Annotated in this window: 45 protein-coding genes and 1 rRNA gene (1 of these 46 cut by a window edge); 22 read left to right on the top strand and 24 right to left on the bottom strand. The window is 50.2% G+C overall.

Features of this window, described 5'->3' with window-relative positions; all coding sequences use genetic code 11:
- From L2725_RS16300 to rpe, 4 genes are all read right to left on the bottom strand, one after another.
- Window positions 1-206: ribosomal RNA gene (locus L2725_RS16300) — 16S ribosomal RNA — on the bottom strand; the annotation flags it as partial.
- A 793-nt stretch (window positions 207-999) separates the two neighbouring features.
- On the bottom strand, window positions 1,000-2,001 hold the full coding sequence (gene trpS, locus L2725_RS16295; protein WP_249249896.1) for a tryptophan--tRNA ligase: 1,002 nt from the start codon (window positions 1,999-2,001) through the stop codon (window positions 1,000-1,002).
- Window positions 2,002-2,006: 5 nt separating this feature from the next.
- A complete protein-coding gene (locus L2725_RS16290) occupies window positions 2,007-2,702 on the bottom strand; it encodes a phosphoglycolate phosphatase (RefSeq protein WP_249249894.1) in 696 nt (231 codons plus the stop codon).
- A complete protein-coding gene (gene rpe / locus L2725_RS16285; RefSeq protein ID WP_249249893.1) occupies window positions 2,702-3,376 on the bottom strand; it encodes a ribulose-phosphate 3-epimerase in 675 nt (224 codons plus the stop codon). The genes L2725_RS16290 and rpe overlap by 1 nt, the downstream gene beginning before the upstream one ends.
- A 223-nt stretch (window positions 3,377-3,599) precedes the next feature.
- Between rpe and L2725_RS16280 the strand changes: the two genes are divergently transcribed.
- On the top strand, window positions 3,600-3,941 hold the full coding sequence (locus L2725_RS16280; protein ID WP_115136342.1) for a hypothetical protein: 342 nt from the start codon (window positions 3,600-3,602) through the stop codon (window positions 3,939-3,941).
- Window positions 3,942-4,133: a DUF2970 domain-containing protein gene (locus L2725_RS16275; RefSeq protein ID WP_249249892.1), complete on the top strand. Its 192-nt coding sequence runs from the start codon at window positions 3,942-3,944 to the stop codon at window positions 4,131-4,133.
- Between the two features lie 21 nt (window positions 4,134-4,154).
- Here the strand turns inward: L2725_RS16275 and L2725_RS16270 are convergent, their stop codons facing one another.
- The 9 genes from L2725_RS16270 to L2725_RS16230 all read right to left on the bottom strand — a co-directional run bounded on the left by L2725_RS16270 (window position 4,155) and on the right by L2725_RS16230 (window position 13,204).
- Window positions 4,155-4,997, bottom strand: coding sequence for a Dam family site-specific DNA-(adenine-N6)-methyltransferase (locus tag L2725_RS16270; protein WP_249249891.1), 843 nt, complete (start codon window positions 4,995-4,997; stop codon window positions 4,155-4,157).
- 70 nt (window positions 4,998-5,067) lie between these two features.
- Window positions 5,068-6,498: an AAA family ATPase gene (locus L2725_RS16265; RefSeq protein WP_249249890.1), complete on the bottom strand. Its 1,431-nt coding sequence runs from the start codon at window positions 6,496-6,498 to the stop codon at window positions 5,068-5,070.
- A 12-nt stretch (window positions 6,499-6,510) separates the two neighbouring features.
- A complete protein-coding gene (aroB, locus tag L2725_RS16260) occupies window positions 6,511-7,590 on the bottom strand; it encodes a 3-dehydroquinate synthase (RefSeq protein ID WP_249249889.1) in 1,080 nt (359 codons plus the stop codon).
- A 9-nt stretch (window positions 7,591-7,599) separates the two neighbouring features.
- Window positions 7,600-8,115, bottom strand: a complete 516-nt coding sequence (gene aroK / locus L2725_RS16255; protein ID WP_115136347.1) for a shikimate kinase AroK — start codon at window positions 8,113-8,115, stop codon at window positions 7,600-7,602.
- A gap of 240 nt (window positions 8,116-8,355) precedes the next feature.
- Entirely contained in the window at window positions 8,356-10,395 is a 2,040-nt protein-coding gene (locus tag L2725_RS16250) for a type IV pilus secretin PilQ (protein ID WP_249249888.1), read from the bottom strand.
- A gap of 22 nt (window positions 10,396-10,417) precedes the next feature.
- Window positions 10,418-10,933, bottom strand: a complete 516-nt coding sequence (locus L2725_RS16245; protein WP_249249886.1) for a pilus assembly protein PilP — start codon at window positions 10,931-10,933, stop codon at window positions 10,418-10,420.
- On the bottom strand, window positions 10,933-11,553 hold the full coding sequence (locus tag L2725_RS16240) for a type IV pilus inner membrane component PilO (protein ID WP_115136350.1): 621 nt from the start codon (window positions 11,551-11,553) through the stop codon (window positions 10,933-10,935). Before L2725_RS16240 ends, L2725_RS16245 begins: the two co-directional genes overlap by 1 nt.
- Window positions 11,550-12,137, bottom strand: a complete 588-nt coding sequence (locus tag L2725_RS16235; protein ID WP_115136351.1) for a PilN domain-containing protein — start codon at window positions 12,135-12,137, stop codon at window positions 11,550-11,552. The genes L2725_RS16240 and L2725_RS16235 overlap by 4 nt, the downstream gene beginning before the upstream one ends.
- Window positions 12,125-13,204, bottom strand: a complete 1,080-nt coding sequence (locus L2725_RS16230; protein ID WP_249249885.1) for a pilus assembly protein PilM — start codon at window positions 13,202-13,204, stop codon at window positions 12,125-12,127. The genes L2725_RS16235 and L2725_RS16230 overlap by 13 nt, the downstream gene beginning before the upstream one ends.
- Window positions 13,205-13,501: 297 nt before the next feature.
- Between L2725_RS16230 and L2725_RS16225 the strand changes: the two genes are divergently transcribed.
- The 8 genes from L2725_RS16225 to L2725_RS16190 all read left to right on the top strand — a co-directional run bounded on the left by L2725_RS16225 (window position 13,502) and on the right by L2725_RS16190 (window position 23,230).
- Window positions 13,502-16,069, top strand: coding sequence for a penicillin-binding protein 1A (locus L2725_RS16225; protein ID WP_249249884.1), 2,568 nt, complete (start codon window positions 13,502-13,504; stop codon window positions 16,067-16,069).
- 80 nt (window positions 16,070-16,149) lie between these two features.
- Window positions 16,150-17,079, top strand: coding sequence for a calcium/sodium antiporter (locus L2725_RS16220; RefSeq protein WP_249249913.1), 930 nt, complete (start codon window positions 16,150-16,152; stop codon window positions 17,077-17,079).
- 162 nt (window positions 17,080-17,241) lie between these two features.
- Entirely contained in the window at window positions 17,242-17,907 is a 666-nt protein-coding gene (locus tag L2725_RS16215; protein ID WP_249249883.1) for a tetratricopeptide repeat protein, read from the top strand.
- Between the two features lie 76 nt (window positions 17,908-17,983).
- Complete coding sequence (locus L2725_RS16210) at window positions 17,984-19,063, top strand: sensor histidine kinase (protein WP_249249882.1); 1,080 nt, start codon at window positions 17,984-17,986, stop codon at window positions 19,061-19,063.
- Complete coding sequence (locus L2725_RS16205; RefSeq protein ID WP_249249880.1) at window positions 19,060-19,650, top strand: response regulator transcription factor; 591 nt, start codon at window positions 19,060-19,062, stop codon at window positions 19,648-19,650. Before L2725_RS16210 ends, L2725_RS16205 begins: the two co-directional genes overlap by 4 nt.
- Before the next feature lie 66 nt (window positions 19,651-19,716).
- Window positions 19,717-21,792 (top strand): ATP-dependent DNA helicase RecG, encoded by a 2,076-nt coding sequence (gene recG / locus L2725_RS16200; protein ID WP_249249879.1) that lies wholly within the window; start codon window positions 19,717-19,719, stop codon window positions 21,790-21,792.
- 114 nt (window positions 21,793-21,906) lie between these two features.
- On the top strand, window positions 21,907-22,779 hold the full coding sequence (locus L2725_RS16195) for a DUF3014 domain-containing protein (protein ID WP_249249878.1): 873 nt from the start codon (window positions 21,907-21,909) through the stop codon (window positions 22,777-22,779).
- A gap of 136 nt (window positions 22,780-22,915) precedes the next feature.
- The gene (locus L2725_RS16190; protein WP_249249877.1) at window positions 22,916-23,230 is read left to right on the top strand and encodes a rhodanese-like domain-containing protein; all 315 of its coding nucleotides are present in this window, start codon (window positions 22,916-22,918) and stop codon (window positions 23,228-23,230) included.
- Between the two features lie 177 nt (window positions 23,231-23,407).
- Here L2725_RS16190 and L2725_RS16185 read toward each other — a convergent pair whose 3' ends face one another.
- The 5 genes from L2725_RS16185 to L2725_RS16165 all read right to left on the bottom strand — a co-directional run bounded on the left by L2725_RS16185 (window position 23,408) and on the right by L2725_RS16165 (window position 26,432).
- Window positions 23,408-23,569 (bottom strand): hypothetical protein, encoded by a 162-nt coding sequence (locus tag L2725_RS16185; protein WP_249249875.1) that lies wholly within the window; start codon window positions 23,567-23,569, stop codon window positions 23,408-23,410.
- A 118-nt stretch (window positions 23,570-23,687) separates the two neighbouring features.
- Complete coding sequence (locus L2725_RS16180; protein WP_249249874.1) at window positions 23,688-24,131, bottom strand: YiiD C-terminal domain-containing protein; 444 nt, start codon at window positions 24,129-24,131, stop codon at window positions 23,688-23,690.
- A 15-nt stretch (window positions 24,132-24,146) separates the two neighbouring features.
- Window positions 24,147-24,584, bottom strand: coding sequence for a D-aminoacyl-tRNA deacylase (dtd, locus tag L2725_RS16175; RefSeq protein ID WP_249249872.1), 438 nt, complete (start codon window positions 24,582-24,584; stop codon window positions 24,147-24,149).
- A gap of 56 nt (window positions 24,585-24,640) precedes the next feature.
- Window positions 24,641-25,558, bottom strand: coding sequence for an alpha/beta fold hydrolase (locus tag L2725_RS16170; RefSeq protein ID WP_249249870.1), 918 nt, complete (start codon window positions 25,556-25,558; stop codon window positions 24,641-24,643).
- Window positions 25,548-26,432, bottom strand: a complete 885-nt coding sequence (locus L2725_RS16165) for a virulence factor BrkB family protein (RefSeq protein ID WP_346429394.1) — start codon at window positions 26,430-26,432, stop codon at window positions 25,548-25,550. Before L2725_RS16165 ends, L2725_RS16170 begins: the two co-directional genes overlap by 11 nt.
- A gap of 89 nt (window positions 26,433-26,521) precedes the next feature.
- Between L2725_RS16165 and L2725_RS16160 the strand changes: the two genes are divergently transcribed.
- The 3 genes from L2725_RS16160 (at window position 26,522) to L2725_RS16150 (ending at window position 28,826) form a co-directional block, all read left to right on the top strand.
- Window positions 26,522-26,746: a hypothetical protein gene (locus L2725_RS16160; protein ID WP_115136364.1), complete on the top strand. Its 225-nt coding sequence runs from the start codon at window positions 26,522-26,524 to the stop codon at window positions 26,744-26,746.
- Window positions 26,747-26,750: 4 nt separating this feature from the next.
- A complete protein-coding gene (locus L2725_RS16155; RefSeq protein ID WP_249249869.1) occupies window positions 26,751-27,401 on the top strand; it encodes a DUF2959 domain-containing protein in 651 nt (216 codons plus the stop codon).
- Between the two features lie 207 nt (window positions 27,402-27,608).
- Window positions 27,609-28,826, top strand: a complete 1,218-nt coding sequence (locus L2725_RS16150; protein ID WP_249249868.1) for a 4Fe-4S binding protein — start codon at window positions 27,609-27,611, stop codon at window positions 28,824-28,826.
- A gap of 79 nt (window positions 28,827-28,905) precedes the next feature.
- On the opposite strand, the gene typA is transcribed toward L2725_RS16150, so the two are convergent.
- Window positions 28,906-30,717, bottom strand: a complete 1,812-nt coding sequence (typA, locus tag L2725_RS16145) for a translational GTPase TypA (protein WP_248936996.1) — start codon at window positions 30,715-30,717, stop codon at window positions 28,906-28,908.
- Between the two features lie 564 nt (window positions 30,718-31,281).
- On the opposite strand from typA, the gene glnA reads away from it, so the two are divergent.
- A complete protein-coding gene (glnA, locus tag L2725_RS16140) occupies window positions 31,282-32,691 on the top strand; it encodes a glutamate--ammonia ligase (protein WP_248936995.1) in 1,410 nt (469 codons plus the stop codon).
- Window positions 32,692-32,763: 72 nt separating this feature from the next.
- On the opposite strand, the gene L2725_RS16135 is transcribed toward glnA, so the two are convergent.
- Window positions 32,764-33,570 carry a hypothetical protein gene (locus L2725_RS16135; RefSeq protein WP_249249867.1) on the bottom strand — a complete coding sequence of 269 codons (807 nt, stop codon included), beginning with the start codon at window positions 33,568-33,570 and terminating at the stop codon, window positions 32,764-32,766.
- 452 nt (window positions 33,571-34,022) lie between these two features.
- Here L2725_RS16135 and L2725_RS16130 point away from each other — a divergent pair, with 452 nt between their 5' ends.
- The 3 genes from L2725_RS16130 to L2725_RS16120 all read left to right on the top strand — a co-directional run bounded on the left by L2725_RS16130 (window position 34,023) and on the right by L2725_RS16120 (window position 37,495).
- Window positions 34,023-34,313: a hypothetical protein gene (locus L2725_RS16130; protein ID WP_249249866.1), complete on the top strand. Its 291-nt coding sequence runs from the start codon at window positions 34,023-34,025 to the stop codon at window positions 34,311-34,313.
- Window positions 34,314-34,608: 295 nt separating this feature from the next.
- Window positions 34,609-36,723, top strand: coding sequence for a 5-histidylcysteine sulfoxide synthase (ovoA, locus tag L2725_RS16125; protein WP_249249864.1), 2,115 nt, complete (start codon window positions 34,609-34,611; stop codon window positions 36,721-36,723).
- A gap of 61 nt (window positions 36,724-36,784) precedes the next feature.
- Entirely contained in the window at window positions 36,785-37,495 is a 711-nt protein-coding gene (locus tag L2725_RS16120; protein ID WP_249249863.1) for a 2OG-Fe(II) oxygenase, read from the top strand.
- Window positions 37,496-37,571: 76 nt separating this feature from the next.
- Here L2725_RS16120 and L2725_RS16115 read toward each other — a convergent pair whose 3' ends face one another.
- On the bottom strand, window positions 37,572-39,122 hold the full coding sequence (locus L2725_RS16115) for an AbgT family transporter (RefSeq protein ID WP_249249862.1): 1,551 nt from the start codon (window positions 39,120-39,122) through the stop codon (window positions 37,572-37,574).
- 272 nt (window positions 39,123-39,394) lie between these two features.
- On the opposite strand from L2725_RS16115, the gene L2725_RS16110 reads away from it, so the two are divergent.
- The 3 genes from L2725_RS16110 (at window position 39,395) to glnG (ending at window position 42,715) form a co-directional block, all read left to right on the top strand.
- Window positions 39,395-39,919 (top strand): DUF4124 domain-containing protein, encoded by a 525-nt coding sequence (locus L2725_RS16110; RefSeq protein WP_249249861.1) that lies wholly within the window; start codon window positions 39,395-39,397, stop codon window positions 39,917-39,919.
- A 289-nt stretch (window positions 39,920-40,208) separates the two neighbouring features.
- Window positions 40,209-41,306 (top strand): nitrogen regulation protein NR(II), encoded by a 1,098-nt coding sequence (gene glnL / locus L2725_RS16105; protein WP_249249860.1) that lies wholly within the window; start codon window positions 40,209-40,211, stop codon window positions 41,304-41,306.
- Window positions 41,303-42,715, top strand: a complete 1,413-nt coding sequence (gene glnG / locus L2725_RS16100) for a nitrogen regulation protein NR(I) (protein WP_249249859.1) — start codon at window positions 41,303-41,305, stop codon at window positions 42,713-42,715. Before glnL ends, glnG begins: the two co-directional genes overlap by 4 nt.
- Before the next feature lie 124 nt (window positions 42,716-42,839).
- On the opposite strand, the gene fieF is transcribed toward glnG, so the two are convergent.
- Both fieF and L2725_RS16090 read right to left on the bottom strand, forming a co-directional pair.
- Window positions 42,840-43,709 (bottom strand): cation efflux pump FieF, encoded by an 870-nt coding sequence (gene fieF, locus L2725_RS16095; protein WP_249249858.1) that lies wholly within the window; start codon window positions 43,707-43,709, stop codon window positions 42,840-42,842.
- A 55-nt stretch (window positions 43,710-43,764) separates the two neighbouring features.
- Window positions 43,765-44,241: a Spy/CpxP family protein refolding chaperone gene (locus L2725_RS16090; RefSeq protein ID WP_249249857.1), complete on the bottom strand. Its 477-nt coding sequence runs from the start codon at window positions 44,239-44,241 to the stop codon at window positions 43,765-43,767.
- Between the two features lie 179 nt (window positions 44,242-44,420).
- Between L2725_RS16090 and L2725_RS16085 the strand changes: the two genes are divergently transcribed.
- A complete protein-coding gene (locus L2725_RS16085; protein ID WP_249249856.1) occupies window positions 44,421-45,107 on the top strand; it encodes a response regulator in 687 nt (228 codons plus the stop codon).
- Between the two features lie 10 nt (window positions 45,108-45,117).
- Window positions 45,118-46,485: an ATP-binding protein gene (locus L2725_RS16080; protein WP_249249855.1), complete on the top strand. Its 1,368-nt coding sequence runs from the start codon at window positions 45,118-45,120 to the stop codon at window positions 46,483-46,485.
- On the opposite strand, the gene L2725_RS16075 is transcribed toward L2725_RS16080, so the two are convergent.
- A protein-coding gene (locus tag L2725_RS16075) for a TetR/AcrR family transcriptional regulator (protein WP_249249854.1) crosses the window boundary here: on the bottom strand, window positions 46,482-46,684 show its final stretch. 430 nt of this gene lie beyond the right edge of the window; the window shows 203 of its 633 coding nt (coding positions 431-633); its start codon lies off the right edge, out of view; it ends in the stop codon at window positions 46,482-46,484. The genes L2725_RS16080 and L2725_RS16075 overlap by 4 nt on opposite strands.

Below are 46,684 nucleotides of genomic sequence, written 5' to 3'. Positions count from 1 at the left end.
GTCCCCTCCTTTCCCCCGTAGGGCGTATGCGGTATTAGCAGTCGTTTCCAACTGTTATCCCCCTCGAATGGGCAAATTCCCAGGCATTACTCACCCGTCCGCCGCTCGTCAGCAAAGTAGCAAGCTACTTTCTGTTACCGCTCGACTTGCATGTGTTAGGCCTGCCGCCAGCGTTCAATCTGAGCCATGATCAAACTCTTCAATTAAAGTTTTGGTTGTTCGGCTTACGCCAAACTGCTCAATGAATTCTGTTCAATTTGTTTCTACTTTTAGAAAGTAAAATCAAATCTGCATGCTGCGCGAACTTCGTTCATTGATGTCTCCACTATCTCTTACAAGAAAGGAGAGAATAAGTCTTTGTCGACCTCATCAACTACTGTGAATGTCCACACAGATTTGCTTGTCTGTCTAATTGTTAAAGAGCGTTTCGGAAGTTCGTTTCGTTCCGAAGAGGCTGCGTATTCTACGCTTCAAACCTCTTTCGTCAAGCGCTTTTTTGAAGAAGATTTTCAAGCGGTTAATTTGTGACCAGAGGTCGTTTTCAACACTGCTTTTCCATCTCTTCAGCTCTTGCCGCCCTGACCTGCAAACCGCGCCGTTTGTCGCTGTGTGCCGTGTCAGTGAGGGCGCATTATAGGGAGCTAATTCGTTTGCGCAAGCGCTTTTTCGCAGAAAAATGCACTTTTTAGCAAATACTTACTTACCCCCTAACTGGGCACATCATGCCCACCTGTTATCCACCAAATTATCCACAATCGGTGTTTTTGGCTGCCACCGTCCCATCGACAACCCAGCCAAGCAGTCACATCAAATTCGGTTTCAACAGGCCGGACGAATAAAGATAGCGTAGTTTTCGAACAGGTAAAGCTTACTATGGGGAATATCTGCCAAATGAAAACGACGTTTGCTGACAGACATCATTTAATCACTTGAGAGTTGGGATAAAATTTGGACAAAAAAATACCAGCCTGGGCTGGTATTTTTTCATTCTGATTATGACTAGATGATCAGACCGATCTTCTCATATACGTCTTTAACTGTTTTCTCGGCACGAGCCTGCGCCTTCTCCGCGCCATCACGCATTACCTGATTAAGGAATGCCTGATCAGCACGATACTGACGGTAACGCTCCTGCAATGGTTCCAGCATAGCAACTACTGCTTCGCCAGTTGCGACCTTAAGTTGACCGTACATAGCCTGATCAGCATATTCAGCTTCAATATCAGCAATAGTCCGACCGGTGACACCAGACAGAATGCTCATCAGATTAGCGATACCAGGCTTGTTTTCGATGTCATAGCGAATAACCGGAGGGTTATCACCATCAGTCATAGCCTTCTTAAACTTCTTCAGTACTGCTTTTGGATCTTCCAACAGGCCAACCACATTGTTGCGGTTGTCATCGGATTTGGACATCTTCTTGGTCGGATCCTGCAGTGACATTACCCGGGCACCCTCTTTTGGAATAAAAGGCTCAGGGATAGTAAAAGTGTCACCATAGATATTATTGAAGCGAGTCGCGATATCCCGAGTCAGTTCCAGGTGTTGCTTCTGATCCTGACCAACCGGAATTTCGTTAGCCTGATACAGCAGGATATCAGCAGCCATCAATACAGGATAACCAAACAGACCTACGTTAATGTTATTGGCATGCTTCTGAGACTTATCCTTAAATTGAGTCATCCGATTCAATTCGCCCATTTGCGCGTAACAGTTCAGTGCCCAGCCCAGCTGAGTGTGCTGAGGTACATGGGACTGAATGAATACGGTGCTTTTTTGTGGGTCAACACCACAAGCCAGATAAAGAGCCAGAGTATCCAGACAGGCTTCACGAAGTTTGACTGGATCCTGCCTGACAGTAATTGCGTGCAAATCTACAACACAATAGAGGCAATCATGGCTGTCCTGCATGGCAACCCACTGACGCAGTGCACCCAGGTAGTTACCAATGGTCAATTCACCGGACGGCTGGGCGCCGCTAAGTACTATGGGTTTAGTCATCGCTGTTAATGCTCCAATACTGCCTGGCGAGATTCTAGTATCGCCAAAATTTCAGAAAAATCGTTACATACGGCATCAGGGCCGCAGAGCCCAATATCTTCACCGTAGTTATAGCCATAGGTCAAGCCAATAGAGGCAGCACCAGCTGCTTTAGCCGCCAAAATATCATTTCGGGAATCACCAACCATCAGGAGTTGGTTAGCAGTAATGCCAAATTCACTTATCACTTTCTGCAGCGGTAGGGGATTGGGCTTCATATCCGCCAACGAGTCCCCTCCCAAAACCAGACAGAAATAGTTATCCAATCCGAAGGCCTGCAGCAAAGGAACAGTAAAGCGGTAGGGTTTATTGGTAACCAAAGCCATGGGATATCCTTGCGCTTTCAACACATCCAAAACCGCTACTACATCTGGATATAATCGGCTGTGCTTTTCAAGGTGCTCTTGATAATGCTGCATAAACTTTGGCATTGCATTATCCAGGTATTCATCGGATACATCAGTGTCCATAGACCAACTCAGCGCACGTTTCATCAAGATGCGTGCACCATTACCAACCCAGCTTCTCACTTGCTGTTCACTGCATAAAGGAAGAGTCAGTTCCTTCAGCGTTGCCTGGGTTGCCGCAGCCAGGTCCGGCACACTGTCGATCAGAGTACCATCAAGGTCGAAAGCTATCGCTTTGATATCAGAGGGGTTCATTATGCGTCTACTTTGGCAAGTTCAGCCCGCATATCATCAATCACAGCTTTATAGTCAGGCTGGTTGAAGATGGCACTGCCTGCCACAAACATATCAGCACCCGCAGCTGCGATTTCGCCAATGTTGTCAGTCTTGACGCCACCGTCCACTTCCAGACGGATGTCGAATCCGCTGGCATCAATGCGGGCTCGTACTTCACGCAGCTTATCCAGCGTAGAAGGGATAAATGATTGACCACCAAAGCCTGGGTTTACAGACATCAGCAAGATCACGTCCAGCTTATCCATCACATAATCCAGATAATGCAATGGTGTTGCCGGGTTAAAGACCAGGCCAGCTTTACAGCCATGGCTTTTGATAAGCTGAAGTGTGCGATCAAGATGCTCTGAGGCTTCCGGATGGAAAGTAATAATAGAAGCACCAGCTTTTGCGAAGTCCGGAATAATTCGGTCCACCGGCTTTACCATCAAATGAACATCAATATCCGCGGTAATACCGTAATCCCTGAGCGCCTTACATACCATTGGGCCAATAGTCAGATTAGGCACATAGTGGTTATCCATTACATCAAAGTGGACAACATCAGCACCGGCATCCAGCACGGCTTGAACATCATCTCCCAAACGGGCGAAATCAGCAGACAAAATAGAGGGAGCAATCAGGTAAGGGCGCATTGAGATCTCACAAACTTATAGGTGGGTTATTATTCGGCCATTTTACTACCCGAACCATCGACATCTCCACCCCCAAACGGAAATTCATAGCACTAACACGCTGTTTCGGAAGGCTGAACAAGACTCAATATCACGATGTTTAAAAAACAGTCAGCCGCTGATATACTCAAGTATCAACTGTGCTTCATCATGATGTAGAAGTAATTCGATCAGGAAGGTCAAAATGGCGGAACTAAAGAATACAGGGCGTAAGCGTTTGCTTAAATCTGTGCTGGCAACAGCCACCCCGGCTTTGCTGTTTCTTGCCGTAAGTGTTTCTGACTCATCGGTTTCATCTGAGGAACTTCAGGCTTGTGTTTGTGATGGCAAGGTAAGCTACAGCAATAACCTTCCAGCAAGCCACCCCAAAAATCGTTGTGCAACCGAGCGTCAGGATGTCAGCTGGTTTGGTTGGCTTACAGGGAAAAATGGCACCAGCCAATTTCACTTTGTTGACCTGTTTGAACTTCTGTACAAAAAGCACAACAAACCTACGCCACCCCAACGTGGCTTGATGGACGAGTAAGTGCAAAGGTTCTGGCAGATTTTCTCAAGCACACTGGCAGCCTTTTTTGGCGTTCAAAAAGAGGCAAACCGCCAACGGGACTTTCAGGATGCCTCCCCGCTTCCCTATATATTTATGGGGATAATTCTTGCCGCTGGATTAGTGCTTTTGCTGGTTCTGATAGTGCAACAAGTACTACCACAGTCATCCTAACATCCTAGCATTTCAGACGTCTCAGCTCAAAGCCTCGGTGTGGTAAGTCTCATCGTATAGAGCCATCAGCTCATCAACTTTAACCCGGCCACTACCTTTCTGGCTGATATTCCGCTGTACCTTGATGGCTTCGAAGCGGGCACCATGATAAAGCTCCCGGGTCAGGGGGATATCATGATTACTGATAAGCACCGGGATCCCTTTTTCCAGTGCTATATGACGGGAATAACGGGCCAGCAGCGCCTGGTCATCAAGAGAGAAACCTGCACCGACATAAGTTGTGAAGCTCGCAGTAGTAGATAAGGGCGCATATGGCGGGTCGCAATAGATGACATCGCCACCGGACGCCATCTCAAAAGCCTGCTCGTAACTGATGCAAAGAAACTCCGCTTTTTGCGCTTTTTCGGCGAAAGCCAGAATCTCTTTCTCCGGGAAATAAGGCTTCTTGTATGATCCAAAGGGTACGTTGAATTCACCTTTACGGTTATAACGACAAAGGCCATTAAAACCATGGCGATTCAGGTACAGGAAATACACCGAGCGCTTAAATGGATCTCTGGAGGCATTAAACTTCTTACGTACATCATAGTAGGCCTCTTTATCGTTCATCTTGTCGACAAACATGGCCTTAGCAGCCTTGATGTACTCTTCAGGGCGATGCTTCACTATATTGTAAAGCTCAATCAGATCGCGGTTGATATCACACAGCAAATAGCTGTCGTAATTGGTGTTCAGGAATACAGATCCTGCACCAACAAAAGGTTCGATCAGACGTTTGCCTTGCGGCAGGTGACGGTTCAGGGCATCAACCAATTTAAATTTACCGCCAGCCCACTTAAGGAAGGCCCTGTTTTTTATGCTCATTTAATCTGATCAACGCCCAAAACAAAAAGAGTTGAAGATTGTACTCTGTTTGCCATCAAAATTCACGGACTCAGGGCTGATAGACACGGTACCCCTTCATACCTGACCATTTTCGCACCCAGGGAGCTGCCAAACCGTATTGAGTCATTAACGCCTTAGCCTTTGCATCTGCTTCACTTCTGGTCTCAAACTCCCCAATGACCACCAAAAACCAATCCCCATCTTTCAGTACAATCAGGTCGGCCTCATTAGATAAACTTTCCATGACATCCTGAAGTGACCTTGGTTGTTTTACGCTGGCCAACTGTAACCCAAAACCTGCTTCAGGCAACTTATTACCAGCGGCTCCCGCTGCATCAGCAGAAATATCCGAAGCAGAGGTTTCTGCCACGGGAATCTCAACGTCAGCTTTAGACGCTGCCAACTCCCTTTGATTTGTGATCAAATTAGCCCCCGATGGAGAGACCTCCTGTGCAGTGTTTGCCTCCGGCTTCGTTCCACCTTTCTTTTCAGGCATACGGCCGGTATCTGCCATTAAGTTAGCTGACTCAGAGGAAGGCTTCGCATCCTTATCGCCTGAACCTGTCGTTAGCCCCAACTCCTCTTGAGGTATAAGCTCTCTCGGAGCCTGCTCTTGTAAAATCTGCTGGGGCCAAACACCTGAATACCTACCGGCAAGAGCATCAAGACCACTATTACTTAGCGTAAGATAATGAGTTTCCGTAGGCTCACCGACCTCTACCACGGGCTTGTCCAACCACCAAATTAGGCCTGCTACTGACACCATCAGCATGACAATTAGGATCCAGAGCCAATATCGAACGCCAGATTGCTCTTCTGCTGGGCTGAGGGCTCGCTCCAACAAGGCAACAACCTCTTGCGGACTACCGGATTGTCGAGCCAATTGATCAGCGATAATAGATGCTGGCAAAAATGCACTTTCGCCGCATCTGCTGAGCAGCAGTTGAAACAAGACTTCCCGCTCGGTGAGAGGTAATGACCCTATCTGAACATTGAGCATCATACCTTGCTGCTCCGTGTTCATCTGACCGGCCAGCTCAATCAAAAACTCAGGAGTAGCAGTAAAAGTCAAAGATATGGGTTTGCCGCCACATTCCAACTGACTCAACACCAGGCACTCAGCCCATAGTGTCAAAGGCAGTAGATGAGCATCGTCAATAATAATATGGAGAGGTTGATTCAGATCTTTCTTTAGCCGAAACAGGGTCTCAGCCAGAGGGTGCTCATCATCAAAGATCGGTGATGATGTTAGCTGAATAAGGATTTTACGGCGTATTTCTGCACAATCAGCGTGTGCCGGACAGGTTACCAAGGCTGAGTTATAGCCCTCAAGCTCATCAGCCAACGCGGTAATGAGCGTAGTTTTCCCAGCCCCTGTAGTACCAACCACAACCTGAAGTTGCCTGGTATAACTGGCATTCAAATGAAGACGTTGTAACAGGGCTTCCTGAGATGGAAGCAAAGCAAACGCAGCCGACAAAGAGAACCTTCCCTATCCGTGGCGGCGTATCACCTCTTCCAGCAGGGAATCGTCATTATGTTTGACGACCTCTGAGCTGCCAATATCAGTTGGCAACACCAGACGCAATTGCCCGGCCAGTACTTTTTTGTCACGCCGCATATGTTTGATGAAACTATTAAAGTCCATGGAAGCCGGAGCTTTGACTGGCAAGTCAAATGCTGCGATCAAAGCTTTAATACGACAGAGTTTTGACTCTTCCAGCATATCCATGGCCACAGCCGTTTCTGCTGCAAGAACCATTCCAGCAGCGACCGCTTCGCCGTGCAGCCATTCGCCATAACCCATTTCAGCTTCAATAGCATGACCAAAGGTGTGACCGAGATTCAACAGCGCTCTGACACCACGCTCAGTTTCATCCTCAGCCACCACTTCAGCTTTAATCTCACAACAGCGCTTAATGGTATAAACCAAAGCCTGGGGTTCCAGCGCCTTTAGCGCATCAACATGTTGCTCAAGATAATCGAATAACTCAGCATCCCAGATGATGCCGTACTTAATCACTTCAGCCATGCCAGCAGCAAATTCACGGGGGGGTAAAGTTTTCAGGCAATCAGTATCTATCACCACCTGTTTGGGCTGATAGAAAGCACCGATCATATTCTTCCCCAGAGGATGATTCACCGCGGTTTTACCACCGACAGAGGAGTCCACCTGAGAAAGTAATGTCGTAGGTACCTGAATGAAGTCAACACCACGCTGATAACAAGCAGCAGCAAATCCGGTCATATCACCGATAACGCCACCACCAAGGGCAATGAGTACGCAATCGCGAGCCAGGTTATGCTCAAGAGCAGCAGTGTAAATTTTGTCCAGCCATTCGAGTGTTTTGAACTGCTCACCATCAGGTAATTGAACAACCTGAGTTCGGGCAATTTCACTGATACAGGACTGAAGAGAGTCTAGATAGAGGGGAGCGACCGTTTCGTTGGTCACAATGAGAACATCTTTATTATGCAGGAGGCGGGACCAGGTCCCGCTCACTGTCATCAAATTCTGGCCGATAAATATGGGATAACTGCGTTCATCTAAATCAACCTGAATTTGCTGCATTTTCCTGCCTTAGAAGCCGAGTTGCTCGATAATCTGATTTGCGACAACTTTTGCACTCTGGTCGTCAGTCTTAACGATCAGATCCGCAATTTCCTCATATAGAGGATTGCGAGCTTCAGCCAGATTTTCGAGTACTTCACGAGGATCATCCACCTGCAGCAGTGGACGACGCTTGTCACGCTGAGTGCGTGCAACTTGTTTGTCGATAGTGGTTTCAAGATAAACAACAATGCCTCTGGCAGAGAGGAAATTGCGGATATCTTTACTCTGCACGGAACCGCCACCGGTCGCCAGTACAATGCCCTGCATTTCAGTCAGGTCAGCGATGACCTGAGCTTCACGACGACGAAATCCTTCTTCGCCCTCGACATCGAATACCCAGCCGATATCAGCACCGGTACGGTGTTCAATTTCCTGATCTGAGTCGTGGAACTGTAGATGGAGCATCTGTGCCAGATGACGGCCAATGGTACTTTTACCAGCGCCCATAGGGCCAACCAAAAAGATATTACGTTTTTCAGCCATTTCTTATACGTCTGAATCTATGAAAATGTGCCTATGCCAGCTCAGGGAGCGAACCAGCCAATGATTTGTTACCTTGCTCTAAAGAGACTTGACCGTGGATTATCTCAGCTTAGCGCTGGAAAAGGCAAGCAAAGCTCAGGATTTATCCTTGGATTGGTGAGTTAGCTGACAGTTTTCAGCAGTTCACTGTGCACTAGAAACCCGGCATGATAGCCGGGTTTCTCTCGTTCCGGGGCAGGTTTAGATAGCTTCGGTAACAATTTTTGGCGTTACGAAAATAAGCAATTCCTGCCTTTCGTTCTGATCCGTGGAATTTCTGAACATTAGCCCAAGATAAGGAATATCACCCAGCAGAGGCACCTTGCTCACACGGCTGATCAGACTTTGCTGGTAGATGCCGCCCAACACAATGGTCTCACCATTATCCACTAACACCTGGGTGCCAATACGCTGAGTATCAATTGCCACCGCAGGTCCGGTTGGGGTATCTACCGTAGTACCCTGCGAATCCTGAGTGATTTCCAGATCCAGAATAACCCGGTTATCCGGAGTAATCTGTGGAGTCACCCGCAACGACAATACCGCCTTTTTAAAGGTTACAGACGTCGCACCACTGGATGTGGACTGCACATAAGGAATCTCAACACCCTGCTCAATATAGGCTGACTTCTGGTTCGACGTGGTGATGCGCGGGCTGGCAATAATCTCACCCTTATTTTCCTGCTCAAGGGCACTCAGTTCCAAATCCAGCACGGTACCGTCAGACAGCTTGGCCACGTGAAAAGCGATACTGCTTGGGTTGCTCACCGCGGCAGGTAGGTTGACGTTCAGCCTGTCATCAATGGATGGGATAACACCACTGGCAATATCACCTGCACCTTCCAAAGAGCCGGAAGTCCCCTTGTTACCCTGCTGATCTGTAATGCCCCAACGGATACCAATATCTTCAGATACATCGTCTTTCACCGTCACCATGCGCGATTCAATCAGCACCTGACGAATCGGTACATCCAACACCTCCACCAGGCGGCTGATACTTTGCAGGCTGTCAGCAGTATCCTTAACCAACAGTGTATTGGTACGCTCATCCACGGCAACCGAACCTCTTGAGGAGAGCAGGCTGGAGTCAGCACCTTTCAGCAGTTCGGCAATATCATTGGCCTTGGCATAATTAATCTGCAGGAATTCGGAATAGAGAGGGGCCAACTCCTTCACTTCCTGCTTGTTCTTCAATTGCTGGCTTTCACGAATGGCAATCTCCTCCGCAGGAGCCACCATCAGGATATTGCCTTCAATACGCTTATCCAGACCTTTGGTTTGCAAAATCAAATCCAAAGCCTGATCCCAGGGCACATCATCCAGTCTCAGGGTAATGTCCCCTTCGACCGTGTCGCTGGTCACCAAGTTGAAGTTGTTATAGTCGGCGATAATCTGCAAAACAGTGCGGACAGGAATGCTTTGGAAGTTCAAAGATAACGCCTTGCCGTCATACTTTTTCTCTTCCTTGGCAACAACCTTGGACTGTTTAACCTTGTCGATATCCAGAACAAAGACGCTGCCTTGCTGCTGGTGTTGGTATTCATAGGCTCCGGAAACATCAACCAGGATGCGGGTAGTCAGGTCATCACGGAAAGTTTCAAAGCTGGTGACCGGCGTAGCAAAGTCCTGCACATCCATGACATACAGCAGATCATTTGGAATAGAAGTATTAAAGAACTTAAGTTCCAGCTTGGCACCAATCTGTTCAACATCCACAGCCACTGAGGCGTTGTCCATTTTCACCATTAACTTACCACCACCTTCAGCATTACGGCGAAAATCAATGTTATCTACACCGTTAATGAAGGAGATATCTTTTTCCTTTCCTGCCGATACCGCATCGTTAATGGTCAGGCGGTAGACTTTGCCATCGACGCTCGCCTGATAGGGCTTAACCTTCTCAAGATTCACTGTGACCTGAAGATCGTCCCCCAGTTGGTCTGTGACCAAATTGGTTACATCATACTTTTCAATTGGGATATCACGCTTTTGCAGCGCCGTGGTGGTATCAGAAAACTGGAGCATCAACTGATTTGAATCCAACAGCACCTCAGGCTTCTCAATTACGTCGCTGAATACAAATTCAAACTCAACCTGATGGTCGACCACAGAGTTATATTTAACGTCCACCAATTGATTGGCGGCCATAGCTCCGGGAAGTCCTCCAATCACCAGCAAGCAGCCCATCAGGCACTTACCGGTCAAGCTTTGAACCAATTTGTTCAAGGTAGAAAATTCCATGATACCCTCGTCCTTCCCAGGATTATTCGCCGCTCAATTCCATATTGCTGGATCTCTCTGTCCAACAACCGGAACCATCCGGAACCAATTCAGTTATTGCAATATTTCTTTCTGTTACTGACGCAATTTGTCCATGATACAGGCCAAGGAAATCACCACGGCCAAGACGGTAAACATTACCATCACTGCTTTGCACCAACGCCCAAATTACATCGCCTTCAGTTAGCGTTCCGCGCATTCTCAGGTTATCCAGCGCATAGGTCTCCAGCCGACTCTTACGACGCTGCAGATCCGGCTGCAGGCAATCTTTGCTGGTATCGATCACCTCTTCGGTCAGCTCTCTGGAAGGAGGAACAAAAGGACTGCGCAACAATTCACTCTGATAGCTGAAATGCTCAAACTTGGGTGTTTCCTTTAAAGGCGGAATATACGCCACATGTTGAGCCTTGGTCGTAGTTACAAACAGCTCCAAATCACTGCGGTCACCACTACAACCACTGACCATTAAAACCAAAAAAGCCAAGGTAAGATAACGCATTACTTACCTCCCTTTTTTCTCTTCTTAGGTGGCAGTTCTGCTCCCTCTTTAAATCTGTAAGTTCTCGCCTGAATATCCATCTTCAGCAAACCATTACCCTGCTTGGTAATAGTAAAATCATGTAGGCTGACAATCCGTGGCAATCTTGCCACTCCTGCAACCATATTACCCAGCTGGTGATAATCGCCGACGACCGACATATTGATTGGAAACTCCTGATAGAATTCCCGATCGATCTCAGTCTCCCAGTCAAGGCTCTTCATTTTCAAGCCAGCATCGGTCGCCACAAAGGTCAAGTCATCCAACAGACCGGGCATTTCATTCTGAGAAGGCAGCATCTTTAGCAGCTCAGCAAACTGAACTTCCATCTCCGCTAATTGTTCACGGTAAAGCTTCAGGTTAGCGGCGAGCTGATACTTGGTTTTGAAATCGGTTCTCAGCTGCTGCTCGGTGCGCTCCTCGCGAGAAAGTCTGTCTAACGCGTCAGACATGAAAAAGAAGTAACCACCCAACACTACACAGAAAGCCAGGAAAACGGCAAATACCACTTTAACCTTAGTCGGCCAGCCACCTATATTTTCAAAATCGATATCATTGAAGTCACTAAGATCTATCTTCATTTGCTGGTTCCCTCATTTGATCCAGCAAGCTCTTTTAGCTGTTGTTCGTTAATAACTGAAATGTTGAGGTTAAACCGCTGCAGTTGTCTCATCGCTTCCGCCTGAGAAACAATTGACTGCATATTGGGCTCGCGCAGCCAGGGGGAAGTCTCCACCTTACGCATCATGTTGGCCACGTTATTATTTGACTCACTGCGACCATCAATCCAAAGCATGCTGCCCTTTTTCTCAATACTGTTTAAGTAGATTCCAGGCGGCACGATACGAACTACTTCATCCAGCACATGGGTAGGCAAGTTTCTGGCCTGCTGAAGATCCAGAATAATCTCAGTTCGACGTTCGATATCTTTTTTGCGGTCGCGTATTTCACGGATCTCAGCAATCTGCTTTTCCAGCAAGCTGATCTCACTTTTCAGATATTGGTTACGGCCCCTCTGCTCATCTGTCATCAAATCAATAACTGTCAAAGACAAATAAACCAGTAAACTGCTCACTAAAAACACCAGCACAAGAATGCCAATATATTCGCGCTGCTGTTTCTCCCTGGCCTCTTCACGCCAGGGTAGCAGGTTTATGTTCGCCATTGACCGTAACTCCTCAGCGCCAGGCCACAGGCCACCATATATTTACTGATATCCTGTGACAGATTGTTCATAACTACTTCGTCAGCGTGCAAACAACCCTGAAATGGATTAGCAACCATGGTGAGGGTTCCCAGCTCATTGGTCAGCAGGTTGGCCATTCCTTCGAGCAGTGAAGTTCCGCCACAAAGGACGATATAGTCAACTTTGTCCTGATCACTTGAAGTGCAATAAATTTGCAAAGTACGTTTGATTTGCTGAACCAGTTGAGTCTGGAATGGAGCCAGCACTTCAAACATATAATTGCGGGGCAAATCGCCTGATACTTTGGCTTTTTCGGCCTGTTCATAAGACATGCCGTAGAAAGAGAGTATGGACTGGGTAAACTGCTCACCACCAAATGCCTGCTCCCTTACGAATACAGTTTCACCATTATCTACTACGGCAAAGGTCGTAATATTGGCACCGATATCCACCAGAGCAATAACCTTGTTCTGGGCACCTTCCGGCAACTGTTCATATATTAGTTGGGCAGAGCGTCCCAGCGCATAGCCCTCAACATCAACCACTTTGGCTTCGAGGGTAATAGCATCCAGAGCGTCGACTCTGGCATCAATAATTTCTGTGCGGCAGGCACTGAGCAAAACATCAACTTTGGAGGGGTCGGTACTGTTTACTCTCTGAGTTTCGAAATCGATGCTGACTTCGTCGAGGGAATAAGGGATTAGATTGTCTGCCTCAATCTCTATTTGAGCTTCCATCTCTGCTTCACTCAGAGAAGCATCCATATAGATCACTTTAGTGATAACAGCACTGCCGGACACTGCAACTGAAGCGAACTTAACGCCTCGGGGTAACTGCTTGGAAATTTGGCGCAGACTTTCAACCACAGCATCAGAGTCCCTGATATCATGATCATTGACCGCGCCCTTTTTTACCGGGACGCTGGCAAAACCCTCAATCTTATATCCATCTGCCGTCTGCTCAAGCAACATAGCCTTAACATCGTGCGAACCGATATCAATTCCGACCATTTGCGGAGCCTGACGCTTCCATAACTTAGCGAACATAGTCCTTTGCCAAATCTGTTATTTTTAGTTACCCAGCTTTGCTAGCGTAGCACATTTATCATAGGTTATAACCATTTGTCCCAAATGTTACCAGCTTTACTTAGCGATGAAAGCCGCAAAATTATTCCTACACGAGCAAAAACAATCATTGCCTTCTCATTTACCTTAATTTTGCCAGTAAGCCTCTACTTTATATAGATAAATCGTTAATAAGGTGCAACTTGGGCTATTTTGCTTCACCCATACACAGGTGGTCGATATAATTACTGGCTTTAAAATTCGCAACGGGATAATTCAGTGAAGTGGATAAAACGTGCCTTAATTGCTTTCTTTAGCCTGGCCATATTAGGTATTGGGGCAATTCTGGCTGCATATCTGTATGTAAAACCGGATTTGCCAAATGTCGCTACACTGAAGACAGTAAAACTGCAAACACCTCTGCGTGTTTTCAGTCAGGACGGTCTGCTGATTTCCCAATTTGGTGAAAAGCGCCGTATCCCGGTATCTCTTGATGAGGTGCCCAAGCCACTAATTCAGGCGATTCTTGCCACAGAAGACGCCAGATTCTACGAACACCATGGTATCGACCCCATAGGCATTATGCGGGCTGCCTTTGTTTTGGCGACAACAGGCCAGAAACGTCAGGGCGCAAGTACCATTACCATGCAGGTTGCCAGAAACTTCTTCCTTACCCGTGACAAAACCTATATCCGTAAGATCAAAGAGATCTTTATTGCTATCCATATAGAGCAGCTGTTGTCCAAGGATGAAATTCTTGAACTGTATATCAACCGCATCTATCTCGGTCAGCGGGCCTACGGTTTTGGCGCCGCGGCTCAGGTGTATTATGGTAAGACCCTGAAAGAGCTGACGCTGGCACAGCAGGCTATGCTTGCCGGTTTGCCAAAAGCTCCCTCATCTATGAACCCTATCTCCTCTCCAACCCGTGGTGAAAACCGCCGTAATGTAGTGTTGGGACGTATGCAGGAAGTGGGCTTTATCACCCAAGCCGAATATCAGGAAGCCGTAAATGCTCCGGTTACCGCCCGTTACCATGGCGCCGAGATCGACCTTTATGCACCTTATATCTCGGAAATGGTACGTGACTATATGGTGCAGAAGTATGGTGAAGAGGAAGCCTACACTGGCGGTTACGATGTCTACACCACGATAGATTCAAAGCTGCAGCAAATGGCGCAAAAAGCATTGAGAAACAATGTCTACGCCTATGATGAGCGCCATGGTTACCGTGGCCCGGCCGCAGTACTATGGACAGATAGCAAACCCGCTGATGAACAGATTCAGGCTGAACTTGGCAAAGTTGCTTCAATCAATGAGCTTGAACCCGCAGCGGTCGTTAACCTTGAAGAGCAAACGGCTCAGGTACTAATGGCAAATGGCGAGCTTCATACCCTGAATTGGGATGGTCTCAAGTGGGCCCGCAGCTATATCAATGACAAAAAACAGGGGCCTTTGCCTAAAACCGCAGCGCAAATCCTGAAAGTAGGTGAGCGTGTCTGGGTTCGCAATAATGGCAAAGAGTGGCAGCTTGCTCAGGTTCCGGAGGTATCCAGTGCCGTGGTATCTCTGAACCCGGACGATGGTGCTATCCGCACCCTGGTGGGTGGCTTCAGTTTCACCCAAAGTCAGTACAACCGTGTCACTCAGGCCAAACGTCAGCTGGGCTCCAATATTAAGCCTTTTATCTATGCCGCTGCACTGGAGAAAGACTACACATTGGCGACCCTGATCAACAATGCGCCAATCAACGAACCGGATATCAGTCAGGGGATCGCCTGGAGACCAAAGAACTCACCAAACGTCTACGGTGGCCCAACCCGTCTGCGTATGGGGTTGGCTCAATCCATCAACGTAATGTCAGTTCGTGCCATGCGTCATGTGGGGCTGGATAACACGATCCGTAAGCTGGTTGACTTTGGGTTTGACCCGGCTGATCTGCCCCGCAACGAATCCATCGCCCTGGGTTCAGCTTCTGTTACGCCAATGCAGGTAGTTGCTGCTTTCGGTGTTTTCGCCAATGGTGGTTACCTGGTTGAACCTTACTATATTGAGCGGATCCAGAATGCCGAGGGCGATGTGATTGAGAAAGCCAATCCGACGCTGGCATGCAAACCGGTAGAGAAAACCGATGAAACATCTCTTTTGGCGGATGCAGCCAAAGACGCAGGAGAAGCTGTGATTGCAGCGACTCACGAGACGGAACTTCAGCAGCTTGAGCAGGACTCTGCGCCTCTGTCCCCATGTGAAGTGCCAGAGAATCGCCATGCAAGGCAGGTTGTTTCAGAGCAGGATGCCTTCCTGATAACTGATACCCTCAAGAGTGTTATCTGGGGTGGTGGTAACTGGAGCAAAGGCACAGGTTGGAATGGTACAGCCTGGCGCGCCGCGCGCGTGGTTAAACGCCATGATATCGCGGGTAAGACAGGTACCACCAACGAATCCCGCGATACCTGGTTCAGTGGTTTCTCACCGGATCTGGTCACCACGGTTTGGGTAGGCTTCGACGACCATGGCCGCGAACTTGGCCGCACAACCTGGCGTGAGAATGGTCCAAAAGACCAGATCTCAGGTGCAGAATCGGGCGCTAAAACTGCTGGCCCGGGCTGGAATGAGTTTATGCGTGATGCATTGGCCGGTACCCCGGAAAAACCCGGAATGCCACCAGAGGGCATCATTTCAGTGAGAATCGACAGGGATACAGGCAAACTGACCCATAAGACAGATTACACCACCAGGTTTGAGTACTTCGTTGATGGTACTCAACCCAAAGAGTACGCCACTGAGGCGCAGCCCAATAATGAGCTGTTTGACGATACCCCGGTATCAGACGACCTGTTTCAATAACAGATCTCCAAACAGCAGCCCCGACCAAGTGTCGGGGCTGCTGTCTTATACCCAATCCAATTGAGTGAACCCCAATCATGATGATGACAATACTTGCGATAGTCGGCGGATTTTTGATCCTGACGTTCGGTGCTGAAGCTCTGGTTCGTGGAGCCAGCGCTGTGGCTCTGCGTCTGGGCATTGCCCCCCTGGTTATCGGTCTGACCATAGTCGCTTTCGGCACCAGTGCCCCTGAACTGGCAGTAAGCCTTAAGTCTGCCCTGGCGGGCAATTCTGGCATTGCCCTGGGTAATGTCATTGGCTCCAACATTGCTAACATTGGCCTTATCCTGGCGCTGACTGCGCTTATCCGACCAATCAAGGTTCAGTCACAAATGGTCAAACGCGACATCCCTCTGATGATCGCAGCCAGCGTGCTGTTCTGGTTTATGCTGTTTGACGGCGAACTGAGCTTTGTTGACGGTCTGATTTTGGTGATTGCCCTCATCAGCTACCTGGTATTCAGCTATATCAGTTCCAAAAACAGCGATGAAGAGATCGATGTAGATACCACACCTCAAAATCCCCTGCTTTCGACCGTGCTCATTGTTGTGGGCATCTGCATGTTGGTCGGCGGTGGCATCCTGTTTGTTGATGGTGCGGTTGATTTGGCCAAGGCCTTCGGCGTCAGTGAAGTGGTTATCGGCCTGACGATTGTGGCTATCGGTACCAGTATGCCTGAGCTGGTCACCTCAGTGGTCGCTGCACTCAAAGGTGAGAGTGATATCGCTATCGGCAACGTAGTTGGCTCTAACCTGTTCAACATTCTCGCCATTCTGGGGATTACCAGCCTGATCCAACCCGTGTCTTCAGCCGGATTGCAAAGCTTTGACTTTGCAGTCATGTTGGCACTGGCTGTGGTACTCCTGCCATTTGCCTGGACTGGCCTGCGCATCGGCCGTCGTGAGGGTGGCGTTTTACTGGCGGCCTACCTTGCCTATATCAGCTACCTTGTTATCAATGCAGCTTAAGCTGTGAAGTGATATCAGACGGGCGCCACTGCGCCCGTCTCCATTTCTATACCTGCTACAAAGGTGACATTTGTCATCTGCTATTCATGACCTTTGTCCCTGCTCTTTCTTGCGAGCAATTCAGATACTGTCCCTGTCAATTCAAATAGCAAGGAGAGTTCCATGAAATCACTGACACTTATCACAGCAATCAGCCTGTTCAGCCCAATGAGTTTCGCAACCACTATTGAGTCTATTGATTCAGCAGCCAACCAGATGGATGTACCGGCACTGGAACAACTGAGCCAGCAAGCTTCAGGCTACACCAAGGCCTACGCGGATTATCGACTGGCCATCAGCGCCAACCTGAAAGCAGATTCAGATAAAGCCAATGCAGCCCTGGAGCAGGCAGTAGATATATTGAAGCCTGCTGAAGATGCTGAATCCAAGGCTCTTTTAGCGGCTGTATACGGCATGCAAATCGGCATGAATCCGCTCAAAGGCATGACTCTTGGACCCAAAGCCGGTTCAACATTGGATGATGCCGCAGACATCGAACCGGGCAATCCAAGAGTATTGCTGGTCAGGGCGATCAGCGCCTATAACACTCCGGCCATTTTTGGAGGCGGCCCTGGCAATGCCATTGAATTCAGCAATCAGGCGATCGCATCTTATCAACAGCCTTGCACCGACATCTGCTGGGGGCATGCAGAAGCCTATACCTGGCGAGGTCTGGCTAAGCAGCAACTCGGCGATCAACAGGGAGCACTCGATGATTGGCAGCAAGCGTTGGAAACCAACCCTGACTATGGCTGGGCAAAATTTCTGCTGACTCAGGCTGCGAGATAGTAGTATGGAAAGTAGGCGGGGTGAAAATCCCCGCTTTTTTGCAATAGCAAGCTGGCACGACAACAGGAAAATCGAGATGACAAATTCAGATCCCCTGCTAAAACTTGAATATCGTCTTGGCTGGGTCTACCTGGTCAATCTGGTGTTCTACTTTATTCCCTTGTTCACCAATGATTATCCCTTGTGGCAGATTGTTGTTGTGCTGATGGCAGTACCGCCTTTTCTTTGGTGCTATTTTCACGCCTATCGCACGGTTCAATATCAGGCCTGGAAACCCATTGTCGGTATCGTAATAATTGCCAGCCTGATGATGCCGCTGAACTCTGGCTCATTGTCAATGTATGTATTCGCCGGTTTCTTTATCGGCTTCTTTTACACACGCACCATCTGGTTTTTCTCAATAATCAGCATCTGCGTGTTAATGGCCGCGCTGGCACAGCTTAGCGGCTACCCCGTGTTTTACTTTATGACCTGGGGAGTGGGTCTGGTAACCGCTATCAGCCTGTTTGGCATGGCAGAACAGAAACGTCAGCGAGCCCGCTTTGCCCTTAGGCAGAGTGAACAGGAGATATCTATGCTGGCAACTATGGTGGAACGGGAAAGGATCGCCCGGGATCTTCACGATCTTATGGGCCACAACCTGTCTTCCATCGCGTTGAAGGCTGAACTGGCCCAACGCCTGCTGGATGCCAGCAAACAGGATGACTGCCGTCAGCAGCTGGTCGAGCTGCAACAGATCTCCAGAGAAAGCTTGACGCAAATCCGCCAAACTGTGGCAGATTACAAGCACAAAGGACTGACCCACCACCTGGCAGATTTGGCCCAGACGCTGAGAGACAAAGGATTACAGGTCATCATCGAAGGAGAGCTACCACAATTAGCCCCTCAGGCCGAAAAAGAGCTGATTATGGTGCTGACCGAACTGACCAATAATATTTTGCGCCACAGTCACGCCAGCAGGTGTACTTTTGAGTTCTCATTTGATGGCACTAATTGGTTGATCCAGGTGTTAGACAATGGACGCTGTGAGCAGATAAAGGAAGGTAATGGTCTGGCTGGTATTCGTGAACGCCTCAGCTCACTTGGTGGCAAGCTAAACTATCAACTACAACAGGGATGTCAGTTTATGGTGCAGATACCGGGAGAGCCAGGATGAAGATATTGTTGGCAGAAGATCAAGCTATGGTCAGGGGGGCTCTGTGCGCCCTGCTGTCGTTATCCGGGGAATATGAAATTGACCAGGCTGAGGATGGTTCCCAGGCTAAAGCCATGCTCGAAGCCAGTGACTATCAACTATTGCTGACAGATATCGAGATGCCGGGTCTGACAGGGATTGAACTGGCGGAACAGCTGAAAGGCAGCAACATAAAAGTTATTGTCCTGACGACCTTTGGCCGCGCTGGCTATATCAAACGTGCTTTGGAAGCCGGCGTTTCGGGCTTTCTGTTAAAAGACGCTCCTTCTGATGAGCTGATCAAAGCGATCAATCAGGTGATGGCAGGACGTAAAGTAATAGACCCTGAGCTCGCATTACTGGCTGTGGGAGAGCAGGATCCGCTATCCGATAAGGAACGCAGAGCGCTCAGGCTCGCCGGAGAAGGCAAAACCACTGCGGAGATTGCCGCGACTCTGTTTATCGCCGAAGGCACCGCCAGAAACTATCTGTCTGAAGCCATTAGCAAGTTAAGCGCAGTCAATCGCATTGACGCAGCCCGTATCGCCCGTCAAAAAGGATGGTTATAGCTCATTGCCTTGGCGCGCGTCTCTGATAGTATATGTATAAATTCACAGTAATTGAGTGCTAACGCCTTGCAGCGGCTGGATCTTATCCCTATCACAGAACTCAAAGGTGTCGCTGCCAAAATGGCCGAGCGATTGGCCAAACTCGGTATCACCTCTGTTCAGGATGTGCTGTTTCACCTGCCGATGCGCTACGAAGACCGCACTCGAATTTACCCCATCGCAGAGCTGATGCCGGGCTCCTACGCCACGGTCGAAGCTGAAATTCTGTCCACTCAAATTATCAATGGCCGCAAGCGCATGCTCACCTGTAATGTGCGTGATAGCTCGGGCCCAATGACACTCAGGTTTTTCAATTTCTCCATGGCGCAACGCAATGGCATGCAAAACGGCATGACCATCAGAGCCTATGGTGAAATCCGGGCCGGTAAACACCAGCTTGAGATTATCCACCCCGAGTACAAGTTAATTCAGGTGGGCGACGCACCGGCCTTGAACGACACCCTGACTCCGGTTTACCCCACTACAGAAGGCATTAAGCAGGCTGGCTGGATAAAACTGACAGATCAGGCTCTGGCAATGCTGACCGAAGATAACCTTCAGGAGCTATTGCCGCCCGCACTGCAACCCGGTGGCATTTCCCTGGCCGATGCTGTCCGTCTGCTTCACAGACCTCCAGTCAGCATTTCGCAGTTTGACCTTGAACAGGGACAACACCCGGCTCAGCAACGCCTGGTGCAAGAGGAGTTGCTGGCTCACAACCTGTCCATGCTTAAACTCAGACAGCGCAGCAATCAGGACAAAGCAGTACCACTGCGGGCAACCGGACAACTGCTAAATCCCTTCCTGGCAGAGCTGCCGTTTAAGCCGACCAATGCCCAGCAAAGGGTAGTGAAAGATATTACCGCTGACATTGAGAAGCCTCATCCCATGATGCGCCTGGTACAAGGTGATGTAGGTTCAGGTAAAACCCTGGTCGCAGCCATGGCTGCCTTGCAGGCGATAGAAAGTGGCTATCAGGTCGCCATGATGGCGCCCACTGAGTTGCTGGCAGAACAGCACGCCGCCAACTTCAACAGCTGGTTTCAACCACTGGGCATCAAAGTAGGTTGGTTAGCCGGAAAGCTAAAAGGCAAAGCACGTACCCAGGCTCAGGAAGAGATCGCCTCCGGCGAAGCTGCCATGGTGGTCGGCACACACGCAATTTTTCAGGAGCAGGTTAGTTTCAATAAACTGGCTCTGATCATTATCGATGAGCAGCACAGATTCGGTGTTCATCAACGTCTTGGCCTGAGGGAAAAAGGCGCCAGTCAGGGGTTCCAGCCTCATCAGCTAATCATGACGGCAACCCCCATCCCCAGAACCCTGGCAATGACAGCCTATGCAGACCTCGATACCTCAGTGATCGACGAATTGCCTCCCGGTAGAACTCCGGTGACAACTGTCGCTATCTCAGATGTACGCCGTCAGGAGGTGATAGAAAGAGTCCGTCAGGCAGCCCTGAACGATAACCGTCAGGCCTACTGGGTATGTACCCTGATTGAAGAGTCTGAGGTGCTGGAATGCCAGGCGGCAGAGGATACCGCCGAAGAGCTGAAGCTGACACTGCCGGAACTCAAGGTTGGACTTGTCCACGGCCGTATGAAAGCCGCTGAAAAGCAGTCTGTCATGGATGAATTTAAATCCGGAAAATTGAACCTTTTGGTCGCTACCACTGTCATTGAAGTGGGGGTTGATGTTCCCAATGCCAGTTTGATGATTATCGAAAATCCGGAACGTCTGGGTCTGGCGCAACTACATCAGCTCAGAGGGCGGGTAGGTCGAGGCGCGGTAGCCAGTCACTGTGTATTATTATACAAACCCCCGCTGTCCCAAACGGCCACCAAACGACTGGGAGTCTTGCGACAGAGTAATGATGGCTTTGTGATTGCCCAGCAAGATTTGGAGATTCGCGGTCCGGGCGAAGTACTGGGAACCAAGCAGACAGGAATCGCCGATATGAAGATCGCTGATTTGGTTCGGGATCAATCGCTGATTCCACATGTCCAGAAGCTGGCACGGCATGTGATGGAGCAGGCTCCCGACAATGTCGATGCCATTATTTACCGCTGGCTGGGGGACAGAGAACAGTTTGTACAAGCCTGATCCGACTCATATTCACGGGCAGCTATTTTTGGCACAATGAAACATCGCAGTTTGCGTGTTGTCAGTTTAATTTAGGTATTGGCGACTCGCCGGTACGACAGCTAAGGAAGTAACATGCAAGTCAATGAAGAAGACAGATTGGTGTCTCAGGAAAAGTCTTCTGGCACCAATGGTATTGCTATCGCCGCTATTATTCTTGTGCTCATCGCCTCAGGCGGCGCCTATTTCTATTTCAGTAAAGACTCTACTCCGGAACCTGCACTGCCGACGGAGCAGCTTGTATTGCCTGAGCCATCCCCGGCGGAGCCGTTGCCGGTGACTGAACCTGTCGTTGAACCTGAGCCAGAGCCGGTTGTTGAAACGCCATCACAACCCACAGTGGTTCCAGAGCCTGAGATCGACCCGCTGCCAACCCTGAATGACAGTGATACTTATATTCAGGAAAAAACTGTGAAACTGGCAGATGGCATGGATATCAGCCGACTGCTGGTTACCCAGGACATGGCGCGCCAGTTTGTAGTGTTTGTGGACAACCTGGCCCAGGGGGAGCTGGCCCGTAAAGTCAGTCCATTGAAAGGCCCGACGCAAACATTCACTGTTACTGATATCACGGACAAAACCTACCTGAATCCGGATAGCTACCACAGGTATGATGTCTATGCAGATTTCCTGTCCAGTCTGAATGAAGAGCAACTGGCGACAACCTATGACAAGCTCTTGCCTTTGCTGGATGAAGCCTTCGCGGAACTGGGTTATCAGGACCTGTCATTCAACGAAAGAGTGGAAGAGGCGATCGACGAAATGCTGGCGGCACCCGTGATAGAAGACCCGATTGAACTGAGCACCATCAGTGTGAACTATCAGTTTGTTGATCCTGAGCTGGAGGCTCTGCCTGCGGCCCAAAAATTGATGATCCGCATGGGACCCGATAACAGCCGTAAGGTTAAGGCCGTGCTGAAAAAGCTGAAGCAGCAATTGGCTGAGTAACAGTCAGTAATTTGAGTAAAGGGGAGCACAAGCTCCCCTTTTTCGTTGCCGACTTGCACGCCCAAAGTCATTAGAATAATCTAATGAATGATAATTACAGATCCACACAGGGATCTCGCACACGAAGGAGCGTACTATGCAAACCATGCCAGCCGTTGAAGTCGAATTGGCCTCCAAGGCTCAATGCAGAGAATGGGTCTGTCAGAAATGTCAGATTCTGGATGTCAGGGGTGAAGCGGAATTCGCCGCAGACCATTACCCCGGGGCACTCAATATCCCCCTGGACAGGCTGGCAGACTGGGCCCGGCAACAGAACTGTAAGGCACCTTTGGTACTCTACTGTGGCAAAGGTATTCGCGCCCAAATGGGAATCAACCAGCTTAGGGATCTGGGCTTTACTCAGCTGGCTAATGGAGGCTCCCTTGCACAGCTAAAGGAAACCCTGGGCTGACACCCCAAGAAAAAACGCCGCCCGGCTTTCCGGACGGCGTGTAGAGCCAAAGTTCAAAATTAATATAACACTAACTATGAACAGGGTTGATGATGGTTTTTACGGCTCTGAAACAGGTTTGGCTGCTGACCCAGTATCAACACCCCATGAGTGCTTCCAGTTCAATAGCAGCCTGTTTCATGCCTGCCCTGGCCAGTTCACCACCCACATAAATACTTTGGCGTAACCGCATCCACTGCAGTTACGCCTGCCAATGCCAATACTCACACCATTGGCAGCTCTTATTCCATCGAATGGCGTCTCCAGTACTGGCAGCACTGAAGTGAGCGCAGGTTCCATCTGTAACAGAGTACAGAAACGGTTAAAGAAAGCTTTGGAATAGTCTTGGAATTCAGATATCTGCTATAGAGCAAACAATCCGCGAGAATGTTAACAGAAACATCTGCGCAACAACAAGCTAGCCGCAGGGAATACTGAAGAAGGTACCCTCAAATATCGCGCATTCACGACCATCGCTCCACAGCGTTACCCTCAGGGTCTGCTTGAGTTTAGTGCCAAGCGCAAGACAGTCAGGCTCAATATCTGAATAGGTCACACAGGCGACAGGCTCTTTGGTTACAGGCGCCAGATAGCGTATATCTGCTGTACCAAGCACAATATCTCCCTGGACACCGGCAAGCTCCTGCGCCAACCAGACAGCTCCCCATCCAGTCAAGGTGCAGAGGGTATAGATACTGCCTGCAAACATGGTCTGGTGCAGATTAAGATTGGGCGGCAAGGCTGCAGCTACCTTTAGCTCCCCATCATCAGCCGACAGGGGAACAATTTCCATAAATCGGCTGACAGGAATCGTGTTGTGCCAGGTTTGCTGAAGTCGCTGAAGCAAAGGTTGAACATCCATATTCTTCACCCGCAGTCAGACCTGAAGATTGAACGTCACGGGTCCGTCGTTCAGCAGCTCGACCTTCATATCAGCGGCAAAACGTCCGGTTTCAGTGCGCATGCCCTGAGCACGGCAGTACTCAACAAATGCCAGGTAAAGCTCTTTGGCCTTATCCGGCGTACCGGCACCGGAAAAACTTGGACGCAGCCCCCGGCTGGTATCTGCTGCAAGCGTAAATTGAGATACCACCAATAAGCTGCCACCGGCCTGATTGACATTCAGGTTCATCTTGCCGTTCTCGTCACTGAACACCCTGTACTTCATCACCTTGTCAGCAAGCCTCTGCATTTTTTCAAGGTCATCCTGCTGCTCCACACCAAGCAGAACCAACAAGCCCTTATCTATGGCTCCGGTAATTTCGCTGTCCACAGTTACACTGGCGCGGGACACCCGCTGAATTAAGGCGATCACTTAAATTTCCTGAACAAAGAGAAAGGCAAATCATACTGATCTGTCAGGCTACAAGTCTACTCTTGATAGAGGGTCGCCACCGCACGGTGCACAGCTCTGAACATGCGCGGGTCAGCCAAAGAGTGATGTGCTGCCGGTACCACTTCCAGACTGAGACAATCCGGCCCGGGCTCCAATGCCCGCCGCAACATGGTTGTTGGGCTAACCCAGTCATTTTCGCCCTGTAATATCCAACACGGCACCTTGAGTTCAGCCAACATCTGCTGCCATCGCTCAGCACCATCAAAATAATCATTCATGGCATAGTGCAACTGAATAGCCGCCATCGCCTGGGCTCTGCCGGTAGACTCCCAGTGCCCCCGACTACCCGGCATCGCCAATTCAGACTCCCAGCCAATCCAGCGTCGCAATGCTGCATCCCGTATAGATTCGTCGGCGCTTTGTAATTCTGCTGAAAAGTTGACAAGCAGCTCCCTTAATCTCGGCTGCAACCTGTCAGAAAATCTGTGGTAAGCATCAGGAAATAACAGTGCTGCACCTGACTCACCATAAAGCCAATTGACTCCGGCGGCCGATGGGATAAACAGCCCCCAAAAAAGGCCTTTTTCCACGCGCTCAGGATAAAGGGCAGCATACAAGAGTCCGAGTGTCGCCCCAAATGAGCCACCGGCCAGATGCCAGGAATCAAAGCCAAAATGGTGTCTGACAGCTTCAATGTCCTGTAATAGATGGGAAAAGTCATTATTGTCCGTCGACGCCCAAGGCTTTGACAAACCAGCACCACGCTGATCCATCATAATCACCTGCCACTTTTGTTCTCCCCATACGGCAAGATCTCCGGGAAGACAGCCGGTACCCGGGCCGCCGTGCAAACATAAAACCGGCTTGCCCTCTGGATGGCCATACCTGGCCAAATGCAATGAGTGGCCATCACTGACCGGTAACCACTCCTTGCTGAAAAGCTTATTTTGCATCCTGCTGAGACGGCTCCCTGCTCTGGCTCAATTGATGTTCAAATTCCGGTATTGCAGCGGTAATAACAGCTCCCAACAACACCACTATCCATGATAGATACACCCACACAAACAAAATAGGGATAGTTGCCAGAGCCCCATAGATAGCCTCATAACTTGGGAATTGCGTCAGATATAAGGCAAAGCCACGCTTGGTCAATTCAAACAACAGAGCCGCAATAATTGCGCCCAGCAAGGCATGCCAGAACCTGACCTGGATGTTGGGCACTACGGTATAGAGCAACATAAACGCCGCAATAGAGAACAACAAAGGCAAACGCTCCACCACCAAAGATACCAGCCCTGACAGATTGGCGTCATGGAATATCTGCAGTGATACCACATACGAAGTCGCCACCAGGCTGGCCCCCATCAACACTGGCCCCAGAGTAAGCACCATCCAGTACATGGAGAAAGACACCACCATGCGGCGCTTCTCCCTGACCCGCCAGATCTTGTTCAAAGCCTGATCAATGGCTGATATCAACATGATGGCAACCACCATCAAGGCCGCAATACCCACAGCGGTGCCCTTTGAGGCGTTGCCGACAAACTGGTTGATATACTGCTGAACCGTGTCGCCGGCCGCAGGCAGGAAGTTATTGTAGACAAAGCCCTCAATTTCACTGCGTATCCCTTTAAATACAGGAAAAGCAGACAGCATGGACATGGTAACGGCGACCATAGGGACCAGAGACAACAGAGTGACATAGGCCAGATGGCCCGCTCTGATATTAATTTGATCCTCGGCCAGACGCTTTTTCAGATGCAAAATAAACTGCCAGCAGGTCATGGCCACACCTTTGAGGTAATGGATATCTATCTTGTTTTTCACGACTTTGTCTTGATTCGTTAGCTTCAGGGGGGATATCTTCGTACCATACAACCCACAACAGCTTGTTTACAAGTGTGAGGACACTATCCATGTCACAACAAGGATCTGCCGGTAACGTCATTGCGGCAATCGCCAGCTTTTTTATCCCAGGCCTGGGACAGTTGGTTCAGGGAAGAATTCTACCTGCACTGCTATTCTGTGCATTCGCCTTTGGCGGTTACGCGCTGTGGTGGCTGATATTGCCTGCCATTATTGGCGGTATCGCCCACCTGTGGAGCATTATCGATGCCGCCCGTTATAAACCTCAGGACTGAAACAATGAAAAAACCAGTGTCAATGATGTTTTTGTCAGCAGCCCTGCTGATTTCTGGGTGCCAAAGCGCCTACTACAGCGCCATGGAGAAAGTGGGTTACCACAAGCGTGACATCATGGTTGACCGCGTCGAAGCCGCCAAGGAATCCCAGGAGGAAGCCAAGGAGCAATTCAACTCGGCGTTGGAGGAGATGCAGGCTCTGCTTAACCATGATGGAGGCGATCTGCAGACCGCCTATGAGAAGGCCACAGATGAGTATGAATCTGCCCGGGCTGCCGCAGATGATGTCACCAGCCGTATCAACAAAGTCGAAGACGTAGCTGAAGCCCTGTTTGATGAGTGGCAGGACGAAATTGGCCAAATCAGCAAGGCCAGCCTGCGCCGTGCCAGCGAAGGGAAACTCAGGGATACCCGTCGCAACTACGAACAGCTTGTCCGAACAATGCGCCGTTCAGAAGCACGCATGGAACCTGTACTGACCGCCATGAAGGACAATATGCTGTACCTCAAGCACAACCTGAATGCTCAGGCCATTGGCGCAATTAAAGGTGAATTCGCCAGCCTGCAGACAGATATTTCAGGGCTGATAAAAGAGATGAATCGCTCAATCGACGAGTCCAATAAGTTTATCTCCACTTTGGACTCTGGCTCCTGACAAATCACAGCGGGGCCAACCTGGATGGCCCTGCTGCTGTTAAACTCAAATCTGTGCCGCAAAAATAACCACTACCTGTACTTTGATCTAATTTCACGCAGAATTCCTTTCCAAAACAAGATCCTCGCCACAAATCCCCCAATGGGAAAAAACCTTCAGCGGTTTTCAGCGTCACAATGGCATTATCCGCTTTTCATCTGTTCTGCCATGACTCTGATAGAATCTTTTACCCTGATGCTGGCGCTGGTTTATATCGCCAGTCAGTTGTTCTGGGGAGGCCATCAATACGGCGCTTTAGTCGCCACAAGCACTCTGGTTGCTGCCGTTGCGGTATCCATGAGTCCGATGCTTTTGCTTGGCCTGCTGCTGGCTTCCCTGAGCCTGATGGCACTTAAGTTTGCCAAGCCTGAACTGTTCGTCAGTGAAATTCGCATCAACCCCCTCAGGTATTGGTTACAGCACCTACTGGCACTGTCAATATTGCTGACTGCCATTCACTACACTGTTTACCATCTGCTACTGGCGCACTACGGTGACACTGGCGTCATGCTGAGGCCAAATGTGCTGGATGCATTCCTGCCGATTGCCGGTGGCATAGAACTCAGGGCTATCACTCAATTTGGTTACTTCGATATCCAGCACCCTGCCGCAGTGGTGATGCTGGCCGCAGTACTCCTGACCGGCCTGCTGTGCAAGCGCGCATTTTGCGGTTGGGCCTGCCCTCTGGGATTGGCTGGCGAGTATTTGTACAAACTCAGAACCCGTTTGATCCCCGGCGAATACAACCCTCCGGCATGGCTGGACTGGCCTTTGAGAATGATCAAATACCTGCTGCTGGCCTTTTTGCTGTACGTGGTTATCGGTATGCCGGCACAAATGCTGCCCCATTATCTGGGCGGGGAGTATCACAAAGTCGCTGACCTTAAAATGGCCACTTTCTTCACTTCTCCCGGCACAATTACCCTGATCTGTTTCGCCGTGATTCTGCTGTTGGCAGCCTGGCGCAAGCAGGCCTTCTGTCGTTATTTGTGCCCCTATGGTGCTGCGCTGGGTTTACTGAGTCTGGCCAGCCCATTGAAGATCCGCCGCAACCCGCAAGAGTGTGTCAAGGTAGCCAAGGGCACCCCCTGCAGCAAGTGTACCCGTGCCTGCCCTGCTGGAATCAAAGTCGATGAGTTAACCACGGTACACAGTGATGAGTGCCAGGCATGTCTGCGCTGTGTAGCGGCATGCCCTCGTAAAGAAGCGCTGGCGCTGGGCCTGGCCAATGGCAAAAGACTGTCCCACAGAGGCCTGGCCATTACCCTGTTGATCATACTCTTTGCCCTGCCCATGCTGGCATACCTGCTGGGTTACTGGGAGAGCCAGACTCCGGAGGCCATGCGCCTGTATCTGATGCAGCACCTGGACAAGATAGGTATCTGACAGACATAAAAAAACCCGCTGCATCAGCGGGTTTTTTATTGGCAGCTCAATCACTGCCAGACACTATCTTCCGGGAAGATTAAGCGCGAGAAGCACGCTTACGGTCGTTTTCAGTCAGGTGACGCTTACGAACACGGATGCTCTTAGGCGTTACTTCTACCAGTTCGTCATCATCGATGAACTCCAGAGCCTGCTCCAGAGTCATAAGAATTGGTGGAGTCAGCACCTGAGCTTCGTCGGTACCGGAAGCACGCATGTTGGTCAGCTGCTTACCTTTCAGACAGTTTACAGTCAGGTCGTTTGAACGGCTGTGGATACCGATTACCTGACCTTCGTATACTTCAGTCGCGTGACCAATCATCAGACGACCACGATCCTGCAGACCGTACAGTGCGAAGGTCAGTGCCTTACCGGTTGCGTTGGAGATCAGTACACCGTTGGTACGCTGACCAATGTCACCGCCCTTGAATGGACCGTAGTGGTCGAAGCTGTGATACATCAGACCGGTACCGGAAGTCGCAGTCATGAACTCAGTCTGGAAACCGATCAAGCCACGGCTAGGGATGATGAAGTCGATACGTACACGACCTTTACCATCCAGCTGCATATCTTTCATGTCAGCCTTACGGGTACCCAGACGCTCAATCACACCACCCTGGTGCTCTTCTTCAACGTCAACAGTCAGCGTTTCGTATGGCTCGCACTTCTCGCCATCGATATCCTTGATGATGACTTCTGGACGGGATACGGCCAGCTCATAACCTTCACGACGCATGTTTTCGATCAGGATAGACAGGTGCAGTTCACCACGACCGGATACACGGAAACGATCAGGGCTTTCTGTTTCTTCAACGCGCAGTGCTACGTTGTGAACCAGTTCCTGCTCCAGACGCTCCAGAATATTACGTGAAGTCACGTACTTACCTTCTTTACCAGCGAACGGAGAAGTGTTCACCTGGAAGGTCATGGTCATGGTTGGCTCATCAACAGTCAGTGGAGGCAGAGCTTCTACAGCACCAACAGCACAGATGGTGTCAGAGATCTTCAGCTCACCCAGACCGGTAATAGCCACGATGTCACCGGCTTGCGCCATATCAACTTCGTGACGATCCAGACCCATGTAGCCCAGTACCTGGCCAACTTTACCGTTACGGGTCTTGCCGTCAGCACCAACAACAGTCACCTGCTGGTTGGTCTTCACGCTACCACGCTTGATACGGCCAACACCGATAACACCCACGTAAGAGTTGTAGTCCAGCTGAGAGATCTGCATCTGGAAACCGCCATCAGCGTCAGCATCTGGTGGAGATACCTGATCAACGATGGTCTGGAACAGTGGAGTCATATCTTCACTTTGCTCATCTGGATCCAGAGAAGCAAAACCGTTCAGAGCAGAAGCGTAAACGATTGGGAAGTCCAGCTGCTCATCGGTAGCACCCAGGTTGTCGAACAGATCGAATACCTGATCAATTACCCAGTCAGGACGTGCGCCTGGACGATCGATTTTGTTGATAACAACAATAGGCTTCAGACCCTGGGCAAATGCCTTCTGGGTTACGAAGCGAGTCTGTGGCATTGGACCGTCCTGGGCATCAACCAGCAGCAGTACAGAGTCAACCATAGACAGAACGCGCTCTACTTCACCACCGAAGTCAGCGTGTCCAGGAGTATCTACGATGTTGATACGGTAGTCGTTCCACTTGATGGCGGTGTTTTTGGCCAGAATCGTGATACCACGTTCTTTTTCCAGATCGTTGGAGTCCATCACCCGCTCAGTCGCTTCGCCACGGGTTGCCAGGGTACCTGACTGAGCCAGCAGCTTGTCAACCAGGGTAGTCTTACCATGGTCAACGTGCGCGATAATCGCGATGTTTCTTAATTTTTCCAGCACGGATAAACCTCTATACCATCATTAAATTGGAATTTGCCTAGGACACGCCCTATGCGCATCAGGACAAAAGAGCTTGCGGATGCCGCCACAATTGGGCCACAACCGTACGTAAAAAGTGGGCTATTCTACTCCACCAGCGCATTGTCGCACAGGATTATTTTTTGCACATTTCAATTGTGCATTTATTAACCGACTTTCATTCTTGTTGCCAGACACAGAGCACCAGCCCACAAAGACTGATTCGAGCGAACAGATAATGCCGACCTAAACCCGCTTGGTTTGCACTGCTTACACGCTGACTTAACGTAACCGCACCAGATTGGTTCAGCCTGGATTAAATGCACCACAAAGATCCACAGCATGCACTATACTGGTGCAATATAGAGACTTATTGGTGCATCACAAATCACATAAAACTTTAATATCAATGAGTTATACTTTTGGCACAAGTCTGGCAATATGGTTGGCAAGATTGAGATAAGCCAGCATAGATAAGCTGGTGCCCTACACAGCATACTAATTTGATTTGAAGGTACCCTACCTTTATTCCAGCGGAGGCTTAGCATGTCATACGAAGCAGTTTTACAACAACTGGCTGAAAACGAAGTAAAATTTGTAGACCTACGTTTTACCGATACCAAAGGTAAAGAGCAGCACGTTTCTATCCCTACCCATCAGGTAGACGCTGACTTCTTTGAAGAAGGTAAAATGTTTGACGGCTCCTCCATCCAGGGTTGGAAAGGCATCAACGAATCAGACATGGTGCTGATGCCAGACCCAAGCACTTTCCTGCTGGACCCATTTACTGAAGAAACCACTGCGCTGATCCGTTGTGACATCCTTGAGCCAGGCACTATGCAGGGCTACAACCGCGACCCTCGCTCTATCGCCAAGGCTGCTGAAGAGTTTATGCGCAGTACCGGCATTGCAGACACTGTACTGATCGGTCCTGAGCCAGAGTTCTTCCTGTTTGACGACGTACGTTTCGGTACCGATATGAGCGGTACTTTCGTGAAGATTGATGCCCGTGAAGCCGCATGGAACTCAGGCACCTCTTATGAAGATGGCAACACAGGTCACCGTCCTATGGTTAAAGGCGGTTACTTCCCGGTTGCTCCGGTTGATTCTTCTCAGGATCTGCGCTCTGCCATGTGTCTGGTACTGGAAGAGATGGGACAGGTTGTTGAAGCTCATCACCACGAAGTAGCCACTGCCGGTCAGAACGAAATCGCGACTCGCTTTAACACTCTGACCAAGAAGGCTGATGAAATTCAGATCCTGAAGTACGTGGTGCATAACATGGCACACGCTTACGGTAAGACAGCCACCTTTATGCCTAAGCCAATCGTTGGCGACAACGGCAGCGGTATGCACGTTCACCAGTCTCTGGCCAAAGATGGCGTTAACCTGTTTGCCGGTGACAAGTACGGCGGCCTGTCTGAAACTGCTCTGTACTACATTGGCGGTATCATCAAGCACGCCCGTGCCCTGAACGCTTTCACCAACCCAAGCACCAACTCTTACAAGCGTCTGGTACCGCACTTCGAAGCACCTGTTATGCTGGCTTACTCTGCCCGTAACCGCAGCGCTTCAATCCGTATCCCGGTTGTACCAAGCGCCAAGGCTCGTCGTATCGAGACTCGCTTCCCAGACCCAACTGCAAACCCATACTTGGGCTTTGCGGCTCTGCTGATGGCTGGTCTGGACGGTATTCAGAACAAGATCCATCCGGGCGAAGCTATGGACAAGGATCTGTATGACCTGCCAGCAGAAGAAGCAGCTGAGATCCCAACTGTTGCTGAATCTCTGGAAGTGGCACTGGCTGCACTGGATGCAGACCGTGAGTTCCTGACCAAGGGTGGCGTATTCAGCGATGACTTCATCGATTCTTACATCGCCCTGAAGACTGCTGAAGCCGAGCGTGTGAGCCGTACTACTCACCCACTGGAATTCGAAATGTACTACAGCCTGTAATTCCCGGCTGCAGTGATACACAAAACCCCGCCTTGGCGGGGTTTTTCATTTGTATACTTGAGCCAACCAACGTCAGCTGCCACGACGGGCTTTGGAGTACAGCTTATCCGGTGCCACAGAATCTCCATGCAGCTCAACAGATCTGTTTAGATCTGTCACCTGCACCTTAATAGGATCGCCCTTGCGTGAGAAGGTCAGCTCCAGAGTACTTTTGGAACCAAAGTTCTCCAGCTGCAATCTGAGGTCATCCCGGTTAAATACCCGAATACCCGCCACATGAGTCAGCACATCGCCATACTCCAGCCCCTGAGATTTAAGCTCTGAGCTTTTAGCTCCGGCAAAGTAAAGCATATTGGGCAAGCCAGCGGCGTGCAGGCCAGAAAGATACTCCTGCTCATTCAGGGTCTCTTTGGCTTCCTGCCACAGCTCTCTTCTGGCTTCACTCAACTGACGCCCCATGGCCCAACCTTCACTCAACGCTTGCTTTTGCAGAGCGACATCGGCCTGCTGAATCCGTGAGATAAAGGCATCCGGTGCCACTCTGGATACAGGTTCTTCAATTTGTACGTCAGAATGAGTCGGACTTTGCCTGACTTGCATACCAGCCGCATTTGTATCGGCCCTTTGCCTGCCCGGCAGTTGCCTGTAGGTTTCCATATGTCCGGCAATATCTCCCTTGAGCCCGGCTTTGACCATCTTCATCAAGAGCTCATTCTCAAGTTGCTGCATCGCCACTTCATTTCTCAGCCGCTTAAGCTCATCAGTATCCGCAGCCATATCTACGGGCTGAGGAACAACCTCATCACTCCCCATCATCCAGGCCGCACCATAACCAATGGCCACTCCGGCCAGACCGCTGAGAATTACCTGTCGAACCATACTTCAAGCCCCTTTTCCCTGGCTTACTGGTTCATTCAAATTAGCAGCTTTCCCGGTATGACAAAAGCCAGAAAGCACGCAAGGCTTTGTTTTTATTATTCATAATATTCTAACATTGCGATTTTGGAATGGTTTGGGCCTCCGGGCAGAGTCCATTCGAAACAGAACCGGAGTAACAGGTAGCAAGCCCCTCATCACAGGCGTTCCCGCGGATTACGGCAAGTTAAAGCCCTCCTTACTTAATTAGCTTTAAGCAATATTATCAATAACTTAAATGCAATCAAGATACATTTTATTACATCTTTGGCAAACGCCTTTCCTGCCTGAATATCAACCGATTGGGCAAGCGAAATTTGCTGCGCAAAACAAAAAACACCTTGAACAGCAACATTCTGTTTACGTAGACTTTAAGTGTGACGCAGATCACGACTACAAACCAACAGGAGTTTTGTATGTACAAGAAATTACTTAATAAATCAGCATTAGCCAGCCTTGCCCTTCTGTCTTCAGGTGCTGTCATGGCCCAGGGCGCTGACACTGTGATTTGCAATGATTGTAATGCCAGCAAGATCGATCAGCTCATCAGCCAACAAGCAGACCAGCATGTTTATGTTGTTGACTTCGTTAACGCCACAGCCAAGAAATTTGAAGATGGTAAGTCAGTAAAGCTGTCGGTTTCCGAGCTGAACTCACTGAACCACAAATTTGATTACCGCAAAACGACTCTCCGCGCGGTAAATTAAGTCAGAATACGGAGAGAAAGCCGCCTTGCTCCCGCACTTTCTCTCCTGCTGCCTTACTTTTCTCTTCTGCATTTAACCTTTCAACCTTTTCCCCACTGGTAATCAGTTCTCGTCCCTGCGATGTTTAAACCCTGGATATCTGAGATTAACCGTTAAAAAATCTCAGAAATTTTTAGGGTGTCAACGCGGTCAACTGCGTAGTACCTCCAGGTACCATCAAAGTGTCATCCAAATCCGACATACATTGACCAAGCCGTTTGCAATCGGACTTTTATTATCAGTAAAAGGAGCTGCCATGCTGGACTATTCCCCCCTCAACCACACACTTTGGCTTGATGGTCAGGACGAACAACAGACCAGAAGGGAGCTGCAAGCGCGCTTTAATCATACCTGGCAGCAATACGAGTCGCTGTTTTCAGTGCTGAATTCAGATGAGGCTTTCTACCTGAAAGCTGAGCCCCTGAGACATCCCCTGATTTTCTACTTTGGCCACACAGCCACTTTCTTCGTTAATAAGCTCAAACTCGGCAAATATTTTGAACGGAGAATAAACCCCGAATTTGAGTCTATGTTTGCCATAGGTGTGGATGAGATGTCCTGGGATGATCTGGACGAAAACCACTACAAATGGCCCAGTGTCCAGGCTGTTAAAGAGTACAGAGATCAAGTTAAGTCTGAGATAAACCAATGGCTTGAATCCATGCCATTGAATCTGCCCATTACTCAGGACTCCCCTGCCTGGGTGATTCTTATGGGCATAGAGCATGAAAGGATCCACCTGGAAACCTCCTCGGTGATCATTCGTCAATTACCACTTAACTACCTCAAATCAAGCTCAGACTGGCCCGCCTGCAAAGACTCAGGAGAAGCTCCCACAAACAAACTGCTCAGTGTTAGTGGGAGTACAGTACTGCAGGGGAAAAACACAGAAGATAAAACCTATGGCTGGGACAATGAGTTTGGTCAACGCCAGATAAAGGTGCAGGACTTTAAGGCCTCACAATATCTGGTGTCCAACGGTGAATTTCTGCAGTTTGTTAACGAGGGAGGCTATCAAACGCCAAGGTACTGGGACAGTGAAGGTCAGGCCTGGTTGGAATACACCAGGGCAGAGCTCCCCAGATTCTGGATACGAAAGCAAGACGGAATATGGCAGCGAAACCTGACGGAAGAGATCCCTTTGCCCCTCAACTGGCCGGTCGAGGTCAACCAACTTGAGGCTAAGGCCTTCTGCAACTGGAAAGCAGAACAGCTGCAGGCACCGGTGCGACTGCCCAGCGAAGCTGAGTGGCACCTATTGCGTCAACAAATACCGGGTGAAGCATATGATTGGCAGGATCCCAGCGCCAATATCGCCCTCAATCACTTTGCCTCTTCCTGCCCGGTGAACAGGTTTGAACAACAGGGTTTTTACGACCTGGTCGGTAATGTCTGGCAATGGACAGAAACGGCTATTGATGGCTTTGAAGGTTTTGACGTTCACCCTCTGTATGATGACTTCTCTACACCTACATTCGACGGTAAACACAATCTGATAAAGGGTGGCAGCTGGATTTCCACAGGGAATGAAGCGATCAGCTCCTGCCGTTACGCCTTCCGTCGACACTTTTACCAACATGCAGGTTTCAGGTATGTGGAGTCTGCTCAAAGTCCCGATGCAGGCCTGTGCCTTAATCCCTATGAGACAAATGAGCTGGTATCCCAGTATCTGGAGTTTCATTACGGCAAAGAGTACTTCAATGTCCCCAACTTCTGTGTCGCAGGAGTTGCTACCGCACTGGAGCAGATCCAGCTTAAGCAATCCGCCAGAGCGCTGGATATAGGTTGCTCGGTGGGCCGGGCCAGCTTTGAACTGGCACACCATTTTGACCATGTAGATGCCATAGATTTCTCGGCCCGGTTTATCTCCCAGGCCTATGATCTGGTTGAGCAAGGCGAGAAGCGGTACACCATACCCACAGAGGGTGAACTGGTGGAGTTCAAGTCCATCAGTCTCAGACAGCTGGGATATGAAGCTATCGCGGCCAAAATTGACTTTGTGCAGGGAGATGCCTGTAACCTCAAGCCCAGGTTCACAGGTTATGACCTTGTGTATGCCGCTAACCTGATCGACAGGCTTAACGATCCCAGGCGTTTTCTTGACAGCATTGCTGAGCGTATCAACAACGGCGGCTATCTGGTTATTACCTCGCCATACACCTGGCTGGGCGACTATACCCCGAAAGATAAGTGGCTGGGGGGCATCAAGGTGAATGGCGAGAACTTTACCACGCTGGAGGGACTGACTGAGGCGCTTATCGGCCAATTTGAACTGGTTGCCGTGCGGGAAGTGCCCTTTGTCATCCGCGAAACCCGCCGCAAATACCAACATACCCTGTCGGAAATGAGTATCTGGCGAAAACGCAGTTAGTTTTAACCGGGACAGGGATCCTGTATCTTGCTTATAACACAGTGTTTAAAGGGAATTTAGAATGTTGGAGTTGGATATTGGATCCCGGTTGGCCGAACTCAGGTCTGAATATCAAGTTGATAACCGGGTAAATATTTCAAACGTTTGGAAGAACAACGGGGCCGAAACCCTGCTGGATGCCCTGAGTAACCAAACTGAGTTTGACCATGCCTTACATGCCAATGGTAGCTCTATCAGGCTGACAGACAGCCAACTTAAAGGCATGTCAAATCAGGAACGTCAGCAAATGCACCAAAGCATGATGAACCATGCCGCTCAGGGTGTTGGTTTTCTTTACAACAGTCACTTGCTCGGGCGTCAATACAGTAAACCCACCCCACAGTTAATCAAACAAGCCCATACACTGCTGAACACAGCTGAAGTCCTCAACACAATAAAAGAGCTTACGGGTCATCAGGACATTATCTATGCCTCCGCCCAGGCTACGCGCTATCTACCGGGGCACTTCCTAACAAGACACAATGATGTATATGAGCAGGAAGGTCGAAGGGTTGCGTTCGTGATGGGCTTTACTCCCAGGTGGCATCCTGACTGGGGTGGATTACTGCACTTCTATAAGCAGGATGGCAGCTTAACCGATACCTGGGTACCAAGGTTCAATAATATGGTGCTGTTTGACGTAAAGCACCCCCATTCGGTCAGCTATGTATCCCCCTTTGCTCAGGGAGCCAGATACTCCATCACTGGATGGTTCAGGGCAATTAAGCCTTAACAATAAAGAATAGGAACAAGAACGCCCGCATTCGCGGGCGTTTCTTTTTCAGTGTAGCAGCCAATTTTCAGTTTGCTTACAAACCGTAGCTGTAACTTGCCTGCAGACCCAGTGGAATACCCAGCCCCCAGTATGCCAACAGGAACAACGTCCAGCCGATCAAGAAGGCAATGGAGTATGGCAACATCATGGCGATCAGGGTACCAATACCTGTGTTCTTCACATACTTTTGGCAGTACACCACCACCAGCGGGAAGTAAGGCATCAGAGGTGTAATGATGTTGGAGCTGGAGTCACCCACGCGGTAGGCCGCCTGAGTCAGATCCGGAGAGATATTCAGCTGCATCAGCATAGGAACAAAGATAGGACCCAGCAGTGCCCACTTGGCGGAACTTGAACCCACGAACAGGTTTACAAAAGCGGTCAGCAGGATAATTCCGACAATAGTGATGCCGGATGGCAGTGCCATCGCCTTCAAAACTTCCGCACCTTCAATCGCCAGCAGCGCACCCAGGTTCGATTTACCAAAAGCTGCAATAAACAGGGCACAGAAGAAGGCCATCACTATATAGTAAGCCATGCTGCCCATAGACTTGCTCATGGCATCGATCATGTCTTTAGTGGCTTTAAAAGTACCGACGGTAAAGCCGTAAACCGCGCCCGGGATCCAGAACAGCAGGAAAATCAAAGGCACGATGGACTGCATCAGAGGCGCTTTAAAATCAGTCAGATCACCGTTGGCGGCACGCATTGGAGAATCTGCAGGTGCACTGGCCAGATACAGCAATGCCAGACCGGCAATCATAACGCCGGAAGCCAGCAGGAAGCTGCGCTTCTCTTTGGCGGTCACTTCATCAAATGATGGCAAGGAGCTGGTATCACCATCCACCTGAGTATTCTGCAGGCGTGGCTCAATAATCTTGTCAGTGATATACCAACCCAAGAGCACGATAAACAAGCTGGATGCAGAGGTGAAGAACCAGTTATTCAGCGGGTTTACTGCAATTTCAGGGTCGATAATCTGAGCCGCACTTTGGGTAAAGCTCTGCAGCAATGGGTCCAGACCTGAGGGAACAAAGTTGGCACCAAAACCACCACTCACACCGGCAAAGGCTGCGGCAATACCCGCCAGAGGATGACGTCCCATAGCATAGAAGATCACGCCCGCCAGAGGGATAACCAGTACATATCCGGCATCGGTCGCCGTATGGCTGACAATAGCAATCAGAATGATGGAAGGAGTCAGCAGTTTGGCCGGCGTCACTTTCAACATCAGCTTCAAACCTGTGTTGATAAAGCCTGAGTGCTCGGCCACGCCCACACCCAACATGGCAACCAGTACCACGCCCAAAGGTGCAAAACCGGTAAAAGTGGTGACCATGGATGACAGGAAGTTGGCAAAAGCATCTCCTGTCATCAGGTTATGTACCACCAGAGCCTCACCTGTACGGGGATCTATGGTATCGAACTGGAACTGGGAAAAAACAGCCGACAATACCCAGATTATCAGCATGGCCCCCAGAAAAATTACCGCCGGATCGGGCAACTTATTGCCCACAGTCTCAATACTGTTCAATATTCGGGTTACAGCTCCCTTCGACTGTCCCGAATCCACTTGCTGCTGCATCACAGTCTCCTGCTATTTTGTTATATGTATACTCTTTCCGCCTGTGTCTGCCCCCTGTCGCCACAGGCAAAAAGTCTCAGAGTGTGCGGTAAGATAGAGGTAAATGAGTGCTGACTCAAGTCAGGCAGGCTTGCAATTTGAAGCCAATGTTCCAGCCCGCCCCCACTGTAGCGCAATTTTGCACTTAAACCGCAATTATCCTATTGCCGGGCGGTGATTTTTTCCACAAAAGCCATTAATCTTGAACAGTAAGGCAATCACTGGACTGACATATGAAATATCCACTCCTGATCCTCCTGCTGCTCAGCACTCCTGTTGGCGCCGCGGTGTATAAGTGGGTTGATGAACACGGAAACGTTCACTATTCCGATACCCCGGTTGAAGGTGCTCAGCAGATTGAGCTGAAAGACAATACCCATAATACCGTGGTGTTGCCCAAGCCGATCCGCATCTCAGAACCGACAGAAGTTGAGGCAGTTCAATACCAACTGCAGATCAGTACTCCGGAGCAGGAAGCAACGGTGCGCAACAATAATGGTGACTTCAGCGTCAGCGCCATGATGACCCCTGAAGCCCCAAATGGCAGCCGCTTTCAACTGATGCTGGATGGTAAAGAGTGGGGAAGTCCCCGGGCTCGTCCTGTATTCCAGCTCAGAGGCATAGACAGAGGCGAGCACACAATTGCGGTAAAAGCCCTTAACGCCCAGGGACAAACACTGACAGAAACTGAGCCCAGAGTCATCTTCCTGCACCGCGCAACCTATAAGCCACCCAGACCTCAACCAAGGTCCAACTGAGACCGGCATTTATCCCGTGCCTTCAGGGCGCGGAGCTGCCCCTCCACCAAATAAAAATCAACGGCCGCTGTCAAAGCGGCCGTTGTTTTGCATTGAGTTGTACTATCCCGCGTAAAACCAGTTAAGTACACGGGGTAAAACTTGAAGCCAGGGAAGGATACTGAATTAAGTCTTTATATTTCATTGCATTACATAATTCCGCAAGCAGGTCATAACAGACCGGTTCACTTGCAGACTGCACCAATGTGGTGCACCATTGTGGTGCATGCAATCAATCAGTGGATAATGGATGACAAATATCTCTCCGACAATCTTGCTTAATCATATGGTTACCGCTGTTCTGGTGATAGATCAGCAACTGTTGACCCATTATGCCAATACGGCCGCTGAACAGCTGTTTGGGCTCGGCACCCACCGCCTGACTCAGGGCCCTCTGATTGAGATGTGTGAACAATTGGGTGTCAGCACTGACAGACTCGAAGAAGCTGTCATACAAGCTCAGGGGCTTACCATCAATACCGCCAGCCTGATCAGTCTGGATGGGCGCCACCACACGGTCGATATCACCCTAATCCCACTTGAACAAAGCCCTCTGCCCGGAGTGCAGGGTCCCTTTGGGCTACTGGAACTCAGGCAGGTTGACCAACAGCGCCGCATTCATCAGCAGCTGAGTCAGGATGCGCAACAGCAGGCAGCTCAGTTCCTGGTTCGTAACCTCGCCCATGAGATCAAGAATCCACTGGGTGGCCTGCGAGGTGCAGCCCAACTGCTATCCAGAGAGCTGCAGGAAGCGCACCTGAAAGAGTTCACCAGCATGATTATCGAGCAGGCTGACCGGCTGCGTACTCTGGTTGACAGGTTGCTGGGTCCGCAAAAGCCTACGCCTCATAGCGTGCAGAATATCCATCAGGTATCAGAGAAGGTACTGCAACTGGCGAGAGTCACCTGCCCTGACAATATCGAGCTGAAACGGGACTATGATCCGTCAATCCCGGATATGCACATGGACGCCGACCAGCTGCAACAGGCTTTGCTCAACATAGTGCAAAACGCCATGCAAGCGCTGGCAGAGAAAGGTGGTGAGATCTGCATTCGCAGCCGTACCCAGCATCAGGTCACCATAGGCCCAATACGTCATCGGCTGGTGCTGGAGCTGTCGGTTATCGACAATGGTCCGGGTATTCCCCCCCACCTGATGGATACCCTGTTCTATCCCATGGTCACCGGCCGTGACACAGGCTCAGGCCTGGGTCTGTCCATTGCCCATAATATTGCCCGGCTGCACGGTGGTCGTATCGATTGCGAGTCCAACCCGGGCCATACCGAATTTACCTTGTTGCTGCCACTTGGCAGCCAGTCTTATGCCAAAACAGAGGAGAGCTTATGAGCGAGCAGGTTTGGATACTCGATGATGACAGCTCTATTCGCTGGGTACTGGAGCGTGCGCTGCAGGGCGCCAAAATAACCAGTGCCAGCTTTGCCGCGGCCGAGTCTCTGTGGCAGGCACTGGAGACATCGAAGCCCAGAGTGATTGTCTCGGATATCCGAATGCCTGGCACCGACGGTCTGACGTTGTTGGAGCGGCTGCAACTTCACTATCCTGAGATCCCTGTGATCATCATGACGGCCCACTCAGATCTCGACAGTGCAGTGAGCGCCTATCAGGCCGGGGCCTTTGAATATCTGCCCAAGCCCTTTGATATCGATGAAGCCATCGCACTGGTCGAACGCGCCCTCAGTCATGTCAAAGAACAGGTACAAAGCCAGCCTGTCGAACCTGAAGTTAAAACGCCTGAAATTATCGGTGAAGCTCCGGCTATGCAGGAGGTGTTTCGAGCCATTGGTCGCCTGTCCCGCTCCTCCATTAGCGTACTGATTAATGGTCAGTCTGGTACAGGTAAAGAGCTGGTCGCAGGGGCGCTGCACAAGCATAGTCCACGTAAAGAAAAGCCCTTTATCGCCCTGAATATGGCTGCGATCCCAAAGGATCTGATTGAGTCAGAGCTGTTCGGCCATGAGAAAGGCGCCTTTACCGGCGCAGCTTCTGTACGTCAAGGGCGCTTTGAGCAGGCCAATGGCGGCACCCTGTTTCTGGATGAGATTGGCGATATGCCATTGGATGTACAGACCCGACTGTTAAGGGTACTGGCCGATGGGCAGTTTTATCGTGTGGGTGGACACTCACCGGTACAGGTTGATGTCCGGATTATCGCGGCCACCCACCAGAATCTGGAGCAAAGGGTAGCTGATGGTCAGTTCCGGGAAGATCTGTTTCATCGTCTCAATGTGATTCGGGTACACCTGCCTCCTCTGTCACAGCGTCGTGAGGATATTCCACAACTGGCCACCCACTTTTTGGCGTCTGCCGCCCGCGAGATGGGAGTCGAAGGTAAATCACTGGCGAAGGAAACCGCGGTCAAACTGCAGCAGCTGGACTGGCCGGGCAACGTAAGGCAACTGGAAAACACCTGCCGCTGGCTGACAGTGATGGCATCGGGACAGGAGATCCTGCCTCAGGATCTGCCACCTGAACTACTGGAAAACCCCGTGGTGGTTCACAGTAATCAGGCCACCACCACAGACTGGCAGTCAGCTCTGCGAACTTTGGTAGAGGAGCGCTTACAGGCAGGTGATATTGACCTGTTGAATGAGCTGATGCCCACCTTTGAGCGCATCATGTTGGAAACTGCGCTGCAGCACACCCATGGACATAAACAGGATGCCGCCCGCTGCCTGGGTTGGGGCCGTAATACCCTCACCCGCAAGCTGAAAGAGCTGGCAATGGAATACGCCTGAGCCACAGCAGGATTTAGCCACGAAGCGCATTCTCCGTTCGCTACACAGAGAACGCGAAGGCAGAGCTTAAGCTTTTCTTTGTGTTCTTCGTGTTCTTCGTGTTCTTCGTGGCTTATTGTCGGGATTACACTGGGTCTTGATGTACCAGCACTTCCGCCTCACCCAAGGCGTTGCGGATACGCTTTTCCGTGGCATCAGCTATCTCGTGCGCTTCATGCAGGGTCAATTGGCCATCCAGCTCCAGGTGCAATTGCACAAACATGGTCTTGCCTGATTGGCGGGTACGCAGGTCATGGAAACCTTTCACTCTGGCATCCAGAGTCACCAAAGCTGCTATCTCCTCACGGGTTTCAGCATCCAGCTCTCTGTCCAACAATGATTGGGCACTGTCATAGGCCAGCTCAGCAGCCTGATAACCGATATAAACGGCGATAAGCAGGGCGAACAGACCATCGGCCCACAACCAGCCAAAACTGGCCAGAACCAGTGCCAGCAGGACACCGGCATTGAGGAAAAGATCGGATTTGTAGTGCAGAGAGTCAGCGGCAACAACGGTACTGCCGGTCGCATCCAGTGCCTTCTTTTGCAACATCACCAACGCCAGCGTCAGTGCAATCGCAATAATGGAAACCACAATACCCACACTGGCATGTTCCAGCGGCTGGGGCTCTCCCAAACGCTCAATACCATGGATAAGCAAGAGTACGGCTGAACCCAGGATAAACACGGACTGCGCCAGAGAAGCGAGAGGCTCTGCCTTGCCGTGACCATATCTGTGGTCTTTGTCCGCAGGGACAATGGCATAGCGAATGGCAATCAGGTTAACGATTGAGGCCAGCGCATCGGCAAAGGAATCGGTCAGAGAAGCCAGCATACTGGCCGAGTCTGAGTACAACCAGGCAAACAGCTTAATGGCGATCAGGGTCAGGGCAGTCGCCACAGAGGCGCGGCTGGCCAGCCTGACCCAATAATCGTATTGGGAAGTTTCAGTCATAACGTCAATAATGCACTGAGTCGGGAAGAGTTATTGACGCTATTTTAACTCAGAATCAATTGCCTTTGGCTCGACTGGCACACTTTTCCATACGTTTCTGCAGTTTTTGCTGCTGCTCAGATGTCAGCATGTTGTAGATCTTGTTCTGGGTCTCCAGACGCATCAACATGCCTTGCTGGTGTTTTTCCTGCTTCTGGGCAATCAGCTCTTCGGCCTGGGCCTTGTCAAACTCTGCAGAGGTGATCAGGGTTTTCATCTGCTGGCGGAAAGCCTTACCTTCTTCAGAGTTGCGCTTGGCCCTGACTTCCTCTTTTTGAGTCTTTACCATAGCCTTGATCTGATCTTTCTGTTCAGAGGTCAGATCCAGTCCACGGAACATACCATGTCCCATCAGGTCGCAGCGCTTCATCTTATGGCCGCCTTTTTGATGATGACCTTCACCACCATGGTGACCGGCCATTGCCGGAGCAGACATTAAAGCAACGCCAGTGACTGTCGCCAGTACGATAGATTTCAGATTGAATGCTTTCATAAGTTCACCTCGGGTTTTTCAGGAGTTCGAAGCCAGTCTAAACACCCAAGAGTCAATGAGGGTTATAGGAAGGTAAATGAGTGTAAATCGATGTGACCTTTACCTTGACTTACAAACTCTGACTTCCATTGACTGTAAAAATTGTATACTGCATCAAAGAGTAAGTGACGAGGAAACAAATGAACCGGATTCTGCTAATCGATGACGATTTTGGGCTGTCGGAACTTCTGGGACAATTGCTTGAGCTGGAAGGATTCAAACTCACCATAGCGCATGATGGCCAGGCAGGTCTGGACCTGGCACTGAGCTGCGATTTTGATCTTATTCTACTGGATGTCATGCTGCCTAAACTCAACGGCTTTGAAGTACTCAAAGCGCTGCGTCTGCACAAGCAAACTCCCGTAATGATGCTCACCGCCAAGGGCGATGAGATCGACCGGGTAGTGGGACTTGAAATCGGCGCCGATGACTACCTGCCAAAACCCTTCAACGACAGAGAGTTGGTTGCACGGGTACGGGCCATTATCCGTCGCTCTGGCCTGAGCGTGCAGGAGTTGCAAAACCCTCACGGTCAGATGCTGGGCGATCTGCTGCTGGATCAGTCCCGTCAGGAAGCCTACTGCAACGACAAACTGCTGATGCTGACTGCCACCGAATTTGGCTTGCTCTACTCCCTGGCCAATAACGCCGGTGAGTTGATGACCAAAGAGGTGCTCAGTGAAGAGGTACTGGGGAAAAAGCTAATGCCCTTTGACCGCTCTCTGGATATGCATCTGTCCAATCTGCGCAAAAAGTTACCTGCCCGTGACGATGGACGCCCCAGGGTGAAAACCATTCGTGGCAAAGGCTATATCTGGATCCCCTGAGTTAAGGTCAATGAAACTGTCTTTCACGCCCAACAAGATCTTTATCAAGCTGCTGCTGGGCTTCTGGCTGTGCAGCTCGATGATTATTGCCATAGTGGTGCTGCTGCCCATGTTGCAGCAAAACCATGACAGAGCCCCCCTGCCTGCCAAGCTGGAAAAATTGCTGGCGGGTGCGGCAGGTTGGTTGCAGCAGGAAGCGATTCGGCAACCCGGGGACTTTCTGCACCGCTGGAGTGGCAGGCGTCAGGGGGAAAGCCGTCCCATACGTTTTTATCTGATGAATGAGGATGGCCAGTTTATCAATGGTAAGCGCAGCTCACGTATGATGCGCCACTTCGTATTGATGGCCGAGGATGCCGGGCATCCCATCAGCCATCAGTTCAAAAAAGATCTGGTGTTTGGCCCCTATCAATTTGAGATTCAGGGCAAGCAATACAGCCTTATCGGCAAGGTACCGGCACACCATCCTCGCCCCTGGTTCCTGTTTCTGGCCAACAATAAAATGGCGACTCTGATCCTGGCGATCGCGCTGTCCGGTATTATCTGTGCCCTGCTGGCATGGCATTTGGGCAAACCGTTAAGACAACTCAAATCCAGTGCTGAGTCGTTGGCTCAGGGGGATCTGGATTGCCGGGTCGATAAACGCACCGCCCGCCGTCAGGATGAGGTGGGGCAACTGGCTCAGGCCTTTAACGCCATGGCCGACGCCATCCAGACCACAATGAACAGTCAGCAAAGGCTAATCAGCGATGTCTCCCATGAACTGCGTACACCACTGACCCGATTGCAATTGTCACTGGCCCTGGCCCGTAAAAAAGGGCTGGAGGGGACTGAAGTCGACAGAATTGGCTATGAGGCAGAACAGCTCGAACTGCTGATCAGTGAACTGCTTGAGCTGTCACGGGTAAAGACCAGTCAGTCGGACAATATGAAGTACCTGGAGTTGTCAGAAACCCTCAGTCAGGTGCTGGATGATGCCGAGTTTGAAGCCGAGCAGCAGCTTAAGTTGCTCTATATTGATATCCCTGAAAACCTGAGTCTGAAGCACGATCCCCGCAGCCTTTCCCGGGCAGTGGAGAACCTGCTGAGAAATGCGATTCGCTACGCCACATCAAGAGTCAGCCTGACTGCCATGCAGTCCGGAAATCAGCTTGAAATCGTGATTGAGGATGATGGTCCGGGAATCAAGGCTGAGGAATTGGAAGCGATATTCAGGCCTTTCTATCGACCCGACAGCGCCAGAGAGAGAGAAAGCGGAGGCTGGGGCCTGGGTCTGGCTATCACCCATGCTGCCATACAGGCCCATAAGGGCAGAGTCACTGCCGAAAATGTTTCGCCACACGGGCTCCGAGTCAGGTTGCAACTGCCGATGATTTAGGCGTCTGATAGGTGCAACAATGCACTTAACTCACTGTCTTCTGGAACTTTTCGGTCCGATTGACCCAGCAGCTGGATAAGGGCATAACAAAACTGCCGGTATACAGCCACATTGTTGTGCGCCAACCTGGCATCATCTGAATTGATCAGATTACCGCGAATAAAGTCAGTCACCAGTTGGGTTCGGTCGTAACCATCCA

It is taken from the genome of Shewanella corallii (assembly GCF_023349125.1).
GTDB lineage: Bacteria > Pseudomonadota > Gammaproteobacteria > Enterobacterales > Shewanellaceae > Shewanella > Shewanella corallii.
The sequence above is the reverse complement of the archived record's forward strand: the minus strand, read 5'-3'. Positions and strand labels throughout refer to the sequence as shown.

Excerpts from the sequence above, each read along its gene's own strand:
- rpe (WP_249249893.1), bottom strand. The coding sequence starts at position 3,376 with ATGCGCCCTTACCTGATTGCTCCCTCTATTTTGTCTGCTGATTTCGCC.
- glnG (WP_249249859.1), top strand. The coding sequence starts at position 41,303 with ATGAGCGAGCAGGTTTGGATACTCGATGATGACAGCTCTATTCGCTGG.
- L2725_RS16190 (WP_249249877.1), top strand. The coding sequence starts at position 22,916 with ATGCAAACCATGCCAGCCGTTGAAGTCGAATTGGCCTCCAAGGCTCAA.
- L2725_RS16110 (WP_249249861.1), top strand. The coding sequence starts at position 39,395 with ATGAAATATCCACTCCTGATCCTCCTGCTGCTCAGCACTCCTGTTGGC.
- L2725_RS16220 (WP_249249913.1), top strand. The coding sequence starts at position 16,150 with ATGATGACAATACTTGCGATAGTCGGCGGATTTTTGATCCTGACGTTC.
- L2725_RS16185 (WP_249249875.1), bottom strand. The coding sequence starts at position 23,569 with ATGGAACCTGCGCTCACTTCAGTGCTGCCAGTACTGGAGACGCCATTC.
- L2725_RS16155 (WP_249249869.1), top strand. The coding sequence starts at position 26,751 with ATGAAAAAACCAGTGTCAATGATGTTTTTGTCAGCAGCCCTGCTGATT.
- fieF (WP_249249858.1), bottom strand. The coding sequence starts at position 43,709 with ATGACTGAAACTTCCCAATACGATTATTGGGTCAGGCTGGCCAGCCGC.
- L2725_RS16120 (WP_249249863.1), top strand. The coding sequence starts at position 36,785 with ATGTTGGAGTTGGATATTGGATCCCGGTTGGCCGAACTCAGGTCTGAA.
- glnA (WP_248936995.1), top strand. The coding sequence starts at position 31,282 with ATGTCATACGAAGCAGTTTTACAACAACTGGCTGAAAACGAAGTAAAA.
- L2725_RS16160 (WP_115136364.1), top strand. The coding sequence starts at position 26,522 with ATGTCACAACAAGGATCTGCCGGTAACGTCATTGCGGCAATCGCCAGC.
- L2725_RS16195 (WP_249249878.1), top strand. The coding sequence starts at position 21,907 with ATGCAAGTCAATGAAGAAGACAGATTGGTGTCTCAGGAAAAGTCTTCT.
- L2725_RS16235 (WP_115136351.1), bottom strand. The coding sequence starts at position 12,137 with ATGGCGAACATAAACCTGCTACCCTGGCGTGAAGAGGCCAGGGAGAAA.
- L2725_RS16130 (WP_249249866.1), top strand. The coding sequence starts at position 34,023 with ATGTACAAGAAATTACTTAATAAATCAGCATTAGCCAGCCTTGCCCTT.
- L2725_RS16250 (WP_249249888.1), bottom strand. The coding sequence starts at position 10,395 with ATGGAATTTTCTACCTTGAACAAATTGGTTCAAAGCTTGACCGGTAAG.
- L2725_RS16205 (WP_249249880.1), top strand. The coding sequence starts at position 19,060 with ATGAAGATATTGTTGGCAGAAGATCAAGCTATGGTCAGGGGGGCTCTG.
- L2725_RS16215 (WP_249249883.1), top strand. The coding sequence starts at position 17,242 with ATGAAATCACTGACACTTATCACAGCAATCAGCCTGTTCAGCCCAATG.
- trpS (WP_249249896.1), bottom strand. The coding sequence starts at position 2,001 with ATGACTAAACCCATAGTACTTAGCGGCGCCCAGCCGTCCGGTGAATTG.
- glnL (WP_249249860.1), top strand. The coding sequence starts at position 40,209 with ATGACAAATATCTCTCCGACAATCTTGCTTAATCATATGGTTACCGCT.
- L2725_RS16180 (WP_249249874.1), bottom strand. The coding sequence starts at position 24,131 with ATGGATGTTCAACCTTTGCTTCAGCGACTTCAGCAAACCTGGCACAAC.
- L2725_RS16270 (WP_249249891.1), bottom strand. The coding sequence starts at position 4,997 with ATGAGCATAAAAAACAGGGCCTTCCTTAAGTGGGCTGGCGGTAAATTT.
- L2725_RS16210 (WP_249249882.1), top strand. The coding sequence starts at position 17,984 with ATGACAAATTCAGATCCCCTGCTAAAACTTGAATATCGTCTTGGCTGG.
- aroK (WP_115136347.1), bottom strand. The coding sequence starts at position 8,115 with ATGGCTGAAAAACGTAATATCTTTTTGGTTGGCCCTATGGGCGCTGGT.
- ovoA (WP_249249864.1), top strand. The coding sequence starts at position 34,609 with ATGCTGGACTATTCCCCCCTCAACCACACACTTTGGCTTGATGGTCAG.
- L2725_RS16230 (WP_249249885.1), bottom strand. The coding sequence starts at position 13,204 with ATGTTCGCTAAGTTATGGAAGCGTCAGGCTCCGCAAATGGTCGGAATT.
- L2725_RS16085 (WP_249249856.1), top strand. The coding sequence starts at position 44,421 with ATGAACCGGATTCTGCTAATCGATGACGATTTTGGGCTGTCGGAACTT.
- L2725_RS16240 (WP_115136350.1), bottom strand. The coding sequence starts at position 11,553 with ATGAAGATAGATCTTAGTGACTTCAATGATATCGATTTTGAAAATATA.
- L2725_RS16170 (WP_249249870.1), bottom strand. The coding sequence starts at position 25,558 with ATGCAAAATAAGCTTTTCAGCAAGGAGTGGTTACCGGTCAGTGATGGC.
- aroB (WP_249249889.1), bottom strand. The coding sequence starts at position 7,590 with ATGCAGCAAATTCAGGTTGATTTAGATGAACGCAGTTATCCCATATTT.
- L2725_RS16080 (WP_249249855.1), top strand. The coding sequence starts at position 45,118 with ATGAAACTGTCTTTCACGCCCAACAAGATCTTTATCAAGCTGCTGCTG.
- L2725_RS16290 (WP_249249894.1), bottom strand. The coding sequence starts at position 2,702 with ATGAACCCCTCTGATATCAAAGCGATAGCTTTCGACCTTGATGGTACT.
- L2725_RS16150 (WP_249249868.1), top strand. The coding sequence starts at position 27,609 with ATGACTCTGATAGAATCTTTTACCCTGATGCTGGCGCTGGTTTATATC.
- L2725_RS16280 (WP_115136342.1), top strand. The coding sequence starts at position 3,600 with ATGGCGGAACTAAAGAATACAGGGCGTAAGCGTTTGCTTAAATCTGTG.
- L2725_RS16115 (WP_249249862.1), bottom strand. The coding sequence starts at position 39,122 with ATGCAGCAGCAAGTGGATTCGGGACAGTCGAAGGGAGCTGTAACCCGA.
- L2725_RS16135 (WP_249249867.1), bottom strand. The coding sequence starts at position 33,570 with ATGGTTCGACAGGTAATTCTCAGCGGTCTGGCCGGAGTGGCCATTGGT.
- L2725_RS16245 (WP_249249886.1), bottom strand. The coding sequence starts at position 10,933 with ATGCGTTATCTTACCTTGGCTTTTTTGGTTTTAATGGTCAGTGGTTGT.
- L2725_RS16090 (WP_249249857.1), bottom strand. The coding sequence starts at position 44,241 with ATGAAAGCATTCAATCTGAAATCTATCGTACTGGCGACAGTCACTGGC.